Source organism: Flavonifractor porci (assembly GCF_037572415.1).
Taxonomy (GTDB): Bacteria; Bacillota; Clostridia; order Oscillospirales; family Oscillospiraceae; genus Flavonifractor; species Flavonifractor porci.
Genome location: NZ_JBBHLB010000020.1, coordinates 1 through 56,370 on the forward strand (window position 1 = coordinate 1; position 56,370 = coordinate 56,370).

The 56,370-nt window shown below is 61.3% G+C and carries 55 protein-coding genes, 1 tRNA gene and 1 pseudogene (1 of these 57 only partly in view); 29 read left to right on the forward strand and 28 right to left on the reverse strand.

Translation table 11 applies throughout. The features are described 5' to 3' along the window. The 9 genes from WHJ28_RS14210 to WHJ28_RS14250 form a co-directional block, all read right to left on the reverse strand. A partial coding sequence (locus tag WHJ28_RS14210) for an adenine nucleotide alpha hydrolase family protein (RefSeq protein ID WP_340042781.1) occupies nt 1-613 on the reverse strand: 613 nt, incomplete at its 3' end. Next, complete coding sequence (locus WHJ28_RS14215) at nt 610-1,602, reverse strand: methionine adenosyltransferase domain-containing protein (protein ID WP_340042722.1); 993 nt, start codon at nt 1,600-1,602, stop codon at nt 610-612. The genes WHJ28_RS14210 and WHJ28_RS14215, both read right to left, overlap by 4 nt. Beyond that, entirely contained in the window at nt 1,599-2,096 is a 498-nt protein-coding gene (locus WHJ28_RS14220; protein ID WP_325247534.1) for a hypothetical protein, read from the reverse strand. Before WHJ28_RS14220 ends, WHJ28_RS14215 begins: the two co-directional genes overlap by 4 nt. Then, nucleotides 2,093-2,989, reverse strand: a complete 897-nt coding sequence (locus WHJ28_RS14225) for a ParB N-terminal domain-containing protein (RefSeq protein WP_340042723.1) — start codon at nt 2,987-2,989, stop codon at nt 2,093-2,095. The genes WHJ28_RS14220 and WHJ28_RS14225 overlap by 4 nt, the downstream gene beginning before the upstream one ends. Beyond that, nucleotides 2,989-3,360 carry a single-stranded DNA-binding protein gene (locus tag WHJ28_RS14230; protein ID WP_340042724.1) on the reverse strand — a complete coding sequence of 124 codons (372 nt, stop codon included), beginning with the start codon at nt 3,358-3,360 and terminating at the stop codon, nt 2,989-2,991. Before WHJ28_RS14230 ends, WHJ28_RS14225 begins: the two co-directional genes overlap by 1 nt. A gap of 81 nt (nt 3,361-3,441) precedes the next feature. After that, nucleotides 3,442-4,809: an MSCRAMM family protein gene (locus tag WHJ28_RS14235; protein ID WP_340042725.1), complete on the reverse strand. Its 1,368-nt coding sequence runs from the start codon at nt 4,807-4,809 to the stop codon at nt 3,442-3,444. After that, entirely contained in the window at nt 4,707-5,645 is a 939-nt protein-coding gene (locus WHJ28_RS14240) for a DUF3991 domain-containing protein (protein ID WP_340042726.1), read from the reverse strand. Before WHJ28_RS14240 ends, WHJ28_RS14235 begins: the two co-directional genes overlap by 103 nt. A 131-nt stretch (nt 5,646-5,776) precedes the next feature. Then, a complete protein-coding gene (locus tag WHJ28_RS14245; protein WP_340042727.1) occupies nt 5,777-6,190 on the reverse strand; it encodes a translation initiation factor 2 in 414 nt (137 codons plus the stop codon). 344 nt (nt 6,191-6,534) lie between these two features. After that, nucleotides 6,535-6,620: transfer RNA gene (locus WHJ28_RS14250), tRNA-Leu, on the reverse strand. A 151-nt stretch (nt 6,621-6,771) separates the two neighbouring features. Here WHJ28_RS14250 and WHJ28_RS14255 point away from each other — a divergent pair. The 14 genes from WHJ28_RS14255 (at nt 6,772) to WHJ28_RS14320 (ending at nt 20,740) form a co-directional block, all read left to right on the forward strand. Next, the gene (locus WHJ28_RS14255; RefSeq protein ID WP_340042728.1) at nt 6,772-8,163 is read left to right on the forward strand and encodes a hypothetical protein; all 1,392 of its coding nucleotides are present in this window, start codon (nt 6,772-6,774) and stop codon (nt 8,161-8,163) included. 29 nt (nt 8,164-8,192) lie between these two features. Continuing rightward, a complete protein-coding gene (locus tag WHJ28_RS14260) occupies nt 8,193-8,879 on the forward strand; it encodes a response regulator transcription factor (protein WP_340042729.1) in 687 nt (228 codons plus the stop codon). Between the two features lie 463 nt (nt 8,880-9,342). Then, the gene (locus WHJ28_RS14265) at nt 9,343-10,761 is read left to right on the forward strand and encodes a sensor histidine kinase (protein WP_340042730.1); all 1,419 of its coding nucleotides are present in this window, start codon (nt 9,343-9,345) and stop codon (nt 10,759-10,761) included. Between the two features lie 122 nt (nt 10,762-10,883). Beyond that, on the forward strand, nt 10,884-11,861 hold the full coding sequence (locus tag WHJ28_RS14270; protein ID WP_340042731.1) for a DUF1385 domain-containing protein: 978 nt from the start codon (nt 10,884-10,886) through the stop codon (nt 11,859-11,861). 56 nt (nt 11,862-11,917) lie between these two features. Further along, nucleotides 11,918-12,781, forward strand: coding sequence for a peptide chain release factor N(5)-glutamine methyltransferase (gene prmC, locus WHJ28_RS14275; RefSeq protein ID WP_340042732.1), 864 nt, complete (start codon nt 11,918-11,920; stop codon nt 12,779-12,781). Nucleotides 12,782-12,822: 41 nt separating this feature from the next. Continuing rightward, entirely contained in the window at nt 12,823-13,935 is a 1,113-nt protein-coding gene (gene recA / locus WHJ28_RS14280; RefSeq protein ID WP_340042733.1) for a recombinase RecA, read from the forward strand. Further along, nucleotides 13,922-14,572 (forward strand): regulatory protein RecX, encoded by a 651-nt coding sequence (locus WHJ28_RS14285; protein ID WP_340042734.1) that lies wholly within the window; start codon nt 13,922-13,924, stop codon nt 14,570-14,572. The genes recA and WHJ28_RS14285 overlap by 14 nt, the downstream gene beginning before the upstream one ends. Next, nucleotides 14,572-15,147, forward strand: a complete 576-nt coding sequence (locus tag WHJ28_RS14290; RefSeq protein ID WP_340042735.1) for a nitroreductase family protein — start codon at nt 14,572-14,574, stop codon at nt 15,145-15,147. The genes WHJ28_RS14285 and WHJ28_RS14290 overlap by 1 nt, the downstream gene beginning before the upstream one ends. Nucleotides 15,148-15,159: 12 nt before the next feature. After that, nucleotides 15,160-16,479, forward strand: coding sequence for a 30S ribosomal protein S12 methylthiotransferase RimO (gene rimO, locus WHJ28_RS14295; RefSeq protein WP_340042736.1), 1,320 nt, complete (start codon nt 15,160-15,162; stop codon nt 16,477-16,479). 6 nt (nt 16,480-16,485) lie between these two features. Further along, complete coding sequence (gene pgsA / locus WHJ28_RS14300) at nt 16,486-17,013, forward strand: CDP-diacylglycerol--glycerol-3-phosphate 3-phosphatidyltransferase (protein ID WP_340042737.1); 528 nt, start codon at nt 16,486-16,488, stop codon at nt 17,011-17,013. Next, nucleotides 17,013-17,648, forward strand: coding sequence for a DapH/DapD/GlmU-related protein (locus tag WHJ28_RS14305; RefSeq protein ID WP_340042738.1), 636 nt, complete (start codon nt 17,013-17,015; stop codon nt 17,646-17,648). Before pgsA ends, WHJ28_RS14305 begins: the two co-directional genes overlap by 1 nt. Nucleotides 17,649-17,913: 265 nt before the next feature. After that, nucleotides 17,914-18,579 carry a serine O-acetyltransferase EpsC gene (gene epsC / locus WHJ28_RS14310; protein ID WP_243425952.1) on the forward strand — a complete coding sequence of 222 codons (666 nt, stop codon included), beginning with the start codon at nt 17,914-17,916 and terminating at the stop codon, nt 18,577-18,579. A 13-nt stretch (nt 18,580-18,592) separates the two neighbouring features. Then, entirely contained in the window at nt 18,593-20,005 is a 1,413-nt protein-coding gene (cysS, locus tag WHJ28_RS14315; RefSeq protein WP_340042739.1) for a cysteine--tRNA ligase, read from the forward strand. A 162-nt stretch (nt 20,006-20,167) separates the two neighbouring features. Beyond that, entirely contained in the window at nt 20,168-20,740 is a 573-nt protein-coding gene (locus WHJ28_RS14320) for an ECF transporter S component (protein WP_340042740.1), read from the forward strand. Nucleotides 20,741-20,774: 34 nt separating this feature from the next. On the opposite strand, the gene bcp is transcribed toward WHJ28_RS14320, so the two are convergent. The 9 genes from bcp to WHJ28_RS14365 all read right to left on the reverse strand — a co-directional run bounded on the left by bcp (nt 20,775) and on the right by WHJ28_RS14365 (nt 30,690). Next, a complete protein-coding gene (gene bcp / locus WHJ28_RS14325) occupies nt 20,775-21,233 on the reverse strand; it encodes a thioredoxin-dependent thiol peroxidase (RefSeq protein WP_340042741.1) in 459 nt (152 codons plus the stop codon). 1 nt (nt 21,234) lies between these two features. After that, nucleotides 21,235-21,984 carry a peroxide stress protein YaaA gene (gene yaaA, locus WHJ28_RS14330; protein WP_340042742.1) on the reverse strand — a complete coding sequence of 250 codons (750 nt, stop codon included), beginning with the start codon at nt 21,982-21,984 and terminating at the stop codon, nt 21,235-21,237. A 14-nt stretch (nt 21,985-21,998) separates the two neighbouring features. Further along, entirely contained in the window at nt 21,999-23,165 is a 1,167-nt protein-coding gene (locus WHJ28_RS14335; protein ID WP_340042743.1) for a pyridoxal phosphate-dependent aminotransferase, read from the reverse strand. Between the two features lie 23 nt (nt 23,166-23,188). After that, a complete protein-coding gene (locus tag WHJ28_RS14340; protein ID WP_340042744.1) occupies nt 23,189-23,620 on the reverse strand; it encodes an ACT domain-containing protein in 432 nt (143 codons plus the stop codon). Nucleotides 23,621-23,638: 18 nt separating this feature from the next. Continuing rightward, on the reverse strand, nt 23,639-24,940 hold the full coding sequence (locus WHJ28_RS14345; RefSeq protein WP_340042745.1) for a phenylacetate--CoA ligase family protein: 1,302 nt from the start codon (nt 24,938-24,940) through the stop codon (nt 23,639-23,641). Between the two features lie 21 nt (nt 24,941-24,961). Next, nucleotides 24,962-25,534 carry an indolepyruvate oxidoreductase subunit beta gene (locus WHJ28_RS14350; RefSeq protein ID WP_340042746.1) on the reverse strand — a complete coding sequence of 191 codons (573 nt, stop codon included), beginning with the start codon at nt 25,532-25,534 and terminating at the stop codon, nt 24,962-24,964. A gap of 2 nt (nt 25,535-25,536) precedes the next feature. Beyond that, nucleotides 25,537-27,279: an indolepyruvate ferredoxin oxidoreductase subunit alpha gene (gene iorA, locus WHJ28_RS14355; RefSeq protein WP_340042747.1), complete on the reverse strand. Its 1,743-nt coding sequence runs from the start codon at nt 27,277-27,279 to the stop codon at nt 25,537-25,539. A gap of 153 nt (nt 27,280-27,432) precedes the next feature. Continuing rightward, the gene (locus WHJ28_RS14360) at nt 27,433-29,010 is read right to left on the reverse strand and encodes a sodium:solute symporter family protein (RefSeq protein ID WP_340042782.1); all 1,578 of its coding nucleotides are present in this window, start codon (nt 29,008-29,010) and stop codon (nt 27,433-27,435) included. Nucleotides 29,011-29,052: 42 nt separating this feature from the next. Beyond that, nucleotides 29,053-30,690, reverse strand: coding sequence for a class I adenylate-forming enzyme family protein (locus WHJ28_RS14365; protein WP_340042748.1), 1,638 nt, complete (start codon nt 30,688-30,690; stop codon nt 29,053-29,055). A gap of 226 nt (nt 30,691-30,916) precedes the next feature. Between WHJ28_RS14365 and WHJ28_RS14370 the strand changes: the two genes are divergently transcribed. The 3 genes and pseudogenes from WHJ28_RS14370 to WHJ28_RS14380 all read left to right on the forward strand — a co-directional run bounded on the left by WHJ28_RS14370 (nt 30,917) and on the right by WHJ28_RS14380 (nt 33,142). Beyond that, a complete protein-coding gene (locus WHJ28_RS14370; protein ID WP_340042749.1) occupies nt 30,917-31,369 on the forward strand; it encodes a zinc ribbon domain-containing protein in 453 nt (150 codons plus the stop codon). A gap of 283 nt (nt 31,370-31,652) precedes the next feature. Then, a pseudogene (locus tag WHJ28_RS14375) lies at nt 31,653-32,141 on the forward strand (O-acetyl-ADP-ribose deacetylase); the annotation flags it as partial. 173 nt (nt 32,142-32,314) lie between these two features. Next, a complete protein-coding gene (locus WHJ28_RS14380) occupies nt 32,315-33,142 on the forward strand; it encodes a TrmH family RNA methyltransferase (RefSeq protein ID WP_340042751.1) in 828 nt (275 codons plus the stop codon). Between the two features lie 92 nt (nt 33,143-33,234). Here the strand turns inward: WHJ28_RS14380 and WHJ28_RS14385 are convergent, their stop codons facing one another. The 7 genes from WHJ28_RS14385 to WHJ28_RS14415 all read right to left on the reverse strand — a co-directional run bounded on the left by WHJ28_RS14385 (nt 33,235) and on the right by WHJ28_RS14415 (nt 41,067). Beyond that, entirely contained in the window at nt 33,235-33,873 is a 639-nt protein-coding gene (locus WHJ28_RS14385; RefSeq protein WP_340042752.1) for an ABC-2 transporter permease, read from the reverse strand. After that, the gene (locus WHJ28_RS14390) at nt 33,857-34,615 is read right to left on the reverse strand and encodes an ABC transporter ATP-binding protein (protein ID WP_340042753.1); all 759 of its coding nucleotides are present in this window, start codon (nt 34,613-34,615) and stop codon (nt 33,857-33,859) included. Before WHJ28_RS14390 ends, WHJ28_RS14385 begins: the two co-directional genes overlap by 17 nt. Then, nucleotides 34,612-35,082 (reverse strand): helix-turn-helix domain-containing protein, encoded by a 471-nt coding sequence (locus WHJ28_RS14395; RefSeq protein WP_340042754.1) that lies wholly within the window; start codon nt 35,080-35,082, stop codon nt 34,612-34,614. The genes WHJ28_RS14390 and WHJ28_RS14395 overlap by 4 nt, the downstream gene beginning before the upstream one ends. A 95-nt stretch (nt 35,083-35,177) precedes the next feature. Further along, nucleotides 35,178-37,295 carry an ATP-dependent helicase gene (locus WHJ28_RS14400; protein WP_340042755.1) on the reverse strand — a complete coding sequence of 706 codons (2,118 nt, stop codon included), beginning with the start codon at nt 37,293-37,295 and terminating at the stop codon, nt 35,178-35,180. A gap of 81 nt (nt 37,296-37,376) precedes the next feature. Further along, entirely contained in the window at nt 37,377-37,760 is a 384-nt protein-coding gene (locus WHJ28_RS14405; protein ID WP_340042756.1) for a metal-dependent transcriptional regulator, read from the reverse strand. A 68-nt stretch (nt 37,761-37,828) separates the two neighbouring features. Next, entirely contained in the window at nt 37,829-40,207 is a 2,379-nt protein-coding gene (locus WHJ28_RS14410; protein WP_340042783.1) for a phosphoketolase family protein, read from the reverse strand. A 164-nt stretch (nt 40,208-40,371) separates the two neighbouring features. Further along, nucleotides 40,372-41,067: a hypothetical protein gene (locus WHJ28_RS14415; protein WP_340042757.1), complete on the reverse strand. Its 696-nt coding sequence runs from the start codon at nt 41,065-41,067 to the stop codon at nt 40,372-40,374. A gap of 139 nt (nt 41,068-41,206) precedes the next feature. On the opposite strand from WHJ28_RS14415, the gene WHJ28_RS14420 reads away from it, so the two are divergent. From WHJ28_RS14420 to WHJ28_RS14460, 9 genes are all read left to right on the forward strand, one after another. Next, nucleotides 41,207-42,070: a class I SAM-dependent methyltransferase gene (locus tag WHJ28_RS14420; RefSeq protein WP_340042758.1), complete on the forward strand. Its 864-nt coding sequence runs from the start codon at nt 41,207-41,209 to the stop codon at nt 42,068-42,070. A 12-nt stretch (nt 42,071-42,082) separates the two neighbouring features. Then, nucleotides 42,083-42,943, forward strand: coding sequence for an energy-coupling factor transporter ATPase (locus WHJ28_RS14425; RefSeq protein ID WP_340042759.1), 861 nt, complete (start codon nt 42,083-42,085; stop codon nt 42,941-42,943). Nucleotides 42,944-43,141: 198 nt separating this feature from the next. Next, complete coding sequence (locus tag WHJ28_RS14430; RefSeq protein WP_340042760.1) at nt 43,142-44,008, forward strand: energy-coupling factor transporter ATPase; 867 nt, start codon at nt 43,142-43,144, stop codon at nt 44,006-44,008. A 1-nt stretch (nt 44,009) separates the two neighbouring features. Further along, nucleotides 44,010-44,822 (forward strand): energy-coupling factor transporter transmembrane component T family protein, encoded by an 813-nt coding sequence (locus tag WHJ28_RS14435; RefSeq protein ID WP_340042761.1) that lies wholly within the window; start codon nt 44,010-44,012, stop codon nt 44,820-44,822. 44 nt (nt 44,823-44,866) lie between these two features. Beyond that, a complete protein-coding gene (gene truA, locus WHJ28_RS14440) occupies nt 44,867-45,616 on the forward strand; it encodes a tRNA pseudouridine(38-40) synthase TruA (RefSeq protein ID WP_340042762.1) in 750 nt (249 codons plus the stop codon). Continuing rightward, the gene (locus WHJ28_RS14445; RefSeq protein ID WP_340042763.1) at nt 45,616-46,845 is read left to right on the forward strand and encodes a DUF5711 family protein; all 1,230 of its coding nucleotides are present in this window, start codon (nt 45,616-45,618) and stop codon (nt 46,843-46,845) included. Before truA ends, WHJ28_RS14445 begins: the two co-directional genes overlap by 1 nt. A 15-nt stretch (nt 46,846-46,860) precedes the next feature. Further along, on the forward strand, nt 46,861-47,568 hold the full coding sequence (locus tag WHJ28_RS14450; RefSeq protein ID WP_340042764.1) for a CvpA family protein: 708 nt from the start codon (nt 46,861-46,863) through the stop codon (nt 47,566-47,568). Between the two features lie 44 nt (nt 47,569-47,612). Next, nucleotides 47,613-48,152, forward strand: coding sequence for a CDP-alcohol phosphatidyltransferase family protein (locus tag WHJ28_RS14455; protein ID WP_340042765.1), 540 nt, complete (start codon nt 47,613-47,615; stop codon nt 48,150-48,152). Nucleotides 48,153-48,242: 90 nt separating this feature from the next. Further along, nucleotides 48,243-50,789, forward strand: coding sequence for an ATP-dependent Clp protease ATP-binding subunit (locus WHJ28_RS14460; RefSeq protein WP_340042766.1), 2,547 nt, complete (start codon nt 48,243-48,245; stop codon nt 50,787-50,789). 57 nt (nt 50,790-50,846) lie between these two features. Here the strand turns inward: WHJ28_RS14460 and proC are convergent, their stop codons facing one another. Continuing rightward, nucleotides 50,847-51,926 (reverse strand): pyrroline-5-carboxylate reductase, encoded by a 1,080-nt coding sequence (proC, locus tag WHJ28_RS14465; protein ID WP_340042767.1) that lies wholly within the window; start codon nt 51,924-51,926, stop codon nt 50,847-50,849. Between the two features lie 5 nt (nt 51,927-51,931). After that, on the reverse strand, nt 51,932-52,888 hold the full coding sequence (locus WHJ28_RS14470; RefSeq protein WP_340042768.1) for a tRNA dihydrouridine synthase: 957 nt from the start codon (nt 52,886-52,888) through the stop codon (nt 51,932-51,934). Nucleotides 52,889-53,339: 451 nt separating this feature from the next. Between WHJ28_RS14470 and WHJ28_RS14475 the strand changes: the two genes are divergently transcribed. The 3 genes from WHJ28_RS14475 to WHJ28_RS14485 all read left to right on the forward strand — a co-directional run bounded on the left by WHJ28_RS14475 (nt 53,340) and on the right by WHJ28_RS14485 (nt 54,654). Beyond that, a complete protein-coding gene (locus WHJ28_RS14475) occupies nt 53,340-53,903 on the forward strand; it encodes a DUF3793 family protein (RefSeq protein WP_340042769.1) in 564 nt (187 codons plus the stop codon). Nucleotides 53,904-53,931: 28 nt separating this feature from the next. Beyond that, nucleotides 53,932-54,357 (forward strand): flavodoxin, encoded by a 426-nt coding sequence (locus WHJ28_RS14480; protein ID WP_340042770.1) that lies wholly within the window; start codon nt 53,932-53,934, stop codon nt 54,355-54,357. 114 nt (nt 54,358-54,471) lie between these two features. Continuing rightward, nucleotides 54,472-54,654, forward strand: a complete 183-nt coding sequence (locus WHJ28_RS14485; protein WP_340042771.1) for a hypothetical protein — start codon at nt 54,472-54,474, stop codon at nt 54,652-54,654. A 361-nt stretch (nt 54,655-55,015) separates the two neighbouring features. Here WHJ28_RS14485 and WHJ28_RS14490 read toward each other — a convergent pair whose 3' ends face one another. Then, a protein-coding gene (locus WHJ28_RS14490; RefSeq protein ID WP_340042772.1) for a sodium:solute symporter family protein crosses the window boundary here: on the reverse strand, nt 55,016-56,370 show its 3' portion. Its footprint extends 46 nt past the window's final position; only the last 1,355 of its 1,401 coding nucleotides appear in the window; its start codon lies beyond the right edge, outside the window; the stop codon is at nt 55,016-55,018.

Here is a 56,370-nt window from a genome sequence, read left to right on the forward strand (position 1 = left end):
CGCCATTGGAAAAGCATAAGTTGTGCCTCGCCGCATAAAAAGTGGCCAGCAGAAATGAACTGCTGGCCGGGGAATTTTTATACTTTTTCACTGTCCTCTTGACGGGTAGCGGTTCAGCCCGCTGGCAGAGCTGCTTTGCATCTTCCTCTGTACAGTTGTACTTGTCCAGTAAGGAGACACGGTTCCCGGCCAATCGAAGCAGCCGTTCCTGCTCGTCCTTGGCGATCCCAATATACTGAACTGTGTCGGGCGGCAGCGATTTTTGGTATCGCAGGATCGGTTTCAGTTTGCAATCTCTCTGAACAGCACACCGTCCGCAGATGGGAAAAGAACGCAGAAGGCCCTTCTTGGGACCACGGGTGATTTTGCCTGTGAAGAGATCCACATACGTTTTCTCACTGCGCAGGACGGTTACCTTCACACCCCTGCGTTCTAAAGCCGGAATGGCGGTGGTGTAGATAAAATCTCGGTGTTCCGGCACCTCGCCGGAGATCTCCTTGTCGAACATGACCTCACAGTATACTGCCTCATCCAGAGGCTCCCCATGTTCCAGAGCCAGTAATATGGTGGCAAGACTGTCCTTACCAAAGGAACAGGAGGCAACATGTTTCAACGGTCCGACACACCTGCTTCCTTGATGCGGCAGGCGTTGCACAGTACCTCCGCTTTCTCCGTCTGCTCCCAGGGCGCGTTCGGATGGGTAAAGTGGCCATAGTTGCAGAACTGAGCGAAGAGGGGCTTGTCCAGTCCCAGGGTGCGGATCATCCCGGCGGGGGTCAGGTCAAAGACCGCCCGCACAGCCCGCTCCAGTACCTCATCCTGGTATTCGCCGGTCCCTTCGGTATCCACGTTGACTGCCACAGGCTCAGCCTTTCCGATGGCATAAGCCAGGGCGACGGTGCAGCGATCCGCCAGACCGGCAGATACAATGTTCTTGGCAATATAGCGCGCCATGTAGGCTCCGCTGCGGTCCACCTTGGTGGAGTCTTTACCAGACAGCGCGCCGCCGCCGTGAGGGGCCAGTCCGCCATAGGTATCCACCATCAGCTTGCGGCCCGTGAGGCCGGTATCCGCCTCAAATCCGCCGTAGACAAACCGCCCGGATGGATTGATCAGGATCTCTGTATTCGTATCGGGCGGCAGCTCCCGCAGTGCGGGCTGGATCACATGGTCCATGAGTTCCGCCTGCAGCTGGCCCAGATCTTTCTCAGGGTCATGCTGGCAGGACAGAACAACCGATGCAAGACGCACGGGGATATCCAGCCCATTCATCTGGCTCTGGATACGGCGACGGATCTGTTTGAGCTGCCGTCTATCACCGCAGCCCTCCAGCACCACATAGCTGCCTTTTCCGTTGGCCAGCACCTCACGCCGCCCGGTATCATCCCGGAGACTGGCCATGAGACGCTGGCCCAGGCGCTTGCGGTAGCTGTCCTGGAGGGCCTCCACATCCCCGCACACGCCATGCTTTTTCAGGATTGCAGCGATCTCGCTGGAGTGGATCTCCATCCCCTCGAACAACGCCTCCAGGATCTCCTGCTCAGCCGCTGGCGGCAGTCTGGGCGGAGCAGTCGGCTTGGCACCCGCGTTTTCCCGGTTCATCGTTCTGCCTCCTTTCGCTTCTTTTGAGGGGAATGCGGCGCTTTTGCAGGCTGCGGATCACCGCGCCAGGTTTCCGGGGCCATGGTATTGATATGGCGGAGCATATCCCGCACGTTTGCACAGGTGAATTCCGGCTGTTCAAATCCATGGCGCTCCGTGTAGATGGTCCACTTATGGGTCTCATGGGGACTGTCCCGTATGACCACAAAATATCTCCCGTTGCGGTCGCCATGTAGCGGCTCAAACCGCATGTCATCATAGAGCGGGCCGGACAGCGGGCAGTTGTTCTTGAACCAGACATAGTAGTGGTCCAGGATATACGGGTCGGTGATCCCCATGACCACCTTGCTCAACTTCTGGAGCCGTCCGGCCAGCGCGTCATCCTGACAGAACCAGTCATACCACCCGGCCTCACACTGAACGGCACGATCTTTCGAGGAAAAATCCCCGGCACGGAACCGCTCCTGCCACTGGCGGACACTCATTTCCGTCATAGCGTCCCCCTCTCCGGCAGGAGGCGCTCCATGAGGTCGGCAATGGTCCGAAACACCTCCGCCAATTCACGAGACTCTTTCACCGTATCTTCCATCTCGTCCCTGGTCATGCGGGTGCATTTAGCCCAGATCCGGACATTTTCCTCTGTGGGGTCCAGCAGGACCGCCTTTTCATACGCCTTGCAGAAGACTCCGGCGATCTTCCCCTCACGGTCGATCTCTGCGTCCTTTTCCTGGATTTCCTTTTTTGCTTTCAGGATGTCCAGCGCCTCCTGGGCGGCCTGCTCTCGCTGCTCCTCCGGCAGATCCTCCACCTGCTTGGTGATCTGGTAGCCCTGATTGATGGACAGTTCCTTCTTGTCCAGCGCCTCCTTGACCGCTGCGGGGGCGTGCTCGTCGATCTGCATCACTTTGCCCATGGTCCGCTCACCCAAGCCAACGGAGTCTGCCAGTTCTTTGCGGGTATCAACAGGAACGGAACTTTCCGGCAATGTTGCCGAAAGGTCAGTTCGCGTACCCTGGTTTGCCTTGGCCCTGGCTTCGATCTCCGGCTTAAGCTTCAGGGCGATCTTGCCCAGCTCCCACTTGTCCAGGTTGCGGCGGCCCTTCTGTGTATCCAGAGCCCACTGCTTGGCCTCCAGCAGATCGTCAAAGGCGAACACCAGCATCTGATAGGGCAGGCCGTGCTTGTCGCACAGGGATTTTCGGTTATGCCCGTCAATGACGACCAGATCCTCATTGACGATGATGAAGGTATAGCACCCATTTTTCAGGAGATCCGCCTCCAGCGCACCGAGCTGCTCCTCGCTCAAAGGCGGGAGCAGCTCGGCCATCTCAGGCAGCACGACAGGGGTGCGCTCTGTGCTGCTGTAAATGATCCCAGTGTTCTTCATCAGGCGGCCTCACACTCGGCCTGGTTCTGCCCGGCAGCGGTTGCATCCTCTGCCCGATGGGGGGAGAGGAGCTCCACCTCCGTAGCCTTGATCAGGAAGCCGGGCTGGCGGGTGGGATCGTCAGAAAAAGTGATGGTCTCGAAGTCGCCGGAGGCGGCCAACTTGCAGCCCTTCCAGGCATAGGCGGCGCAGAACTCGGCCAGGGGACCGCGCACCTTGATGGAGATGAAGTCGGTGAGCCGGTTGCCCTCCTGATCTCGATAGCGGCGGTCCGAGGCAATGCGCAGGATGGCATAGGGCTTGCCCGTGGTTTCGTTCATCTTCAGCTCCACATCATTGGTCAGATTTCCAGTGGCAGTGATCTTCAACATCGTTCATTTCTCCTTTTTCTGTTAGAATAGTTGGTTGTAAGAAAGAGGGGGACTCACAGATTCTGTGAGTCCCCCAAGGGCTTAATACCCCGTCCGGGGCAGGGTGGGAATGACAGGTTTGCCGTACACCGTAGTTACCCAACGGCTGACGGCCTGCACCCACTGGCCGTTGTAGACGCCGCCCACGTCGGCCACATTGACAAAGGAGGTGGAGGCCAGGTTGGCCACGGCGGTGCAGTGGAGGTACGGCTTTTCTACCTGGGCAAAGCCAGCAGGGGCCTGTCCAAAGACGAACATGACCTCTGTGACCCGTTCATTGCTGGCAAGGCCCAGTGCGGTGGCCGAGGCAGCCAGGGTGTAGTTCTTGCTGGTGGACAGGTTGTCTGCCAGGGTCCGATACTCGCCGCCGTTCACACGATAGGTGATCTTATAGGTGCCAGGGAAGTTATAGGTTCCGGTGACCACCGTGTCCAGCCGTACTTCTGCGGGAAGGGTATCGCGCCAATAAAAGTTGTCCAGCCGGACATTGGAGCTATTGGCGATGCCGGAGAAGGTATAGCGTACCGGCTGGCCTGCCATGATCTCCTTGGGGCCGGTTTTGGTGATGGATACGCCGGTAGTCAGGCTCTTGTTGGTCACCTCAAATTTGACGATCTGTCCCTCATGTTCCAGATAGGCGGTGAGTTCCGTTTCATTTACGCCGTAATTGGCCGGAGCCTTGACCTCACGGATGGTATAGCGGGAGAGAGGCAAAGGTTTGGACACGGCCAGCCCTCGGCTGTCAGAGCGGATGGTGTCCACTAGATTACCCGCCTTATCATAGATTTCAAATACAGCCCCCTCCAGCAGCGTTCCCGCAGGCAGGCCGTTGGTGGGGTTGTAGTCGGCAGACTTCTTGACGATCTGGATCTGGCCTGTGATGGCCCGGTTTTCCCAGGTGATTTCCGTGGTCTCGCCCGGCTTTATATAGACGGTTTTCAGCTGTTCGTCTACGATGTAGCCCTCGTTCTCCAGCTCCCGCAGATACACCTTGCCAGACAGCTCCAGGGTGTCAATGTAGGCGTATCCGTTCTGGTCGGTGGTGAACTGATCCACCGGATTCATGTTGCTGTCATAGAGCAGGAAGGTCACGCCGTAAATGCCCTTTCGGGTGTCTGCGTCGATCTTGTGCAGCAGGATGCCGGAGAATGCCTTGTTGGTCACAGTCTTTCTGGTGATCTCCCCATCCTTTACGGTGAAGTAGATGGGTGTGGGGTCCAATTTGAAGGTATCCGGGCAATCGGTTTCCACGGCATAGTAGTTGTCAGCCTCCAAGGGCAAGAACACTTTTCCATCCTTCCCGGTGGTCACGGTGTCCACCAGAGCGTCGTCGCTGACGCGGCGGATCTCAAACGTGACTCCAGGGATGGTCTCTGCCTGATCAACCTCATTGACTTTGGTAATCTCCACGCCGCCCACCGGCGCATTGTAGAACCAGAGTTCCTGTGTACGCAGAACATTTCTCGGAGCTTTTGGGTTGCCTGCCGACCATGTTCATCGTTATCCAGGCACAGAATAATCCGGCGTATGTGTGGGTTGTCTCGCAGATAGGTCCGCAGTCCTCCTTCGTACAGCCCACACAGCGCCACCGCGTTGGAGGTCACTTTCCGGTGCAGGGTGCAGAAGCTCATCAGGTCGATTGGGGCCTCAAAGACAAGAACTGCATCATGCTTCTTGCTGCAGTGAAGTCGAAATGCGATGTCCTTATTGCTGCCTGGGACATCCCCCTTAAAGCTGCTGCCGTTCCGATCATAGGTTCCTCGTTGGTTGGCAAATACCGGCGCTCCTGATTGGTCCCGGCCAACAAAGACACAGTTGTGATGCTGGGCGTCCTCGTACAGCAATCCAGCCTCCACAAAGCCCCGGATCACTTGGGGTGCGATCCCACGCTTGCGGAGATAGGCAAACACCCTGCGGTGATCCACGTTGGCAGGTGGGAGGGTAAAGGGAACTTTTTTCTCCTTTTCCTTGGCCTGCCGCGAAGTGCTCACCGGGGGAGAGTCACGGGCGCGGCCATGCCAGGTCAGCAGGTATTCCACCGCCTCCGGGAAACTTTTGTTGCAGAACCGCTGGAGGAATGTGATGGCGTCTCCGCCGATGCCCTCTGAGTAGCGGAACCAGGTACGTCTGTCCTTGATTCGGATGCTGTCCATCTCCTGCGTGGTGTAGTACCTGCCGATCCGCTTCACCTGGTAGCCCAGGGAGATCAACAGATCCGGAAGGTCTGTGTCTCGGACAGTGGCCATTTCAGCCTCTGTAAAACGAGTCCTTTCTGCTGTTTGCATCATGTCACCTCCTTCTCGAGAAAACAAAAAAGGGGCCGGAGGACACATCCGCTTGAGATGTGCCCTCCGGCCCCTTGCTTTGACTCCTTGTGTTATTGTTCGATGTCCACTGTGTCTCTCTCCGCCTCCGCACTGGCCTTGCTGGCATCTGGGGTGGTACCGGCGGCTCCACTGTCCTCCGGGGCCAGGCTGGCTTCGGTTTCCGCCAGCGCCTGCTCGATCAGGCCCAGGACGAAGTCCCGCTGGGTGAGCTTTACGCCGGTCCGAGCCGTTTCTTTGGCCAGGTGGGTCTTGATGCGCTGGAAGAGTCCCTCGGGGATCTGGAATGCCATCGTTCTGCTGCCTGTCATGTTGATTCCTCCATTCTCATCCTTCATCTTGTAGTATTCAGTGAGCAATGCTGCGATGTACTGGCTGGTGGTCATCTCCAGGCGGTCTTTTTCTTCTGTTACCCGGTTGTGCAGGGTGATGTCGATTTGAGCGCATAGGTTTTTCTTGTCTGCCATGGTCTGCTCTCCTTTCCTCGTTTTGCAACGCAAGTATATCCAAAACCATGTCAGAAAGCTATTACCAAGACCACCAAGGAACCAAGGACAAAGCAAGCAATACCACCAACTGAAACAGCCGCGCAATACAAAGAGAGAAGCCCCCGTTGGCCGTTCGATTGGAACTGCCAGCGGGGGCTTCTCTCGCTGTTTTTTCTTTGCTCAGAGGTTCGAATCACCCCACATCACGAAAATGGCCTTTTGCATCTCCATCTCGGCTGGTGCTCGATTTTTCCCTCTGAAACGGCTGAAACCCTTGCCGCAGCAAGGGTTTCAGGGGTTGCATCTTTTTCAGCAACCTTAGTTGGTGCCGGTGGTGGGACTCGAACCCACACGGTGTTGCCACCAACGGATTTTGAATCCGTCACGTCTACCATTCCATCACACCGGCGTCCAATATGCGGTCTGGATGGTATTATACACGAATTGTGGACAGATGGCAAGCCCTGTCCTCAGAATAAATTCAGAAAACGCCATACCATTTCATCGGAAGATGTGTTATGATAACAATATCGAAAATTCCCACGGAGGGCAGAAAATCCATGAAAAAACTCAGACTGATTCTGGCGGCAGGGCTGTTGATGCTGCTGACAGGCTGCTTTTCCCAATCGGTGGACGACCTTTACGCCCCGCCGCGAGCGCCGGACGACTATCTGAAACTGGATAACAAAATCAATGAGGTCCTCAACGCCGGCGGCGAGTATGCCGCCCCCCTCACCGGAGAACTGACCCAGAAAGTGCAGCTTCAGGATCTGGACGGCGACGGCGTGCAGGAGGCCATCGCTTTCTTCCGGGTCAGTTCGTCAGAGCGGCCCTTGAAAATCTACATCTACCGCCAGACCGGAGACGACTATGAGGTGGCGGCCATCATCGAAGGAGAAGGCTCGGCCATCAACTATGTCTCCTATGTGAATCTGGATGACAGTCCCAGCAAGGAGATCATCGTCAGCTGGCAGATGATGAGCGATCAAAACCATTCTCTGGCTGCCTATTCCATTCACAACGGTCAGGTACTGGAACTGATGCGCACCAATTATACCAACTTCCAGATCTGTGACATGGATCAGGACGGCCAAAACGAGATCGTGGTGGTCCAGACCGGCGCCACTGAGGAGAGCAACCGGGTGGAGCTGTACAACTACCGAAATGGTATCCTGGGGCTGGATTCTTCCGCGCCGTTGTCCCGCAATGTGACCGGCCTGCCGGAGGGCGGGGTGAAAACCGGCTATTTACAGGACAATATCCCGGCTGTCTTTGTCAGCTCTGCCTACGGGCGCAGCGGCAGCGAGACCGATTACAATTCCAGCACCGCCTACAGCCAGACCGGGCAGATCACCGATATTTTTGCCTGGAAAAACGGCCGTATCCAGAACATTACCCTGGACCCGGCTACCGGCGAGAGCGACAACACCATCCGGTGGTATACAGCAGTGACCGCCAAGGACATCAATAATGACGGTATTATGGAGCTGCCCGACCCCTACGCCCTGCCCGATCCCAGCAGCACCAGTATTGCCGTGAATTTCTGGGCCATCCGCTGGCGGCAGTACGACATCAACGGCAACTCCCATCCGGTCTTTTCCACCTACTATAATGACCAGGACGGCTGGTATTTTATTCTGCCGGACAGCTGGGACGGCAAGATCACGCTGTCCCGCAGCGACGTGGCAGGCGGAGGAGAGCGGGCGGTCATCTTCTCCTACTGGGAGGGGGATGCCGGTGTGGACCCGGCGCCCTTCCTGGTAATCTACACCCTGCGGGGCGACAACCGCTATATGCGGGCCAATATGTCGGGGCGGTTCCGGTTGCTGGCAGGGGATGACGACCGGGATACCATTTACGCTGCCCGCTTTATCCAGAACAGTTGGGACTGCGGACTGGATGAGAGCGGCGTAAAGGCGCACTTTGCACTGATTACCAACGACTGGTCCTGACATGGACGGAAATATAAGGAGGGAATGGGATGAAAAAGGTACTCGTGCTGGAAGACGAGTCCAACATCCGCAGCTTTGTGGTGATCAACCTGAAGCGGGCAGGCTATGAGGCCATTGAGGCCGAGACCGGTGAGGAGGCTCTGGCCCAGCTTAAGCGCAACCCGGATATCAAGGTGGCGCTGCTGGATATCATGCTGCCGGACATGGACGGCTTTGAGGTATGCCGCCGTATCCGGGCGGGGGACAATAACATCGGCATTATCATGCTTACCGCACGCACCCAGGAAATGGATAAAGTTACCGGGCTGATGACCGGCGCCGACGACTATGTGACCAAGCCCTTTTCCCCGGCGGAGCTTACCGCCCGCATTGACGCTCTGTACCGCCGCACCGGCGGGGCCGAGGCGGTGGATACCGGTGAGATTAGTCAGCCGCCATTCCTGCTGAACACCCGCAACCGCACCCTGGAAAAGAACGGCCAGCGGGTCAAGCTGACCCAGGTGGAGTATTCCATCATGAAGCTGTTTATGGACAATCCGGGGAAGGCTCTGTCCCGGGAGGAAATTTTGGACTCGGTGTGGGGCCGGGATTACTTCGGAGAACTGAAGATCGTGGACGTGAATATCCGCCGCCTGCGGATCAAAATCGAGGACGACCCGACCAATCCTTCTTTTATAACAACGGTATGGGGGTACGGCTACAAGTGGGGATTCTGACCCAGCCCGAAGTCGTCCTCGATACCCGCCTTTGGCGGGGCGGCGCTTGAGCCGTACAAGCGTTTTGGCGTAGCCAAAACCTTGGCGCAGGCGGAATTCATTTCCGCCGCGCAGATATAAAATGGGACCCCCGCAAAACCTGTTTTGCGGGGCGGACGACCCGACCAATCCTTCTTTTATAACAACGGTATGGGGGTACGGCTACAAGTGGGGCTTTTAAACCCGCTGCTATGTAGCAGTGCCAGTCCCACATCATACCCAAAGAGAGCCCAGCGAAGCGGGTCTCTTTGGGAGAGGAGGCGCAAGGGAGCGGATGAGGGATAGCCTTCAGGCTGTCCCGAAGAGAGCGGACTTTGTGCCGACGACGTATGGGGGTACGGCTACAAACGGGGGTTCTGACGGCGGCCGCCCGGCCCTGTGACGCGCTATCTTTTATCAAACCCAGGTGGTGAAACATCGACCTATGAAGAAAATCAAAGGCATCCGCGGCATTCGGAAGCGGTGGATGGTCAACTCCATCAGCGTGGTGCTCTTTATCGTGCTGCTGGCGGTGACCGCCTTTTCCGCGGCCATGGGCAGTTATTACTACTCCACCCTCAGCGAATCCCTGTCCCAGAAGGCGGAAAGCGCGGTGCGCAGCTTCAACTACTACCGTACCAGCGGCGACTCCTACTATGAGTATGCCCGTACCCTGGTGGGCGGGGACCAGTCCAGCGACCGGCTGGAGGTGGAGTTTCTGGACGCCGGCGGCCAGATCCGTTACTCCAGTTCCGACCTGACCGCCTTCCGTTCTCCGGGCACCCCCGACATCTCCAAGGCGCTGAGCCAGGGCAAGACCGAGGTGTGGACCGGCTCTGATCCCAGCACCGGGGAGCATATCATGGCGGCCACCAGCCCCCTCATTATCAACGGGGAAGTGGTGGGAGCTATGCGCTATGTTACCTCCCTGCGCAATGTGGACTGGCAGATCATCATCGTGGTGGCCATCTCCCTGGGCATCGGCATGGTGATCCTGGCCATCGTTTATTTTTCCAACCTGTACTTTGTTCGTTCCATCGTGGAGCCGGTGGCGGGGATCACGGAGACGGCAAAGCGCATTGCCGCCGGGTCCTACGGCGTGCAGATCGAAAAACGCTTTGACGACGAGATCGGCGATCTGACCGACGCCATCAATGATATGTCCCTGAAGATCAACCAGAGCGAGAAGATGAAGAACGAATTTATCTCCTCGGTATCCCACGAACTGCGTACCCCTCTCACCGCTATCAACGGCTGGGCGGAAACCATCATGCATGGAGAGGTGCGGGACGGCGCGGATGTGAAGAAGGGCATGGGCATCATCGTCTCAGAGGCCCGGCGGCTTACCAATATGGTGGAGGAGCTGCTGGAGTTCTCCCGCATTCAGGACGGCCGGTTTACCCTGTCGGTGGAGCCCATGGACATCAAGGCGGAGCTGGAGGATGCGGTGTATACCTACCGGGAGTTCTTCCGCCGGGAGGGCATCGAGCTCAACCACTTCGACTGCGATGAGGAGTTCCCGCCCATTGAGGGCGACCCGGAGCGGCTGCGGCAGGTGTTTTGCAACCTGCTGGACAACGCCGCCAAGCACGGCGGTTCCGGCAAGCGCATTGATACCGCCATCTGCCGGGAGGCGGATATGGTGGTCATTACCATCCGGGACTATGGCCCCGGCATCCCGGAGGAGGAGCTGCCCCACGTCAAATATAAGTTCTACAAAGGCTCCTCCAAGGCCAGAGGCTCCGGCATCGGCCTGGCTGTCTGCGACGAGATCGTCAGCCGCCATGAGGGAGTGCTGGAGATCGGCAACGCCGAGGGGGGCGGCTGTATCGTCACCGTCCGTCTGCCCATCCAGCCTCAGTGAGGAAATAATAGGGCAATCGAACATTTGTTTTAAAAAAGAGGCCCGCACCCCTTGCAATCGGGGTGCGGGTCTGATACAATATATTAGATATGAATCCAAACAGCAAGGAGAACATGGAACGAATGTCAAAACAGACGAAACGCGCCTGCGACACGCCATACAAGACCATGATCGGCGGTCAGGCCCTTATCGAAGGCATCATGATGCTGGGGCCGGAGAAAAAGGCTGTGGTGGTCCGCAAGCCGGACGGGGAGCTGGCCGAACAGGTGGAGGAGCGGGTGCTTATCAAGGACAAGCACCCCATACTGGGAGTGCCCTTTATCCGGGGCGTCTTTAATTTCTGTTCCTCCATGGCCAACGGCGTCAAGGCTCTGATGTACTCTGCGTCTTTTATGCCCGAGGACGAGGAGCCGGAGGAACCCTCTAAATTTGAGCGGTGGCTGGACAAGCATCTGGGCAGCGAAAAGGCGGCCTCCGCTCTGGTGACGCTGGCGGTGGTGCTGGGGATCTGTTTCTCGGTGGGGCTTTTTATCCTGCTGCCCACCGCTCTGGTAGGCCTGCTGGGGCATTTTACCCCCCTGGCCATGTGGCTGCGCAACCTGCTGGAGGGTGTGGTCCGCATCGTGATTTTTGTGGGCTACCTGATTTTGTGCGCCCATATGAAGGATATCCGCCGGGTATTCCAGTACCACGGAGCAGAACACAAGACCATCTTCTGCTATGAACACGGCCTGCCTCTGACGGTGGAAAATGTTCGTAAGCAGCCCCGGCACCATCCCCGCTGCGGCACCAGCTTCCTCTTCGTGGTGATCGTGGTGAGCATCCTGCTGTCCAGCGTGGTGTTTTCCTTTGTGGAGGTGACCAACACCTTCCTGCGGATGGGCCTGCATCTGCTGATGCTGCCGGTGATCGTCAGCCTGACCTATGAATTTAACCGCATGGTAGGCCGGCATGACAACTGGTTTACCCGCTTTATGTCCGCCCCTGGTATGTGGCTCCAGAACTGGACCACCTTTGAGCCGGACGACTCCATGATCGAGGTGGGTATCCGGGCTTTTACTCTGGTGCTGCCTCAGGAGCAGGGCAAAGATCGGTGGTAACACCCAATAACGGTGTTTTGAGAGAGAGAACAAGAGAGACGAGGAGTGGTTACAGCATGGCAACCACCTACAACAACCTCTATCTGGACGCGCGCCGCCGCCTGCGGGAAGCAGGGGTGGAAGGCGCCCAGCTGGAGGCCCGGGAGCTGGTGTGCGCCGCCGCCGGAAAGAGCCGGGAACAGTATTACCGGGACATGGCCCTCTACGCTTCCGACGCGGTGGAGGAGAAGCTGAAGGAACTGGTGGAGCGGCGGCTGTCCGGGGAGCCGGTGGCCTACATCATTGGAGAGTGGGAATTTTACGGACTGTCCCTTACCGTCAACCGGGATGTGCTCATCCCCCGTATGGATACCGAGCTGCTGGCCGAGCGGGCCATTCTGCTGGCCCGGGCGGCAGGGGAGGGGGCAAGGGTGCTGGATCTGTGCGCCGGCAGCGGCTGTGTGGGTCTGGCGGTGGCCTCCAATGTGCCCGACTGCCGGGTGGTGCTGGCCGACCTCAGTGAGGGGGCACTGAAAACCTGTAAGCAGAACATCCGCCGGTGTGATCTGAACGCCCGGGTGACCTGCTTCCAGGCAGACGCTCTCCAGCCTCCTGATGGTGCGCTGTGGGATTTTGATGTGATCGCCTGCAATCCCCCCTATATCCCCACCGGAGATATTGCCGGACTGGACCGGTGCGTCCGGGATTTTGAGCCTCGTACCGCGCTGGACGGGGGCGACGACGGCCTGGATTTCTACCGGGCGGTGACTGCCCAGTGGGGCCCCGCTTTGCGGCTGGGCGGCTCCCTCCTTTTTGAGGTGGGGATTGGACAGGCTCCGGATGTGGAGCGGCTGCTGATTGAGCAGGGCTTCTCCAACGTGCAGTCCAGCCAGGACACCCAGGGCATCTGGCGTGTGGTGGAAGGCGTTTTGAATCGGTAAGGGCGGGCTTCTGGCCCGCCGTGAAAGGATGAAAAGGATACATGGCAGACAAGAAGAAATCTGTGGTGGAGAGCGCCGCTCCCGCCTCTGACAAGAAAAAGGCGCTGGAGACCGCCATGGCCCAGATCGAGAAGGCCTACGGCAAGGGCTCCATCATGCGTCTGGGCGACAACGCCGACATCGTGGTGGAGGCCATCCCCACCGGCTCCCTGTCCCTGGACCTGGCCCTGGGCATCGGCGGCGTCCCCAAAGGACGTATCATCGAGATTTACGGCCCCGAGTCCTCCGGTAAGACCACTCTGGCCCTCCACATCGTGGCTGAGGCCCAGAAGCGGGGCGGCGAGGTGGCCTTCATCGACGCCGAGCACGCTCTGGACCCCTACTACGCCCGGGCTCTGGGGGTGGACATCGACTCCATGCTCATCTCCCAGCCCGATACCGGCGAGCAGGGCCTGGAGATCTGTGAGGCCCTGGTGCGCTCCGGCGCCATCGACGTGGTGGTGGTGGACTCGGTGGCTGCCCTGACCCCCCGTGCCGAGATCGAGGGCGACATGGGCGACTCCCATGTGGGTCTGCTGGCCCGCCTCATGAGCCAGGCTCTGCGGAAGCTGGCCGGCTCCATTGCCAAGACCAATTGTGTGGTCATCTTCATCAACCAGCTGCGTGAGAAGGTGGGCGTCATGTACGGCAACCCGGAGGTCACCACCGGCGGCCGGGCTCTGAAGTTCTACGCCTCCGTCCGCATGGATGTGCGCCGGGTGGAGTCTCTGAAGAACGGCTCTGAGATCATTGGTAACCGCACCCGGGTCAAGGTGGTCAAGAACAAAGTTTCTCCTCCCTTCAAGGAGGCGGAGTTTGACATCATGTACGGCGAGGGCATCTCCAAAGTGGGCGAGATCCTGGATCTGGCCACCAAGCTGGACCTGGTGCAGAAGTCGGGGTCCTGGTTCGCCATGGGTGAGACCCGTCTGGGTCAGGGCCGGGACGCCGCCAAGCAGTATCTGAAGGACAACCCGGAGGTGCTGGACCGGCTGGAGGCCGACATCCGGAAGAATTCCTACAAACTGATGAGCAGCCAGGCCCGGGCCGCTGCCCGTGCCGCCGGCCGGGCGGTAGACGTGTCCGCCGAGGACTTCGAGGATGCGGATCAGTAAGCTGGCCCCCTCGGAGCGCATTCAAGGACGCTGGCTGTGTCACCTGGAGGATGGGACCATCCTCCGCATCACAGAAAATGAGATCGTCGCCTTTGGACTGTGCTCCGGCCTGGAGCTGAGTCCGGAGCAACTGGAGCAGGTGGGACGGGCCGCCAGAGCCGCCGCCGTGCGGGACAAGGCCCTGGACCTGCTTTCTGCCCGGCCCCTGTCCCGAAAGGAACTGGTGGACAAGCTGACCGCCCGGCCCCGAAATAAGGACAAGGAGCCTCTGGCTGACCGGGAGAGCGCCGAAGCGGCGGCCGACCGGCTGGAGGAGCTGGGTTACCTGAACGACGAGGCCTATGCCCGTACAGTGGCCGACCACTACGCCGCCAAGGGGTGGGGCCCGGCCCGCATCCGGGACGAACTCTACCGCCGGGGTGTGCCCCGAGACTATTGGGACGGCGTCCTGGAGGATCTGGAGTCCCCCGACGATGCCATCGACGCGTTTTTGCAGAAAAAACTCCGTGGAGCGGATCTCACTGACCCCAAAAGTTATCAACGGGCGGCCAACGCCCTGGCCCGCCGGGGGTTCCGGTGGGAGGATATCAAGGAGGGCCTGCGCCGGTACGGCGCGGCCATGGAGGAGGAATTCTGATGGATACCCGCGAAGCCCTGATGACCCGCCGCAGCATCCGCCGCTACAAGGCAGATCCCATTCTGGAGGCCGATCTAAAGGAGATCCTGGAGGCCGGTCTGGCCGCGCCCTCCGCCATCAATATGCAGCACTGGCACTTTGTGGCCGTCCGGAGCCCTGAAGCTCTGGAGGAGGTCAAGGCCATCATGGGCGGGGTGGTGGAGAAGTTCACTCCGGTGCTGGAGCAGCGCTTTGCCCGCCACCCGGAGCAGGTTGGCATCACCAACAAGTTCCTGTCCACCCTGGGAGGCGCGCCGGTATGTGTGCTGGTGTTCTTCCTCAAGCCTGACTATCCCGACCGGGACGGCGCCATGCAGAGCGTGTCTGCCGCCATTGAAAATATACTGCTGGCCGCCTGGGACAAGGGGATCGGTTCCTGTTGGCTGTCCGCCCCCCAGCGTATGGGCTTCGGTCCCGCCTTTCAGGAGCGGTTCGCTCCTGACAAGGGAGAATTTGTGGCGGCCATTACCCTGGGCTATCCCGATCAGCAGCCCCAAATGCCCCCCCGCAGGGAGGGCAGATATACCATCGTATAAGGAGGCAGTCTCTTGAAGATTGCATTTGTATCCCTTGGCTGTGCCAAGAATTTGGTGAATACCGAGCAGATGATGGCCCTGGTGAAGGCTGCCGGCCATACCGTGACCGGCGAGGCCGAGGGGGCCGATGTGGCGGTGCTCAATACCTGCGGCTTTATTGATTCCGCCAAGAGTGAGGCCATCCAGAATATTCTGGAGCTGGCTGCCCTGAAGGAACAGGGCAAGCTGGGCAAGCTGCTGGTGGCGGGCTGTCTGACCCAGCGCTACCAGGACGAGATCCTGGAGGAGCTGCCTGAGATCGACGGCATCCTGGGTACCGGCAGTTATACCGACATCGTGCCCGCCATCGAGTCCGTTATGGAAGGGGATACCCCCACCTACTTCGGGGATATCGACCACACCATCGAGGACGGAGCGCGTATGGTCTCCACGCCCTCCTATACCGCCTTCCTGAAGATCGCCGAGGGGTGCGACAACCGGTGTGCCTACTGTGTCATTCCCTCCCTCCGGGGACGGTACCGCAGCCGCACGATGGAGTCTCTGCTCTCCGAGGCCAAGAAGCTGGCCGACGACGGGGTGCAGGAGCTTATCATCATTGCTCAGGATATCACCCGGTACGGCACCGACCTGTACCACAAGCGGATGCTGCCCGAATTGCTGACCGAGCTGTGCAAGCTGCCCTTCCACTGGGTGCGGCTCCACTATCTGTACCCCGATGAGCTGGATGACGCCCTCATCGACGTCATCGCCCGGGAGCACAAGATCCTCAAGTATATCGACATCCCCCTGCAGCATATCAATGACCGTATCCTCAAGGCCATGAACCGCCGCTCCACCAAGGCGGAGATCATCGCCCTGCTGAAGAAGCTGCGGGACCGGCTGCCCGGTCTGGTGCTGCGTACCTCCCTCATCTGCGGCCTGCCCGGTGAGACGGAGGAGGAGTTTGAGGAGCTGTGCGACTTCCTGCGGGAGAGCGGCATCGAGCGGGCGGGTATCTTCCAGTTCTCTCCTGAAGAGGGGACCCCCGCCGCAACTATGCCCGACCAGGTGGACCCGGATACCGCCAAGCGGCGGGTGGAGCTGCTGGTGGAGCTCCAGAGCCGGGTGATGGACGCCTGGAACGAGAGCCGCCTGGGGGAGACCCTGGAGGTGCTGTGCGAGGGCTTTGATCAGGAGATGGGCTGCTACGCCGGCCGTTCCTATGCTGATTCCCCCGACGTGGACGGCAAGGTGTTCTTTACCGCCGCCGGCCTGGTGCCTGCGGGGACCTTTGTCAATGTGCGTATTACCGGCACCAGTGATGGTGATCTGACCGGGGAAATAGAGGAGTGACATAGTTTGAATACCGCCAATAAGCTGACTTTGCTTCGGGTACTGCTCATCCCCGTCTTTCTGGTGGTGCTCTACCTCCAGTTCCCCTTCCATATGTACTATGCTCTGGCTGTGTTCATCCTGGCCAGCGTCACCGATTTTGTGGACGGCTATATTGCCCGTCACTACAACATGATCACCGACTTCGGCAAGTTCATGGACCCTCTGGCGGACAAGATGCTGGTCATGGCCGCCATGCTGTGGTTCGTGGAGATGAACCGTTTCCCTGCCTGGGCCCTGCTCATCGTGGTGGTGCGGGAATTCGCCGTCACCGGCCTGCGGCTCATCGCTGTGGAGCGGGGAAGGGTCATTGCCGCCGCCTGGTCGGGTAAGATCAAGACTGCTTCCACCATGGTGTGCATCTGCCTCATGCTGGTGTTCCACCACCTGACCCTGGACGTGGTGTGCGTGGCCGTCATTTTGGCTACCACCATCTACTCCGGCATCGAGTATTTTGTAAAAAATAAGGATGTCATCGACTGGAGTAAGCTGTAATGCTGGACTTTACCAGGACCCTGGAGGAAGACCGGCCCCTGATTCATCCTACCTGCGTGGTGAAAAACTGCACCTTTGGCCGGTATGTGGAGCTGGGGGACCACTGTATCGTGGAGGAGACCCATGTGGGGGACTACACCTATCTCTTCGGGTCCAACGATGTGATCTACTCCCACATCGGTAAGTTCAACTCCATTGCCACCGGGGTACGCATCAACCCGGTGCAGCACCCGGCCAAGACCCGGGCGGCAGCCCACCATTTCACCTACCGCTGCGCCCACTATGGTTTTGGGCCGGACGATCAGGCTCTGCTCCAGTGGCGGCGGGACAACCACCATGTCACCACGGGCAATGACGTGTGGATCGGCCACAACGCCGTTATCATGGCGGGGGTCACCCTGGGCCACGGTGCGGTGGTGGGGGCGGGCGCCGTGGTCACCCACGACGTAGCCCCCTATGAGATCGTAGGGGGCGTACCCGCCCGTCACATCGGCTGGCGGTATGACGAGGACACCATCGCTGCCCTCCTGCGTATCCAGTGGTGGGACTGGAGCCATGAGGAGCTGAAGGAGCAGCTGCGGGACTTTGACGATGTGGCCGCCTTCTGTGTCAAGTATGACCCGGGCGTTGGGTAACTTGACACCAAAAGGAAAACGTGGTAGTATACTATGGTAACCTAATAGCGCGAGGAACGGAAATAGTACCCAGCGAGTACCCGCCAGAGAGGGAACGTCACCGGCTGAGAGCGGTCCCAGGGAGTAACTGGAGAATGTGCGTCCGGGAGCGCGGGGGATGTGGATGCCCCCCGGCTGGCCCCGTCATCGGCCTTTGAGTGAGAAATGAGAGTGGAACCGCGATCTGATCGCCTCTTATGCGTATGCGTAAGAGGCGTTTTTCTTTTTGGAGGTGTTTTCCCTGACCCGACTTGGCGAGACCCTGCGGGCCTATCAGGCCCGCGACCCGGCGGCCCGCAGCCGCCTGGAGATCTTTTTGCTCTATCCCGGCGTACACGCCATCATCTACCACCGCCTGGCCCATTTCCTCTACCGGCACCACCTGAAGTTCCTGGCACGGTTCGTCAGCCAGTGGAGCCGGTTCTGGACCGGCATTGAGATCCACCCCGGCGCCAAGATCGGCCGCCGGTTCGTCATTGACCACGGCATGGGCATCGTCATCGGCGAGACCGCCGAGATCGGCGACGACTGCCTCATCTACCACGGTGTCACTCTGGGCGGTACCGGCAAGGACCAGGGCAAGCGCCATCCCACCCTGGGCAACAACGTGCTGGTGTCTACCGGCGCCAAGGTACTGGGTCCCTTCAAGGTGGGAGACAACTCCCGCATTGCCGCCAACGCGGTGGTGCTCAGCGAGATCCCGCCCAACGCCACCGCCGTGGGCGTGCCCGCCCGGGTGGTGCGTATCGCCGGGGAGAAGGTGGACTACGCCTCCTCCGTGGACCAGATCCACGTCACCGACCCGGTACAGAAAGAATTGCAGGCCATCAGTTCCCGGCTGGAGTGGCTGGAAAAACTGATGGATGAACAGGCCAGAAGCCAAAATCAATAAGGAGCGAATTGCCATGAAACTGTATAACTCCGCAAGCCACAAGAAAGAGGACTTTATCCCCCACGAGCCGGGCAAGGTGACCATGTACACCTGCGGACCCACGGTGTACCACTTCGCCCACATCGGCAACCTGCGCAGCTACCTGATGGAGGACGTGCTGGAGAAATTCCTCCGCTACGAGGGCTACGACGTGAAGCGGATCATGAACATCACAGATGTGGGCCACCTGGCCTCCGACGCCGACACCGGCGAGGACAAGATGGTGAAGGGCGCCAAGCGGGAACACAAGAGCGTGATGGAGATCGCCCAGTTCTACACCGACGCCTTCTTTGCCGACTGCAAGAAGCTGAACATCAAGTATCCCGAGGTGGTGCAGCCCGCCACCGGCATGATCGACGACTATATCAAGGTCATCACCAAGCTGCTGGATACTGGCTACGCCTATGTGGCCGGTGGCAACGTGTACTTTGACACCTCCAAGCTGGAGAAATACTATGTGTTCAACGACCACGACGAGGAGGACCTGGCCGTGGGCGTCCGCGAGGGCGTGGAGGAGGACACCAACAAGCGCAACAAGAATGACTTTGTGCTGTGGTTCACCAAGTCCAAGTTTGAGGATCAGGCCCTGAAGTGGGACTCCCCCTGGGGCGTGGGCTATCCCGGCTGGCATATCGAGTGCTCCTGCATCTCCATGAAGTATGCCGGTGAGTATCTGGACCTCCACTGCGGCGGTATCGACAACGCCTTCCCCCACCACACCAACGAGATCGCCCAGTCTGAGGCCTATCTGGGCCATCCCTGGTGCAAATACTGGATGCACGTCCACCACCTGAACACCAACGACGGCAAGATGAGCAAGTCCAAGGGCGAGTTCCTCACCGTCTCCCTGCTGGAGGAGAAGGGGTACGATCCGCTGGTTTACCGCTTCTTCTGCCTCCAGTCCCACTATCGTAAGGGTCTGGTGTTCTCCTGGGAGAACCTGGAGAACGCCAAGGTGGCCTACGACAAGCTGGTGGCCCGGGTGGCCGCCCTGTCCGACGACCCCGCCCCGGTGGACGAGGAGGCCGCCGCCCGGTACAAGGCCGCTTTTATCGAGGCGGTGGGCAACGACCTGAACACCTCCCTGGGTGTCACCGCCCTGTACGACGTGCTCAAGGCCGACGTGAACGACGCCACCAAGCGGGCCCTCATCGGCAGCTTTGACACCGTGCTGGGCCTGAACCTGCTGGAGAAGGCCGCCGCCCTCCGGGAGAAGGCTGCCGCCCCGGTGGAGGGCGCCGAGGAGATCGAGGCCCTCATCGCCAAGCGCCTGGAGGCCAAAAAGGCCAAGGACTGGGCCACCGCCGACGCCATCCGGGATCAGCTCAAGGAGATGGGCGTGGAGATCAAGGACAGCAAGGAAGGGACCACCTGGACCCGGGTATAAGTTATGAAATCAGCGCCTGCCGACAACGTCGGCGGGCGCTGACTTTTTGGGATAGGCACACAATCTGACCTTATAAAATAGAATAAAATTGACGCTTTTAAAAAGATCAGATTGGAACTATACTGGAGGCACAGAAGAAAAACAGAAAGAAGGCGTTCCAGTATGGTGAATCAAAAAACCAGACGTATGGTCATGGCGGCGCTGCTTGCAGCGCTGACCACTGCGGCGACCATGGTGATCCGAATCCCCACCCCGACCCTGGGATACATCCACCTGGGTGACAGTATGGTGCTGATCTGCGGCATTCTGTTGGGGCCGGGGCTGGGTGCGGCGGCTGCCGGAATCGGGTCTATGTTGGCCGATCTGTTCAGCGGCTTCACGGCATGGGTGCCGGGGACCTTTGCCATCAAGGCCCTGACGGCGCTGGTGGGCGGGAGCCTCTACCGCCTTTGCCTGAAGCGGGAGCACATCTCTCTGCCGTTGCGTGTGATTCTGTGCGGCATTCCCGCCGAAGCGGTGATGGTTGCCGGCTATTTCCTCTATGAAGTGGGGATGATGACGCTGGCAGGCAGCGACCTGACTGCCGCCGCGACGGCAGTGCTGGCGGGCGTGCCCTTCAACGTGGTGCAGGGGCTGAGCGGTATCGTTGTGGGTGTTGTGCTGCTGCCGGTGCTCAGCCATGCCGGGGCCGGAGCGGAGATGTCCTCCCGCAAAAGGAAGAGCCACAATTTCTGATAAAAAAGGTGCCCTCCACCGGAGGGCACCTTTTTTATCCTCGCAGGTAAGCCAAAATGTCGGCGGCGTTGGTATCCGGCTTCACCTTGGGCATCACCTTTTCGATGACGCCGTCGGCGTTGATGACGAAGGTGGAGCGGACCACCCCCATGGACACCTTACCGTAGTTCTTCTTCTCCTGCCATACGCCGTAGGCCTGAATGGCGGTCAGCTCCGGGTCGGACAGCAGGATGAAGGGCAGCTCGTGCTTCTGGGCAAATTTCTGGTGGGAGGCCACCGAGTCCTTGCTGATGCCGATGACCACCGTGTCAAGGGCCTGGAATTCGTCGTAGGCGGCGGCATAGCCGCAGGCCTGACGGGTGCAGCCGGGGGTGTTGTCCCGGGGATAGAAATAGACCACCACCCGCTTGCCTCTGAACTGAGACAGGGTGACGGGGTTGCCCTCCTTATCGGGCAGGGTAAAGTCGGGAGCAAGGGTTCCCACTTCCAGCATATCAGGGTTCCTCCTTTAGAAAAACGTAGTGTTGGGGATCGGAATAGGCAGGGGAGAAGGCATAGCCCAGCTGATCGAAGGCCTGGAGCTCCTCCGCCTGATGGATATTATGCTCCGCCATCCAGCGGACCATCTCTCCCCGGGCCATCTTGCACATGGTGCCCTTTTCCACCACCTTGCCGTCCTTCTCCTCGCCAAAGGTGCAGGTGAGGAAGGTTACGGAAGGGGGGAGATGGGGAGAGACCGCTTTGCTGTATTCCTTGGAGGCCAGATTGACCACCAGGTCGGTCTCAGCGGCCAGAGCCTCTGCCAGCTTGCTTCCCCAGAAGGCGTACAGGTCCTTGTGGCCGTCCACCTTCAGGGGGGCGGCCATCTCCAGGCGGTAGGGAGTTACCCCATCAAAGGGACGCAGCAGCCCGTAGAAGCCGGAGAGGATGCGCAGGTGCTCCTTCACATAGTCCAGCTGTTCCCGGTCAAAGACGCCGGGGGCCATGTACTGGTACTGGATGCCCTCGTAGGACAGCAGGGCGGGGGTGAGGTTCTTCTCCAGGTCCATGTGGGCCAGCCGCTCCAGATTGAGGGCGGCGATGGAGTCGTTGCACTTCCACAGCTTTTGCAGCTGGGGGCCGTCCATTTCCGTTAAAGCCGCCAGCAGCCGCCTGGTCTCGGGCAGAAAGGCGGGCAGGCCCTTGGGGGCGAAACTGTCGATGTCCACCCGCATTTTTTTGGCGGGGGAGATGATGATGCGCATGGGTCCCTCCTGACTCAGACCATTTTCTCCTTGATGTGGGACAGGCGGTCCAGAGCCTCCAGCAGGGTCTCATCCTTCTTGGCGAAGTGGAGGCGGACGATGTTGGGCACGTCCTCCATGAAGAAGGAGGTGCCGGGCACGGCGGCCACGCCCACCTTCTGGGTCAGCTCCTCACAGAACTCCACATCGGTCTGGCCCTTCTTCAGGTAGGGGGCGATGTCGGCCAGCACGAAGTAGGTGCCCTGGGGATCGGTGTAGGGGATGCCGATGTTGTCCAGGCCCTTGGTGAACAGCTCCTTCATGTGGGCGTAGTGGGCCCCGAACTCCTCATAGTAGCTGTCGGGCATCTCCAGACCGGCGATGGCGGCCTCCATCAGGGGAGAGGCGGCGCCCACGGCGTTGAAGTCATGGTACTGCTTGATCTTGTCCATCAGATGCTTGGGGGCAATGGCATAGCCCAGACGCCAGCCGGTGATGGAGTAGGTCTTGGACAGGGAGGAGCAGGACACGGTGCGCTCCCACATACCGGGGATGGAGTTCATATAGGTGTGCTTGTGGGGGGCGTAGACGATGTGCTCGTACACCTCGTCCATGATGGCGTACACGTCGTACTTGATGCACAGGTCCGCGATGAACTTCAGCTCCTCCTCGGTGAACACCTTGCCGCTGGGGTTGGAGGGGTTGCAGATGAGGATGGCCTTGGGGTGCTGCTTGAAGGCGTCCTCCAGCACATTGGCGTCGAAGCCGAAGGCGGGGGGCACCAGAGGCACATAGATAGGCTCACAGTCGGCAAAGAGGGCCTGGGCGTGGTAGTTCTCAAAGTAGGGGGAGAAGAGGATAATCTTGTCCCCGGGGTTGGTGAGGGCGAAGATGGTGTCCACCATGGCCTCGGTGGAGCCGATGGTCACCACCATCTCAGTCTCCGGGTCCAGGGTGCGGCCCATGAAGCGGCCGCACTTCTTGGCCAGAGCCCGGCGGAAGTTGGGGGCGCCCATGGTGATGGGGTACTGGTGGGGGCCGGCATGGGCCACCTCAGCCAGCCGGTCCAGCAGCGCCTTGGGCGGGTCGAAGTCAGGGAAGCCCTGGGCCAGATTGATGGCGTTGTTGGCAATGGCGATGCGGGTCATCCGGCGGATGACGGAGTCGGTGAAATACTGGGTTTTCTTGCTCAACGGCTGCATAAAGTTCAACCTCGCTTTTCTCGTTAATGGACGCCCAGCGCCTCGCCCCGGGCGGGAGGCATGGCGTTGGCCTGGAGCAGGCTGGCCAGCCCCACGGCGTCGGCCACACGGAAGATCATGCAGGCCTGGCCGTCCACCTGGCCAAAGACCGAGTAGACATACTCCACGTCGACGGATTCCCTGGCCAGCAGAGCCAGGATGCGGCCCAGGCCGCCGGGCTCGTCGGGCACCAGCACCGCCACCACCGGAGTCATGGAGACGACAAAGCCGTGCTCCAGCAGCAGGGAGGCGGCCCGCTGGGGCTGGTCCACGATCATGCGCAGCACGCCGTAATCACTGGTTTCGGCGATGTGGAGGGCCCGCATATTGATCTGATGTTCGGACAGAATGGCGGTGATCTCCGCCAACTGTCCCGCCCGGTTCTCCAGAAAGACAGAAATCTGTTGGATGGTCATGATGCGCCAGCTCCTCTCTTAAATCTTCCGCTTGTCGATGATGCGGACGGCCTTGCCCTCGGAGCGCTGGATGGACTTGGGGGCCACCAGACGGACCTTGGCGTAGATGCCCAGCATGGCCTTGAGGGCGGCCACCACCTGCTTCTCTTTTTCGGCCACCTGGCTCAGCTGGTCGGAGAACATCTCCGGGGTCATCTCCACCAGCACCTCCATGGTGTCGGTGTTGTTCACCCGGTCCACGATGATCTGATAGTTGGGGGCGAAGCTCTGGCCCATGAGCACCGTCTCGATCTGGGACGGGAACACGTTGACGCCCTTGATGATGAGCATATCGTCGCTGCGGCCCATGGGCTTGCTCATCTTCATATGGGTGCGGCCGCAGGGGCAGTCCTCATGGTGGAGCACGCAGATATCCCGGGTGCGGTAGCGCAGCAGGGGGAAGGCCTCCTTGGTAATGGAGGTGAACACCAGCTCGCCCTTGGACCCCTCGGGGAGAACCTCCCCGGTCTCGGGATCGATGATCTCGGCGATGAAGTGGTCCTCGTTGATGTGCATTCCGTTCTGGGCGGAGCATTCAAAGGCCACGCCGGGGCCGGACAGCTCGGTGAGACCGTAGATATCGTAGGCCTTGATGCCCAGGGTATGCTCAATGTTTTGGCGCATCTCCTGGCTCCAGGCCTCGGCGCCGAAGATGCCCGCCTTCAGGGGGATCTGGTCGGGGGTGAGGCCCATCTCCTTCATGCTCTCAGCCAGATAGGCGGCGTAGGAGGGGGTGCAGCACAGGATGGTGGCGTTCAGGTCCCGGATGAACATGATCTGCCGCTCGGTATTGCCCGAGGAGGTGGGGATGGTGAGGCAGCCCACCTTGTGAGAGCCGCCGTGGAGGCCGGCGCCGCCGGTGAACAGGCCATAGCCGTAGCTCACCTGGCACACGTCTTCCTCCGTACCGCCGGCAGCCATGATGGCCCGGGCGCAACAGTCTTCCCACAAGTCGATGTCGTGCTGGGTATAGAAGGCCACCACCCGCTTGCCGGTGGTACCGGAGGTGGACTGGATGCGCACGCAATCCTTCAGGGGCCGGGCCAGCAGGCCGTAGGGATAGGCATCCCGCAGGTCGGCCTTGGTCACAAAGGGCAGCTTGTGCAGGTCGTCCACGCCCTTGATGTCCTCGGGGGTCAGGCCCTTCTCCTCCATCTTCCTGCGGTAGTAGGGGACGTTGTCCCACACATTGCGGACCTGCCTGACCAGACGCTCATCCTGCCAGGCGCGGATCTGTTCCCGGCTGGCGCATTCAATGTCTTTCTGATAGTAACGCTCCATGCTTCTCTCTCTCCTCGCCGCTCAGGAATCTCTGCCCAGGTGGAAGGCCTTGCGGTTAAGTTCCAGGAATTTTCCCGGTACGCTGCGGGCCAGGGCCTGCTGCCAGGCCTCCTCCGGCAGGTCAAAGTACCGGGACAGACGGCCCATGAGCACCAGGTTCACCGCCTTGGGGGAACCGGCCTCCTCGGCCAGGGCCAGGGCGTCCATGGCGTCCACCAGCACGCCGGCCTCCTTCATCTGGCCCACCAGGTCCTGGGGATAGGCGGCGGCGCCGGTGATGACAGGCATGGGGTTGATCTGCTGGGTGTTGGTGATGATGCGTCCGCCGCTCTTGAGGAAGGCGGTGTAGCGGGCGGCTTCCAGCAGCTCAAAGGAGACGATGAAATCGGCCTCCCCCTGGTCGATGATGGGGGAGTACACCTTGTCGCCGAAGCGGACGTAGGTGACCACGCTGCCGCCCCGCTGGCTCATGCCGTGGACCTCGGATACCTTCACGTCATAGCCCTGGTCCAGCAGCAGACGGCCCAGCAGCTTGCTGGCCAGCAGGGAGCCCTGGCCGCCCACGCCTACGATCATAATATTTTTCGTATCCATGTTCACACCTCCTCACCCGTCTGGAGGGCATCAAACTTACACATCTGCTGGCATACGCCGCAGCCCACGCACAGGGTGGCGTCCACCCCGGCCTTGCCGTCCGTCACCGAGATGGCGGGGCAGCCGATCTTCATGCAGGCCTTGCAGCCGGTGCATTTGGCGGTGTCTACCGTCAGGGGTGCCTTGTGCTTGACATACTTCAGCAGGGCGCAGGGCCGGCGGGAGATGACCACCGACGCCTCGGGAGCGGCCAGCTCCTCTTTGATGACCTGCTCGCACTGGCTCAGATCGTAGGGGTCCACCACCCGCACCCGGCGGATACCCACCGCCTTGCACAGGGACTCCAGGTCGATCTTGGTGCAGGGGTCGCCCTTCAGGTTGAAGCCGGTGGTGGGGTTCTGCTGATGGCCGGTCATGCCGGTGATGGAGTTGTCCAGAATGATAACGGTGGCGTTGGACTCGTTGTAGGCGATGTTGACCAGGCCCGTAATGCCCGAGTGCATGAAGGTGGAGTCGCCGATGACCGCCACCGTCTTGCCGTCCATCTGACCGCCGGAGGCCTTCAAAAAGCCGTGGATGCCGGACACCGAGGCACCCATACAGATGGTGGAGTCGATGGCGGACAGGGGAGCCACCGCGCCCAGGGTATAGCAGCCGATGTCGCCCAGCACGGTGAGCTTCATCTTGTTGAGGGTGTAGAACAGGCCGCGGTGGGGGCAGCCGGCGCACATGACGGGGGGACGGTTGGGGATGGCGGTCTCCAGGGCCTTGCCTGCCTCAGGCGGGGTACCCAGCTTGGCGGCCACTTTGTTCTGGCTCAGCTCGTCGATGAGGGAGAAGGAGGACTTGCCCTCCGCCTCCAGGCCCAGCTCCCGGCACCAGGTCTCCAGGAAGCCGTCCAGCTCCTCCACCACCACCAGCTTGTCCACGCCGGCGGCGAAGTCCCGGATCAGCTTGGAGGGCAGAGGCCACACCATGCCCAGCTTGAGAACGGGGTATTTGTCTCCCACCACTTCCTTCACATACTGGTAGCTGGTGGAGGCGGTAATGATGCCCATGGAGGTGTCGCTGCCGTTCTCCACCCGGTTCAGGGGGCAGCTCTCTGCCCAGTCGGCCAGGGCCTGGGTGCGCTGCTCCACCACCGGGTGGCGCAGCTTGGCATAGCCGGGCATCATGATGTACTTGGCAGGGTTCTTCTCGTAGGGCCGGGCGGGGGGCTCTACCCGCTCACCGGTCTCCACCACGCTCTGGGAGTGGGACACACGGGTGCACATCTTGAGGAGCACCGGGGTATCGAACTGCTCGGACAGCTCATAGGCCGCCTTGGTGAAGGCCAGAGCCTCGGCAGAGTCGGCGGGCTCCAGCATGGGCAGCTTGGCCGAGCGGGCGTAGTGGCGGGAGTCCTGCTCGTTTTGAGAGGAGTGCATCCCGGCATCGTCGGCCACGGCGATGACCATGCCGGCGTTGACGCCGGTATAAGCGATGGTGAACAGAGGATCGGCGGCCACGTTGAGGCCAACGTGCTTCATGCCGCAGAAGGACCGCTTGCCCGCCAGACAGGCGCCGAAGGCGGTCTCCATGGCCACCTTCTCGTTGGGGGCCCATTCGGCGTACACCTCGGGGAACTTGGCTGCCGCCTCGGTGATCTCAGTGCTGGGGGTGCCTGGGTAACTGGAGACAACGGCGCAGCCTGCCTCATAGAGGCCCCGGGCCACGGCTTCGTTGCCGAGCATCAGGGTTTTCATGGTGCATTTCTCCTTTTCCAGAGGCGATCGGAAAATAAAAAACGTCCTCTGCATCGGATGCAGAGGACGACGATTTTCCGGCGAAACGGCCTCTACCTGGTTCCGTTCTCGCAAATTTGAACGGTATTACTTTATCACTTTTTGTCGGTAAAGTCAAATCTTTTTTACAGGACCTTCCTCTGCCAGATCGTCCCTGGGACCGATGGAGTCGGTGACCGCCACGGTGACGGTGCGCTCATAGCAGGAGAAGATCTCCTTCACCCGGCCGGGGCCGGGGGCGGGGGTAAACAGGCTGACCACCGGCACGATGATCAGGCCTGCCAGCATACAGAAGGCGCCGCAGTTGATGGGGGACTGGAGTACCGGCGGGAACCAGGCCCCGGCGAAGATGTTGGCCAGCATGACGGCGGTGGAGAAAAGGAAGCACACGGCGCAGGCGGCCTTGGTGGTGCGCCTCCAGTACAGTCCGTAGAGGAAGGGAGCCAGGAAGGCCCCGGCCAGAGCGCCCCAGGACACCCCCATGAGCTGGGCGATGAAGGTCAGGTTGGACCGGTACTGTACAATGGCCAGTACCACGGAAATGGCGATGAACATCACCACCAGGGAGCGCATCCAGCGGACCTGCCGGCGTTCATCCATGTCCTTAATGAGGTTGTCCTTGATAAAGTCCAGTGTGAGGGTGGAACTGGAGGCCAGCACCAGGGAGGACAGGGTGGACATGGAGGCCGAGAGCACCAGAATGACCACCACCGCAATGAGGATGGAGGGCAGGCCGGAGAGCATGGCGGGGATGATGGAGTCGTAGCCCTGGGCGGCCACCGTCTCCGGGGTGGAGAAGAGCCGCCCGAAGCCGCCCAGGAAGTAGCAGCCTCCCGCCACCACCAGGGCGAAGGCGGTGGAGATCACGGTGCCCTTGGTGATGGCCGACTCGCTCTTGATGGCGTAGAACTTCTGCACCATCTGGGGCAGGCCCCAGGTGCCCAGGCTGGTGAGCACCACCACGCCTATGAGGCTGGGCAGGTCGGGGCCGAAAAAGGAGGCGAACACACCGGGGGTATCGGACACGGCGGGGTCGCTGACCCGGGCCAGGGCATCCAGGGCTCCGGTCAGACCGCCCTGGGTGTTGAGTACCGCGGCGATGACGGCGAGGATGCCGAAGATCATGATGATGCCCTGGATAAAATCGTTGATGGCGGTAGCCATATAGCCTCCGGCGATGACGTACACCCCGGTGAGTACCGCCATTACCACCACGCACACGGCGTAGTCGATGTCGAAGGCCATGGCGAAGAGCCGGGACAGGCCGTTGTACAGGCTGGCGGTGTAGGGGATGAGGAAGATGAAGATAATGACGGAGGCGGTGATCTTCAGCCTGCTGCTGTCAAAGCGGCGGCCGAAGAACTCGGGCATGGTGGCGCTGTCCAGGTGCTGGGTCATGATGCGGGTGCGCCGGCCCAGCACCACCCAGGCCAGCAGGGAGCCCAGAAAGGCGTTGCCCAGGCCCGCCCAGGTGGCGGCGATGCCGAAGCGCCAGCCGAACTGGCCGGCGTAGCCCACAAAGACCACGGCGGAGAAGTAGCTGGTGCCGTAGGCGAAGGCGGTGAGCCAGGGCCCCACCGACCGGCCTCCCAGCACGAAGCCGTTGACGTCGGTGGTGTGGCGGCGGCAGTACAGCCCGATGCCCACCATGACGGCGAAAAACAGGATGAGCAGGGATACCTTGATGAGCATATCGGTCACAGGGGAACACTCCTCGCTGCCCGGTGGGCCGGATCAGTTGGAGATCTGAGCCTCCACCAGACGGCCGTGGCAGTATTTCTCGCGCAGCACCGGCTTTTCGATCTTGCCGGTGGGGTTGCGGGGCACATGGTCGAAGATGATCTTCCGGGGCCGCTTGTACCGGGGCAGCTCCTGACAGAAGGAATTGATCTCCTCCTCGGTGCAGGAGACACCCTCCTTCACCTCCACAATGGCGGCGGCAATCTCGCCCAGCCGGGGATCGGGCAGGCCGATGACCGCCACGTCCTTCAGCTTGTCGAACTTCCGCAGGAAGTCCTCGATCTGTACCGGGTACAGGTTCTCGCCGCCGGAGATGACCACGTCCTTCTTCCGATCCACCAGATAGATGAAACCGTCCTCATCCACCTGGGCCATGTCGCCGGTGTACAGCCAGTCCCCCTTGAGGACCTCGGCGGTGGCTTCCGGGTTCTTGTAGTAGCACTGCATGACGCCGGGGCCGCAGACGATGAGCTCGCCCACCTGGCCCTGGGGCACCTCCACACCGTGCTCGTCCACCACCTTGGCACTCCACAGATAGCCCGGCTTGCCGATGGCGCCCACCTTGCCGATGTTCTCCACCCCCAGATGGACGCAGCCGGGGCCGATGGACTCGGAGAGGCCGTAGTTGGTGTCATACTGGTGGTGGGGGAAGAGCTTCTTCCAACGGTGGATCAGGCTGGGCGGCACCGGCTGGGCGCCGATGTGCATGAGCCGCCATTGGTCCAGCAGATAGTCGTCCAGCTTGACCCGGCCGCTGTCGATGGCGTCCAGAATGTCCTGGGCCCAGGGCACCAGCAGCCACACGATGGTACATTTCTCCTCGGTGACCGCCCGGAGGATCCACTCCGGGGACACCCCTCGCAGCAGCACGGCCTTGCTGCCGCTGACCAGGGAGCCGAACCAGTGCATCTTGGCGCCGGTGTGGTACAGGGGCGGGATGCAGAGGAACACATCCTCATGGGTCTGGCCGTGGTGGTGCTGTTCGGTGAGGCAGGAGGAGAACAGGGCCTTGTGGTTATGTAGAATGGCCTTGGGGAAGCCGGTGGTGCCCGAGGAGAAGTAGATGGCCGCCAGATCGCTCAGCTCCAGATGGACCGGAGGGGGCTCAATGGAGCAGTACATCACCAGCTCCCGGTAGCTCTCGGCAAAGTCAGGAGTGCGGTTGCCCACATGGAACCACTGGCGCACCCGGCCCAGCTGGGGGAGGATGGGCTCCAGCCGGTCGATGAACTCGGGGCCGAACACCAGGGTCTCCACGTCGGCCAGATCCAGACAGTAGCGGATCTCGTCGGAGGAATAGCGGAAGTTCATGGGCACCGCCAGACAGCCCGCCTTCAGGATGCCGAAATACACCGGCAGCCACTCCAGGCAGTTCATCAGCAGGATGCCCACCTTGGCGCCCCGCTTCAGGCCCCGGCTGAGCAGCAGGTTGGCAAAGCGGTTGGCCTTCTTGTCAAACTGGCCCCAGGTGATCTCCCGGCGGTAGGGCTCGTCGGGACGGTTGCGCTCGATGAGGCTGAACTCCCGCCAGGTGGTGGCCTTGTCCCGCTCCTCCGAGGGGTTGATCTCCACCAGGGCGGGCTCGTCCCGGTACAGCCGGGCATTGCGCTCCAGAAAGTCTGTGATAACCATGACAGCTGACTCCTTTGCACCTCCCGGTCCCGCACAGCGGGGCAGGGGAGGCGGATGTTTTTTCAACTGGAAATTGTATCGTTGTGTATTTTACTGCTTTAAAGCGAAAAAGTCAAGGGGGAACCAGATGGTTTGCTCCGGTTGAAAAACAGGGACGGCTATGTTATATTGTGAGAGAAATCAAACCCGAGGTCCCCTTTGGGGCGCAGGCGAAAGGAGCATGAATATGTCTCAGTTTTTGGATGGGATCGGCAAGCGGCTGTCCGACGCGGGGCAGGGCGTGGCCAAGCACACCAAGAACTTTACGGAGGTGACCCGGCTCAACGGAGCCATTGCTGAGCAGGAGCGAAAAGCGGACGCATTGCTGCGGGAGCTGGGACAGGCCTGCTACGACCGGCATCAGAACGACCCGGACTATGCGTATGCCGCTCAGATCGAGGGAGTCCGGGCCGCCTATGCCCAGATCGCCCAGTATCAGGCGCAGATCCGCCAGATCAAAGGGATCCGGCTGTGTCCGGAGTGCGGGGCGGAGGTAGGCCCTGATTCCGCTTTCTGCGGGGGCTGCGGAGCCAAGATGGAGCCTTCCGCCGCGCAGGGCGGCCGGACTTGTCCCAAGTGCGGCAGTCCGGCGGACGGGGACAGCCTGTTCTGCGCCGCCTGCGGTACCCGGCTGGAGTAATACCGTCATCAGAGGAAGAAAAAGCCGGATGGCGTTGCCATCCGGCTTTTCTGCGGTGTTGATCAGTTGACAAACAGGGATGTGCGCTTTTTGAAAGAGGGGCGTACACCAGATCACCGGCGTCGCCATTGGCACGGTAGCCGCCGGTAGGAGGAGGCGTGGTTGGGGTGTCCGCTGGCAGGAGAAAGCGTCGGCCTGGAGATCCTGGAATGTGCGTTGCCTCGGACGGGCGGCTGCGGTATAATGACCGAAGGACAAAGCGAGATTATGGGGAGGAAGGACTATGAAGCTGAAACTGGTGCAGGGGGATATTACTACCCTGAGGGTGGACGCTATTGCCAACGCCGCCAACAGCACCCTGCTGGGCGGCGGGGGTGTGGACGGCTGCATCCACCGGGCGGCGGGGCCGGAGCTGCTGGCCGAGTGCCGCACCTTGGGCGGCTGCCCCACCGGGGAGGCCAAAATCACGGGGAGCTACAATCTGCCCAGCAAATATGTGATCCACACCGTGGGCCCCGTATGGCACGGCGGCAGCCACGGCGAGCGGGAAGCCCTGGTCAGCTGCTACCGCAACAGCCTGGCCCTGGCCCAGAAACACGGATGCGCCACGGTGGCCTTCCCCCTTATCTCCGCCGGGGTGTACGGCTATCCCAAGGAGGAGGCCCTGGAGGTGGCCATCACCAGCATCCGCAAGTTCGCCGGGGCGGACATGACGGTCTGTCTGGTGGCCTATGATTCCCCCACCTTCCGGCTGGGGCAGCAGGTGCTGGCCCGTCTGGACCAGGGCTGAAAACCGACCTGGACCCGGCCGGAAAAGCGACCGCGACCCGGTCGGAAAACCGGCTAGGACCCGGTCGGAAAAGCGTCCCCTAACAACCTAAGGGAACAACAAGAGAGAACGACCTTCTGAACGAAGGACGAAGAGAAAGCAGGAGAAGAAAAGACATGGCCAACATCATTGAGATCACCGATTATTCCGATCCCCAGCTGGACTGCTACGCCCGGCTCACCGAGGCCCAGCTGCGCAACCGGCTGGAGCCGGAGAAGGGCATCTTCATTGCCGAGAGCCCCAAGGTGATCCTGCGGGCCCTGGATGCCGGATATGAGCCCCTGTCCCTGCTGATGGAGCGCAAGAAGATCGACGGCCCCGCCAAGGAGGTGGTGGCCCGCTGCGGTGACCTGCCCCTCTACACCGCCGACCGGGAGGTGCTGGAGGGCCTCACCGGCTATGAGGTGACCCGGGGCGTGCTGTGCGCCATGCGGCGGCCGGTGCTGCCCACGGTGGAGGAGCTGTGCGCCAACGCCCGCCGGGTGGCGGTGCTGGAGGGCATCGTGGACTCCACCAACGTGGGAGCCATCTTCCGCTCCGCCGCCGCCCTCCATATGGACGCGGTGCTGGTCACCCCCACCTGCTGCGACCCCCTGTACCGCCGGGCGGCCCGGGTGAGCATGGGTACCGTGTTTCAGATCCCCTGGACCCGCATCGGGGACGACCCCTCCCAGTGGCCCCAGCCGGGGCTGAGCCGTCTCAACGCCCTGGGCTTCAAGACGGTGGCCATGGCCCTCAGCGATACCGCCATCAGCATCGAAGACCCACGGCTGCGGGGGGAGGACAAGCTGGCCATTGTGCTGGGCACCGAGGGGGACGGCCTGTCCGACCACACCATCGCCGCCTGCGACTACACCGTGTGTATCCCCATGTCCCACGGAGTGGACTCCCTCAACGTGGCGGCGGCCAGCGCCGTGGCTTTCTGGGAGCTGCGGGGGCGGTAAGAAGCGAAAACGCCTGTGACCAAGTCACAGGCGTTTTTTGTGGAAAATTCAGGTCCGGCTTTTTCCCACATCCAAGGGACATTTTGCCGGAGCTACAGATCCACCCGCCCGAAGCGCCGGATGGACAGCCGCCGGGCCAGGGCGAGGGCGGCGGCAAAAAGGAGGGCCCCCAGGGCAGTCACGGGCAGCTGCCGGAGCAGGTCGGGAGGGGCGCTGCTGTCCAGAAAGGCCAGGCCGGGCAGCCGGAAGGACAGCTCCGCCGCCCCCATGACCCCCAGCAGAGGTGGGAGGGCAAGCAGAAAGGCCCGGCCTGTCCGGAAGCCGGAGCCAAACCAGACCGGGAAGAACACCAGGTCGAAGGCGGCATAGGCCATCAGGCCGAAGCCGAACCAGGCGGCGGTGGGGTCCAGCCCCACCGGATTGTTGGCCGCGCCCAGGGCGGGGCGCAGCAGGGCCCAGGGCAGGGTGAGCGCCAGCTGGCTCAGCTGGGCGGCGGCCGTCAGGGTCAGCTTTCCCACTGCCACCTGAGCCTTGGTCACCGGCAGCAGAGCGGTGTACCACAGGTCGTTGGTTTCCCGGGCGTAGGTGCAGGTGAAGTAGGGACCCAGGCAGCCGAAGAAAAAGACCATACTGTAGGGGTAGGCGGGGACCAGCACCAGCGCCCCCAGCAGGACAAACAGGAATAAGGTCGGGTGGGCGGCCAGGGTGATCTCCTTACAGAGCAGCTTCATCCCAATCCCTCCTTTCCGTGCGCAGCATGATCTCCTCCAGGGTAAGGGGGGCCTGTTCCCCCGGGGTCCTCAGGTGATCAAAGGCCCGCCGGAAGGCGTCCTTTGGGGCACTGGCCAGCACCCGTCCGTTGTGGAGGTAGGTGATGTCATGGGCGCAGCGGTCCAGATCGGAGGTGATATGGGTGGAGAAGAGGATGGAGCAGCTGCCGTTGGAGACGATGCGGGTGAAGAGATGGAGCATCTCATCCCGGGATACCGGGTCCAGGCCGGAGGTGGGTTCATCCAGCAGAAGCAGCCTGGCGTGGTGGGAGAGAGCCAGGGCCAGCAGATATTTGACCTTCATGCCGTTGGAGAGCGTCTTGAAGGGCTTTTCCTCCTCCAGGCCGAACCGGCGCAGGCAGGTCTCATAGCGGTCCTGATCCCACTGGGGGTAGAACCGCCGGGTGGCCCGGGTGATGGCAGACAGCCGTTTGAGCGGGTAATAGTCCAGTCCGCCGAATACCACCCCCACCTGAGCTTTGCAGGCAAGCTCCCGCTCCCGGACATCCTGGTCCAGCAGGGTAACGCTGCCGCCGTCGGTGGGGATGAGATTCAGGATGGACTTGAGGGTGGTGCTCTTGCCCGCGCCGTTTTTGCCGATCAGGCCCATGATCCGGCCGGGCGCCACCGAAAAGGACACATGATCCAAAATAAAGCCGGGGTAGCGCTTGGTCAGTCCACGGACGGAGAGCAGCTCATTCATGGCGCATCCTCCTCGTCCGCCGCCCGCAAAGCCCGGCGCAGCAGGTCCGTGCTCTGGAGGATGGTCTCTCCCTTGACCAGGGCGATGCCCGCCATCTCCGGGTTTTCATCCCCCAGCACCACAATGATGTCGCCGGGCTGGATGTGAAACACCTCTCTGGCCCGCTTGGGCAGGACGATTTGCCCCCGCTCGCCCACCTTTACCGCTCCGAACATATGCTTCCCCCTGGGCGGGATGGACATGGAGGTCTTGCGGTCGTCGTAGTGGATCAGATCGTCCAGGGAGACTTGATAGAGCTGGGCCAGGGCGTCGCAGTTGGCGATGTCCGGGGCGCTTTCTCCGCTCTCCCACTTGGCCACAGCCTGCCGGGATACCCCGATGGTCTCGGCCACCTCCTCCTGGGAAAACTTGTGCAGCTGCCGTAGAACACTGAGGTTGCGGGCCAGGCAGCTGGTTTGTTTTTTCATATTTTTCACACCTCCTTGCCCTCTATGATAGCACGGCCGGGCGGGATTACCACCAACTGGAGGTGACAGAAATGGTTCGTTTCAGTTGCGTCTCCTCACCCCGGCAGCCGGTGGCCCTCCAGAGAAAACTGGCCCATGCCCAGGGCGGTAGGCAGGGAGAAGGGCTTTACCGTGCCGTCGTCAAAGCGGACGGTGATCCGGTCCCCGTCCCGGGTGGTAAGCAGGCCGAAGCCGTAGCGGGCGTGGCGCACCCGTGTGCCGGGGATGTAGTCCTTGGCGGCGGCGGTGAGCCGGGCGGACAGGACCGCCGGATCAGGGCTTTTGCGGACGGGGGCCTTCTTCTTTTGAGGGCCTTTTTGCGGGAAAAGGAAGGAAGAAAAGGTGGAGGCCAGCTCGGGACGGCGGAAGGTCATGACCCACAGCTCCCGGCGGGCACGGGTCATGCCCACATAGAAGAGCCGCCGTTCCTCCTCCCGCTGGTTGACCTCCTCCTCGGTCTCGTCCTCCTTGGGGGTGGGGGGCAGCTTGGGCAGCAGGCCGTCGGCCACGTCCATCAAAATCACCCGGTCGTACTCCAGACCCTTGCTGGAGTGGATGGTGGACAGGATGAAGGGGCAGTCCGGGTGGGCCGAGCCCCGGTGCACCACCTCCTCCAGCTCCTCCAGCCGGTTGAGCAGACCGGCGGGGGTGGGCTCGTTGGCCCCCAGAGCCTCCAGAATGGCCAGCTTGCTGTTGTCCGCCCCCCGCTCCTCCAGCCAGGCCCCGTAGCCCATGAAGTGGACGATACGGTATACCGCCTTGTCCGCCCGCTCCTCCAGCAGGTTATTCATGTGAGTCTGAAGAGCTTTACACTGCTTGCGGCTCCAGGGAGAGAGGGTAGAGCAGCCCGCCAGATACTCCAGCAGGGTCTCCCCGGTGGGGGAGCACTGGTTGGCCGCCTCCTGGGCGGCGGCCCGGCTGATGCCTGCCCCCAATTTGTAGTACAGGTCCAGGAACAGGTCCCTGTTCCAGGGGTTCTGAGCCAGCCGGATGATATTGGTCACATCCCGCACCACCCGGTGGGTGAAAAAGCCGCTGTCCACCTGGCGGCAGCGGTAGGGGGTGCCGGAGCGCTCCAGCAGGTCCATGAGGGGGAGGGCGCTGTCATTGTCCCGGTAGAGCACCGCTGTCTCCTGGTCGCAGTGTTCCGCCACCTTGGCCAGATACTGATACTGGCGCTGCCGGTCGTATACCTCCACCTGCCGAATGGCGGGGCCGTCGCCCCCGGCGGCGTGCATGGTCTTGGGGCGGCGCTGGGTGTTGAGCCGGATGAATTTATCCGCCGCTGCCACGATCTGGCGGGTGGAGCGGTAGTTCTGCTCCAGCAGCAGCACCTGAGCGCCGGGATAGGTGCTCTCAAAGGAGTGGAGGGCATGGGGACAGGCGGCCCGGAAGCCGTAGATGCTCTGGTCCTCGTCGCCCACCATGAAGAGCTGGACCTGATCCCCCGCCAGCAGGCGGATGATGGCGTGCTGGATCTGGGAGGTGTCCTGGGCCTCGTCCACGCACAGGTAGGGGTAGCGGTTCCGCCACTCCTGGAGAATGGTGGGGTAGCGCCGCAGAATTTGATACGCGTAGCCCAGCTGGTCGTCGTAGTCCATGAGCCGCCGCTGCCGCAGGGCCTGGTTGTAGGCCTGGTAGACGGCGGGAAAATCCACCCCCTCCACCTCCACACCGTTTAGATCGGCCTGACCGGGGAGATGGTTTTTGACATAGGTGATGGCGGTCTGGATGGCCTTGATGGTGGTCTCCAGGGCGTATTCCCGGGTGAGATTGCGGCAGATCTCCCCGATGAGGGCGGCCTGCCGCCCGGTGTCGTCCAGCAGGTCGAAGGCCTTCTGGTCCACCAGCTGCTCACACCGGCGGATGATGGAAGAACACACCCCGTTGATGGTGCGGAAGGACAACCGTTCCGCCAGCTCCGGGCCAAAGAAGGCGGCAAAGCGCTGGCGCATATCCCGGGCGGCGGAGACCGTGTAGGTCATGGTGAGGATGCGCCGGGGGTCCACCCCCAGGCCCAGCACCAGATAGCCGATGCGGCTGACCAGCACGGTGGTCTTGCCGCTGCCCGGCACCGCCAGCAGCAGCACCGGCCCGTCCACGGCCTGGACGGCGGCCTCCTGCTGTTTGTCCAGGCACAGGCCGTAGGTCTTTGTGAATTGAGCGAAAGTCATACTGGTTTCTCCTGTGGCAGATGACAGATTCCCACAAAAAATGGCCGCCATTGGCGGCCATTTTTCGCGGCAACAGGGGGCTCAGGGCTGGGAGGACCCGCCCTTGCCCATGGCGTGCTCCTTGATCTTCTGAAAGGTCTCCTCGCTGAGGTCGTGCTCGATCTTGCAGGCGTCGGCGGCGGCCACCTCAGGGCTGACGCCCAGGAAGGTAAAAAACTGGGTGAGCAGCTGATGACGCTCATAGATACGTCTGGCGATCTCTTCTCCGGCGGGGAGGAGGGAGATGAGTCCATCCTTGTCCATCTCGATATAGCCGCTCTCCCGCAGTTTCTTCATAGCCACGCTGACGCTGGGTTTGGAGAAGTGGAGCTCATTGGCGATGTCGATGGAGCGGACCGTGCCGTGCCGCTGGCGGAGACTGAGGATGGCTTCCAGATAGTTTTCGGAGGATTCATAGATATTCATAACAGATTCCTTCCCATCCATACGATTTCTATAAGGTTAGCACAGAACGGGCCCTTTGGCAAGGCAGATCAGATCCCCGCGCCGCCGTTCCATTTCCAGTCCCGGATCTCGGGCATATCCTGGCCGTGGGCGGTGATATACTGCCGGTGCTCCACCAGCTTGTCCTTCATCAGCTGGATGAGGAAGGCGCCCCGGTTGCCCAGCTGGGGCAGACGCTTGACGGTGTCGATGACCAGGTCGAAGCGGTCGATGTTGTTCTGTACCCGCATATCGAAGGGGGTGGTAAGGCCGCCCTCTTCCTTATAGCCACGGACGTGGAGGTTTTTGTTGTGCCGCCGGTAGGTCAGCTCATGGACCAGGGTGGCGTAGCCGTGGAAGGCAAAGATGATGGGCTTGTCGGTGGTGAAGAGCACGTCGTAGTCCTCATCGGTCAGGCCGTGGGGGTGCTCGGTGTGGGGCTGGAGCTTCATCAGGTCCACCACGTTGACCACCCGCACCTTCACCTCAGGCAGATAACGCCGCAGGATGGTGACGGCGGCCAGGGTCTCCAGCGTGGGCGTTTCGCCGCAGCAGGCCAGCACCGCGTCGGGCTCGGCCCCCTGGTCGTTGGAGGCCCACTGCCAGATGCCGATGCCGTGGGTGCAGTGCTTAATGGCCTCGTCCATGGTGAGCCACTGGGGCCGGGGGTGCTTGGAGGTCACCATCACATTGATATAGTTGCGGCTTTTGATGCAGTGGTCAAAGCAGGACAGCAGGCAGTTGGCGTCGGGGGGCAGGTAGAGCCGCACCACGTCCGCCTTCTTGTTGGCCACATGATCCAGGAAACCGGGGTCCTGGTGGGTAAAGCCGTTCTGATCCTGCTGCCACACGTTGGAGGACAGCACATAGTTGAGGGAGGCGATATCCTGCCGCCAGGGCAGGGGAGAGGCCACCTTGAGCCACTTGGCATACTGGCTCACCATGGAGTCTACGATGCGGATGAAAGCCTCAAAGCTGTTGAGGAAACCATGGCGGCCGGTGAGCAGGTAGCCCTCCAGCCAGCCCTGGCACATATGCTCGGACAGCATCCCGTCCAGGATGCGCCCGCCGGAGGACAGCCCGTCGTCGGAGGGCAGCAGGTCGGCGTTCCACCGGCGGTCGCTGGCGGACAGGGCGGCCCAGAGCTTGTTGCTTATGGTCTCATCGGGGGAGAAGATGCGGAAATTTTTGGCCTTCTGGTTGAGCTTGAGCACGTCCTTGACGTACTTGCCCAGTTCGGCCATGTCTTCGGCCTCCGCCTCGCCGGGGGCGGGGACGGCCACCGCGTATTTGGAGAAGTCGGGGGTGCGCAAATCCCGCAGCAGCAGGCCGCCGTTGGCGTGGGGGTTGGAGCCCATCCGCCGCGTTCCCTGGGGCGCCAGGGAGCGCAGAGCGGAGACGGGGGCTCCCGCCTCGTCAAAGAGTTCCTCCGGGCGGTAGCCGCGCAGCCACTCCTCCAGCAGGGGCAGCTGCGCCGGGTGCGCGTCATCCACCGCCAGGGGCAGCTGATGGACCCGGCTGGTGCCCTCCAGGGTGGTCCCGTCCACCTCCTTGGGGCAGGTCCAGCCCTTGGGGGAGCGGAATACCACCATGGGCCACCGGGGACGCTCGGTCTCCCCAAAGGAGCGGGCGCTCTCCTGGATGCGCTGGATCTCGCGCACCGCCCAGTCCAGGGCGGCCGCCATCTTCTGGTGCATCTGGGCCGGGTCGTCTCCCTCCACAAAGCGGGGCGTCCAGCCGCAGCCCTTGAAGTAATCCTCTACCTCCTGTTCGGAAATGCGGGCAAAGAGAGAGGGGGTGGCGTTCTTATAGCCGTTGAGATGGAGGATGGGGAGCACCGCGCCGTCTCCCACCGGGTCCAGGAATTTGTTGCCGTGCCAGGCGGCGGCCAGGGGAGCGGTCTCCGCCTCGCCGTCGCCCACCACACAGGCGGCGATCAGGTCCGGGTTGTCCATGACGGCGCCGAAGGCGTGAGCCAGGGAATAGCCCAGCTCGCCGCCCTCGTTGATGGAGCCGGGAGTGTCGGGGGCACAGTGGCTGCCCACGCCGCCGGGGAAGGAAAACTGCTGGAACAGCTTGCGCATACCCTCCTCGTCCTGGCTTACGTTGGGGTAGATCTCGCTGTAGGTGCCCTCCAGATAGGTCTGGGCCAGTACGGCGGCGCCGCCGTGGCCGGGGCCGCAGACATAGATCATGTTCAGATCATACCGGGTGATGACCCGGTTGAGGTGGGTATAGATAAAGTTCTGGCCCGGCACCGTGCCCCAGTGGCCCACCGGAGCGTGCTTCAGGTGCTCCGGCTTCAGAGGGACGCGAAGCAGGGGATTGTCCCGCAGGTAGAGCTGGCCGGCGGCCAGATAGTTGGAGGCCCGCCACCAGGCGTCCAGTTTCCGCAGGGTCTCAGGGCTGAGAGGACCCTTTTTGGACATACGGGCCGAGGTTTTGACTGTGACTTTAGTGCGTGCTCCGGAGGATTTTGCCAAAGGGATGCACTCCTTCCACAAACTACAGAATGACGCCGGCGGGCGGCAGGGCAACAGCAGAAGAGAGGGGACCTTCCGGCTCCCTCTCCCATGCCCGTGCGGCGGGGTTCTTATTTCTCATCCAGGGGCAGGGGCGCGGGGGGCGCGAATTGATCCGCGCAGTCCTGAGCCAGCTTGCGCAGGTGCTCGTCCTGACTGCTGAAGTTGGAGGAGAGCTGCTCCAGCATCTGACGCAGCTTGTCCAGCTCCTGACCGGTGCGGGAGATGGCCCCGTCCATGTCAGAGCGCAGCAGATCGTAGCCTGCCTGCACCTTGTGGAGCCACTGCTCCACCTCGGTGTGGGCCCGGCGGACCTTCTCCTCCGCCTCCCGCTGGATCTCCTGGGCCCGGCAGTGGGCCTCCAGCTCGATGCCGGCGGTGCGGTCCTTTACCTGCTGATAGGCGGCGGCGTCGGGCTCGGCCTGGGTCAGCCGGGCGTTGGCGTCGGCCAGCCGGGCGGCGGTCTCTTCCGCCTCCCTGCGGGCCTGGTCCAGCTGGGCGCGCAGCGCCTCCGCCTCCTTGCGAGCCTCATCCAGCCGGGCGGTCAGAGACTCCTTTTCCTTGGCCAGCGTTTCGGCCTGCTCCTTGGCTTGCCCGGCCTGGGCCGCCAACGACTCCTTCTCGGCCGCCAGATCCTCCCACTCCCGCTGGAGCTGGGCCAGCTTTTCCACGTGGGCCTGGTTGGAGGATTCAATATAACTCAACACATCCTGCTTCTGAAAGCCGCCGAAGGTGGCGGTACGAAACTGAAGCTCAGTGGCGCTCATAGGGACACCTCGTTTCCACAAAATCATCTCCTATTTTATCACAGTTTTCTCCATAACACAATCCGCTCTTTTCGTTGACTCAACTGTACCACAATGATATAATAGGATGATTATGACAACAATGACCGGGAGGATGACTATGTGGGTCTCTGACGGATGGAAAGACTATGAACTGCTGGACTGCGGCGGGGGAGAGCGGCTGGAGCGCTGGGGTAAGTTTACCCTGGTGCGGCCCGACCCCCAGGCTATTTGGCGCCCTGAGGGGCGTCATCCCGGCTGGAACCGGTATGACGCCCGGTATCAGCGCTCCTCCACCGGCGGCGGGCGCTGGGTGAAAAAGGCCCTGCCCGAGCGGTGGACGCTGGGCTATCAGGAGCTTACCTTTAACATCAAGCCCATGAACTTCAAGCACACCGGCCTGTTCCCTGAGCAGGCCGCCAACTGGGACTTTGCCATGGAGCGTATCCGTTCCGCCGGCCGGCCCATCAGCGTGCTCAACCTGTTTGCCTACACCGGCGGAGCCACCGTGGCCTGCGCCGCGGCGGGGGCCAGCGTGTGCCATGTGGACGCCGCCCGTGGCATGGTAAGCTGGGCCCGGGAGAATGCCGCTTCCTCCGGCCTGGGCGACGCGCCCATCCGCTGGATCGTGGACGACTGCGGCAAGTTTGTGGAGCGGGAGATCCGCCGGGGACGGAAGTATGACGCTGTCATTATGGACCCGCCCTCCTATGGACGGGGCCCCTCCGGCGAGATCTGGAAGCTGGAGGAGAACCTGTTCCCCTTTGTGGAGCTGGTGACCGGGGTGCTGTCGGACAACCCTCTGTTCTTCCTCATCAACTCCTACACCACCGGCCTGGCTCCCTCGGTGCTCACCTATCTGCTGGAGACCCTGGTGGCCCGGAAGCACGGCGGCCATACCGACAGCCAGGAACTGGGCCTGCGGGTGACTGCCACCGGCCTGGCGCTGCCCTGCGGCGCTACCGGCCGCTGGCTGTGCGACTAAAAAGGAGAGACTATGGGACAGACCATTCTTGAGACAAAGGATCTGCACTTCCGCTATGACGATGGGGAAGGCCCCTCTCCGGTGGTGCTGGACGGGGTGGACCTCCAGATCCAGGAGGGTACCTTCGTGGCGGTGCTGGGCCATAACGGTTCGGGGAAATCCACCCTGGCCAAGCACCTGAACGCCATTTTGCTGCCCTCCGGCGGCAAGGTGTATGTGGACGGGATCGACACCGCCGATGAGGCCAAGCTGCTGGGCATCCGGCGCACCGTGGGCATGGTGTTCCAGAACCCGGACAACCAGATCGTTGCCAACGTGGTGGAGGAGGACGTGGCCTTCGCTCCGGAGAACCTGGGAGTACCCCCGGAGGAGATCCGCCGCCGGGTGGACGACGCCCTGAAGGCGGTGGGGATGTATGAATACCGGGAGCACGCCCCCCATCTGCTCTCCGGCGGCCAGAAGCAGCGGGTGGCCATTGCCGGCGTCATCGCCATGCAGCCCCGGTGCATCGTGCTGGACGAGCCCACTGCCATGCTGGACCCCATCGGTCGGGCGGAGGTCTTGAAGACGATCAAGGAACTTAACCGCACCGACCGGGTGACGGTGGTGCTCATCACCCACCACATGGACGAAGCCGCTCAGGCCGACCGTCTGGTGGTCATGGCCCGGGGCAAGGTCATTGCCGACGGCGCCCCCCGGGAGGTATTCCAGCAGGTGGAGGCGCTGAAGGAAGTGGGCCTCACCGTACCCGAGACCACCGAGCTTCTGTGGGAACTGCGGAAGGCAGGGGCGGACGTCTCCCTGGACGCCCTCAGCGACGAGGCGTGCGCCCAGGAATTGTATCAGCTGCTGAACCAGGGCGTTACCTTGTAGGGTGTATCTGAAAAGTCTTGGCACCCGCTCTTTCAGCCCAAATTTCGCCATGCTTCCGAATTTTTATTTGAAATCCGCCCAGGATTCCTGCATAAAAGTTCGTTGCCTGACAAAATTTTTGCTTGAAATTTCGGGCACCCCGACTTATCAGATGCACCCTAAGAGGAATGCACCATTGTGATAAAGGACTGAAGCAAATTGGAACCGATTATTCAGACGGAGCGCCTGAGTCATATCTATTCCGCCGGCACCCCCTTTGAACACGGGGCCCTGGTGGATGTGGACTTCACCGCCTACCGCGGGGAGTACCTGGGCATCATTGGTCACACCGGCTCGGGCAAATCCACCCTGATCCAGCACCTCAACGGCCTGTTAAAGCCCACCTCGGGCAGAGTGCTCTTTGAGGGCAAGGACATCTGGGAGAGCAAGGAGCGTACCCGCCAGACCCGCTTTCAGGTGGGACTGGTGTTCCAGTACCCCGAGTATCAGCTCTTTGAGGAGACCGTTTATAAGGATATCGCCTTCGGCCCCGGCAACATGGGGCTGGAGCCCGACGAGATCGACCGCCGGGTGCGGCAGGCCGCCCAGTTTGTGGGCCTGAAGGAGGAGACTCTGGAGAAGTCCCCCTTTGAGCTCTCCGGCGGTCAGAAGCGCCGGGTTGCCATTGCCGGCGTCATTGCCATGGAGCCCTCGGTGCTTATTTTGGACGAGCCCACCGCCGGTCTGGACCCGGTGGGCGTGGAGTCCATTCTGGGCAACATCCACGACTACCATGTGGCCAAGAACGCCACCATCATCATCGTCTCCCACTCCATGGAGGAGATGGCCCGGACGGTGGACCGCATCGTAGTGGTCAACGACGGCAGGATCCCCTTCTCCGGCGCTCCCCGGGAGGTATTTGCCCACGGGGACGAGCTGGAGCGCATGGGGCTGGGCGTGCCCGCCATGACCCGGGTGTTCCACCGGCTGCGTGCCATGGGAGTGGACATCGACCCCTCGGTGTATACCATCCAACAGGCCAGAGACGCCATTCTGGCGGCGATGGCCCGAAAGGAGGGGGAATAAGATGGCCCTGAAAGACATCACTCTGGGACAGTATTTCCCCGGCAAGACCATCATCCACCGGCTGGACCCCCGTACCAAGCTGATCGGAACCATCGCCTATATCGTGGCCCTGTTCCTGGCCGCCAATGTGGTGACCTACGCCATTTTGCTGGTGCTGCTGGCCGCCCTCATCGCCATTTCCAAGGTGGGGCTCAAGAGCATTCTGCGGGGCATGAAGCCCATCTTCATCATTATCCTGATCACCGCCATTCTGAACCTGTTCTTTACCCCCGGTCAGGGAGAACCACTGGTGTCCTGGTGGGTGTTTACCATCTACGCCGAGGGCATCCGGGCGGCGGTGTTCATGATCCTGCGGATCATGATGCTCATCACCTGCACCTTCCTGCTGACCTACACCACCTCGCCCATTATGCTCACCGACGGCCTGGAGAAGCTGCTCAGCCCCCTGAAGGTGATCCGGGTGCCCATCCATGAACTGGCCATGATGATGTCCATCGCTCTGCGGTTCATCCCCACCCTCATTGAGGAGACCGACAAGATCATGTCTGCTCAGAAGGCCAGAGGCGCCGATTTCGACAGCGGCAACCTGATCCGCAAGGCCCGCGCCCTGGTGCCTCTGCTGGTGCCCCTGTTCATTTCCGCCTTCCGCCGGGCCGACGAGCTGGCGGTGGCCATGGAGTGCCGGTGCTACCACGGCGGCAGCGGACGCACCCGCCTGCGCCAGCTGAAGATGAAGGGCGTGGACATTCTTGCCCTGCTGCTGTCGGTGGCCCTGTGTGTGGGTATCGGCGTACTGGCCCACTACGGTTGGTGAGGCACCACAATTTTTACCAAAATTTAAGATTTACTGAAGGACTTATGAGAAATATTGCGTTAAGATTGATGTATGTGGGCACGGCCTACCACGGCTGGCAGGTTCAGAAGAACGCCGTCACCGTGGCCGAGACTCTGGAGAAGGCCCTGGCCACGGTGGTGGGCCATCCGGTGAAGTGTACCGGCGCGGGCCGCACCGACGCCGGGGTCCACGCAGAGACCTATGTGGCCAACTTCCGCACCACCTCCCGCATTCCCTGCGACCGGCTGCCCCTGGCGGTGAATACCCGGCTGCCCGACGACATCGTGGTGGTGAAGGCCACCGAGGTGCCGGAGGAGTTCAACGCCATTGGCTCCTGTGTGAAAAAGGAATACACCTACCGGATCTACAACTCCCATATCCGCAATGCCTTCTATGTGGACCGGGCCTGGTTCTACCCCAAGCACCTGGACGAGGGGATCATGGGGCGGGCGGCCTCCCACTTTGTGGGTACTCACGACTTTGCCGCCGTCCGCAGTGTGGGCACCGAGACCCGCACCACTGTGCGGACGGTCCACTACTTCAATATCACCCGCAGCGGTCTGATGATCGAATGTAAGGTGTGTGCCGACGGTTTCCTGTACAACATGGTGCGGGCCATGGTGGGCACCTGTGTCTATGCCGCCGAGGGCAAGTTCTCTCCCGACGACGTGCCCGCCATTCTGGAGGGCAGGAATCGTACCGCCGCAGGCCCCACGGTACCCGCCGGCGGCCTGTACATGACAAAGCTATGGTACCATGAGGATGTGTTGTAATGCCTCGCCACATAATTTCCAAGAAGGCGCATAGACTGAACGAGGACAAGGACGCCAATCCCTCCCGTAAGGAGGAGAAGCGGCCCAATGTGGTGCTGCGGCTGCTGGCCTTTCTGCTCACGGTGGTCATGGTGCTGGGCGCCATCTTCCTCATCGTCAACTATGATAAACTGAATTTTGACTTCATCAAGCGGTGGTTCACCTACCGGGATCTGGAGCGGGGAGACGGAGGCCAGGCTGAGTCCTTCCCCTTCGACGGGGACAGTACGAGCACCTTTGCCAGCCTGGACGGCGACCTGCTGGTGTGTTCCACAACCGGCGTGCGGCTCTATTCGGCCAGCGGCCAGGTATATGTGAACCGTACCGTTGCCATGGAGCATCCGGTGGCGGTGGCCGCCGGGTCCACCGCTCTGGCCTACGACGCCGGGGGACAGACCCTGCTGGCCTGCCGGAACCGGGAGGAGGCCTTCGGCCTGGAGCTGGCGGAGGATGAGAAGGTGCTTTCCGCCGACGTGAACGGAAAGGGCTGGATGGTGACGGTGACCCAGGAGAGCGGCTATAAGGGCGTGGTCACGGTGTACGACAGCCAGTTCCAGCCCCAGATGCAGGTGAGCCTGTCCAGCCGTTTTATCATGGATGCCGCCCTGTCGCCGGACAACAGCACGGTGGCGGTGCTCACCATGGGTCTCACCGACGGTACCTTCACCAGTCAGGTGGAACTCTATCCCACTGCGGGCGCCGCTTCCGACGCATCCCCCCAGGCCACCGGTACAGTGGGCGGCCAGGTGATCCTGGACATGACCTGGGACAGCAGCGGAATTTGGGCCCTGGGTGAGGACGAGGTCTATCATCTGGACGATTCCGCCGCCCTGACGGGCAGCTATTCCTATTCCGACCGCTACCTGAAGGGCTTTTCCCTGGCGGGTGACGGCACCGCCGTTCTGCTGCTGGGCAAGTACCGGGCGGGCAGCACTGCTGAGCTGGTAGTGGTGGACACCCAGGGAGAGACCCGGGCAAGCCTGGCTCTGGACGAGCAGGTGCTGTCCATCTCGGCGGCCGGGCGGTATATCAGCCTGCTGACCGCGGATCAGATGAACATTTACGACCAGGATCTGTCGGTCTATCATTCCCTGGAAGGGACCCAGAGTGCCCGCAAGGTGCTCCAGCGCACCGACGGCAGCGTGCTGCTTATCGGCAACGACACCGCGCGGGTCTACCTGCCCCAGTAAAATCGGAGGAACCCTATGGCAATCGTATTTGAATTGATCGTTGTGGCAATATTGGCGGTTTTTGTGCTGCTGGGCATCAAGCGGGGACTGGTTTTGTCCCTGTGCGGCCTGATCGGTGTGCTGATCGCCTTCGGCGGCGCCGGCGTGCTGGCCCGTACCCTGTCACCCATGGTGGCTGATGCCCTGGAGCCCAAATTTGCCGCCGCCATCGAGGAGCAGCTGGACCAGCAGATCCAGGCCAGCCTGGAGGAGAACGGCCAGACAGGGGAGGGAGCACCCACCCCGGATACCCTGCCTCTTCAGGACGTGCTCAACGCCCTGCGTGACATGGGCTTCTATGAGCCCCTGATCAACAGCGTCAACCAGGCGGTGGAGAACGGTATGACCGAGGTGGCCGCCAGCGCCGCCGCCAAAGTGGCGGCAGCCATCGCCCAGTCGGCGGCCTATCTCATCCTGTTCCTGGTGGGTTTTGTGGTCATTCTCATTTTGTGGAAGATCGTAAGCCGGGCCCTGGACCTGGTGGCCCGCCTGCCGGTGCTCCACTTCCTGAATAAGACCCTGGGCGCGGTATTCGGCCTGCTCCAGGGCTGCCTGATCCTGTTTATCGCCGCCTGGGCCATTCAGTTCATGGGTAATCTGATCCCGGCGGAGACGGTGGAGCACACGGTGCTGCTGAAATTCTTCATGACCACCAACCCCCTGAGCCTGCTTTCCGGTGTGTGATCGGCAGCGATCTGAGAAAAAGAGAGAAATTCAGGTGAATCGACATGACAGTCCCCAATATTCTGTCCCTGTTCCGGCTGTTTCTGGTGCCGGTGTTCGCGGTGGTGTTTTTCCAGCCCATACCGGACGCCCATACCTGGGCGGCCCTCATCTATCTGGTGGCCTTTGTGACCGATATCGCCGACGGCTGGATCGCCCGCCACTTTAACCAGATCAGTAAGCTGGGCCGCATTCTGGACCCTGCCGCTGACAAGTGGATGACCTTTACGGTTATTATCTGCATTACAGTGGACGGTATCATCCCCCTGTGGGCGGTGATCGTGTTTTTCTGCAAGGAGCTGTGCATGGCCATCGGCGGTTATCTCATGTATCGCCGTCTGGGGGATGTGATCCCCTCCAACTGGCTGGGCAAGCTGTCCACCGGCGTGTTCTTTGTGGTGTGCGTGGCCCTGATGCTGTTCCCCGCCATCCCCAGAGCGGGGCGTACCGCTATGATCGGCGGAGCGCTGGCACTGACGCTGCTGGCGCTGGCAGGGTACGTGTATCAGTATTGCAAGGCCATGCGGGAAAGAAAGCCGGCCTGATTCATACCCAGTTCATAATTTCAGATTAGAATCATCTCTCCGGGGAGAGGGCCCCCATGGGACCGTCCCCGTCAAAGGAGCTGAACATATATGCAACCCACACTTTGTACCAGATGTCATAAGAATGTGGCCGTCATCTTCATTCAGAAGATGGAGGGCGGCACCACCAAGAGTGAGGGGCTGTGCCTCAAGTGCGCCAAGGAAATGGGCATTAAGCCCGTGGAAGATATGATGCAGAAGATGGGCATCACCGACGAGGACCTGGAGGGACTGACCAACGAAATGATGTCCGCCTTCGGGGGAGCCGAGGGCATGGAGGGCCTGGTGCCCAGCGACGACGGCGACCAGGACGAGGAAGACGAGGGCAAGACCGCCACCTTCCCCTTCCTGAACAAGCTGTTCGGCGGCGGGGCCCAGAACCCCCAGAACCAGCCCCCCGAGCGGGAGAATAACCGCTCTGAACGGGCGGATAAGGACAAGAAGGGCGACAAGCCCCCCAAACGGAAGTTTTTGGAGAACTACTGCATCTCCCTGACCCAGAAGGCTGCCGAGGGCAAGCTGGACAAGATCATCGGTCGGGACGAGGAGATCCAGCGCACCATCCAGATCCTCAACCGCCGGCAGAAGAACAACCCCTGCCTCATCGGCGAGCCTGGCGTGGGCAAGACCGCCATCGCCGAGGGCCTGGCTCAGAAGATTTACCAGCGGGACGTACCCTACAAGCTGCTGGACAAGGAGGTCTACCTGCTGGACCTGACCGCCCTGGTGGCGGGCACCCAGTTCCGGGGCCAGTTTGAGAGCCGCATGAAGGGCCTGATTGAGGAGATCAAGAAGCTGGGCAACATCATCCTGGTGATCGACGAGGTCCACAACATCGTGGGCGCCGGCGACGCCGAGGGGTCCATGAACGCCGCCAATATCCTCAAGCCCGCCCTCAGCCGGGGGGAGATCCAGGTCATCGGCGCCACCACCCTCACCGAGTACCGTAAATACATTGAGAAGGACTCCGCCCTGGAGCGGCGGTTCCAGCCGGTGATGGTGGAGGAGCCCTCCATTGAGGACAGCATCAAGATCATCAAGGGCATCGCCCCCTACTATGAGAAGTACCACTTCGTCTCCATCTCTCCTGAGATGTGCCGCCTGGCGGTGACCATGAGCGAGCGGTATATCACCGACCGCTTCCTGCCCGACAAGGCCATCGACCTCATTGATGAGGCCTGCTCCGATGTGAACCTCCACAACAAGGCCCTGGCCCGTGAGGTGGAGGTGAAGAAGGAGCTGGAGTCCCTGGGTCAGGAGCGGGAGAACCTGATGGTAGAGGCCAACGACCGGGACTACAAGCGCCAGACCGCTCTAAAGAACAACGAGAGCCGCCAGGGCGAGATCCGCCGGGAGCTGAACAAGCTCACCGCCGAGCACGATTCCCTCATGGGCAATCCCGCCACCACCGAGGCCCTGGGGGCCAACGAACGCCGTCAGGCCAACTTCCGCAAGGAACTGGACAACCTGGCCGCCGAGCGGGAGAAGCTGATGGCCGACCAGGGCAGCAGCAAGGACTACGAGCGGCTGGCCGCCATCAAGAGCCGGGAGATCCAGCTTCAGGACGAGCTGAGCAAGCTGGACGCCCAGAGTGCCCCGCCCCTGACGGTGGAGCACCTGGCCCGGGTCATCGAACTGTGGACCAAGATCCCCGCCAGCCAGATCCAGGAGGCCGAGTATGAGCGCCTGGCCAAGCTGGAGGACCGGCTGCGCGAGCACCTCATCGGCCAGGACGAGGCGGTCCACGCCGTGGCTGCCGCCGTTCGCCGCGGCCGGGTGGGCATCGCCTCCAAGCGCAAGCCGGTGTCCTTCATCTTTGTGGGCTCTACCGGCGTGGGCAAGACCGAGCTGGTCAAGCGGCTGGCCATGGATATGTTCCACTCTCCCGAGTCCCTCATCCGGCTGGATATGTCGGAGTTTATGGAGAAGTTCGCCGTTTCCCGCATCATTGGCTCGCCCCCGGGCTATGTGGGCTATGACGAGGCCGGCCAGCTCACCGAGAAGGTGCGCCGCAAGCCCTACTGCGTCATCCTCTTTGATGAGATCGAGAAGGCCCATCCCGATGTGCTCAACATTTTGCTCCAGATTCTGGACGACGGACACATCACCGACGCTCAGGGCCGCAACGTGAATTTCGAGAACACCGTCATCGTTATGACCTCCAACGCGGGCAGCGACGCCCGTACCTCCGCCGGCAGCGTGGGCTTCGGCCGTACCGCCGACCAGCAGGGGAGGGAGCGGGCCATGAAGGCCCTGGAGTCCTTCCTGCGGCCTGAGTTCATCAACCGGGTGGACGAGATCGTCTACTTCAACAAGCTCACCGAGGACAACTTCAAGGCCATCGCCGCCATCATGCTGGGTGAGCTGCGGGATACCCTCAAGGAGAAGGGCATCACCTTCACCTGGGACGATGCTCTGCTGGACCACCTGGTCCGCAAGTCCTACTCCCAGACCTACGGCGCCCGCAACCTGCGCCGCCAGATTCAGAAGGACCTGGAGGACGACATCGCCACCAAGCTCATCGACAGCTACCTCCATCCCATCTCCGCCATCCACGCCACGTCGGACGGGGAGAAGGCCGTTATTACAGCGGAATAAGCGTAAAAAACCAGGGTGTGCCTTACGGCGCACCCTGGTTTTCTGTTTATGGAGTTGTTACACCTTCCCCAGATCCACTGTCTTGTGGTAGGCGGCCTCCACCGCCTCAATGGCGGCGGAGCGGAAGGCCCGGGCCTCCAGGGCGGCCACACCGGCAATGGTGGAGCCGCCGGGGGAGCACACCTCATCCTTCAGCTGGCCGGGGTGCTTGCCGCTCTCCAGCACCATGGCGGCGGAGCCCAGCACCATCTGGGCGGCGTACACCATGGCCTGCTGCCGGGGCAGGCCCACCTTCACCGCCCCATCGGCCAGAGCCTCGATAAAGGGATAGACGAAGGCGGGGCCGCAGCCTGCCACGGCGGAAAAGGCGTCGATCTGACCCTCCGCCAGCCGTTCCACCCGGCCCGCCTTGGCCAGAATGGCCTCCACGGCCTGATAGTGCTCCTCCCTGGCCCCCGGCTCGCCGGTGAGGGCCAGCATCCCCATGCCGATGGAGGCGGGGGTGTTGGGCATGATCCGCAGGATAGCGGGGGAGAAGTCCAGCTCTCCCAGCCAGCCCCGCAGGGTGGAAATCTGAATGCCGGCGGCGATGGTCACCAGTACGGTGTCCGGCTTGGCCCGCAGGGCGGGGACTAGGGCCTTTACCACGCCCTCCATCACCTGGGGCTTGACGCACAGAAAGACGTACTCGGCCTGCCGGAGGGCATCTCCGTTGTCCTGAACCACGGTGCAGCCCAGCGTTCCGGCCAGTTCCTCCGCCTTGGCGTAAGTGTGGTCGGTAATGACCACCTGGTCCGGGCCAATGGCCTGGCAGGCCGCCTGGATGAGGGCGCCGCCCATGTTGCCTGCGCCGATAAATGCCGCTTTTTTCATAAAAGATCCCAGCTTTCTTTGATAATCTGCGATGAGCGCCAGCTTGTCCCGCCGACGCAGCTGCTTGATGGCGTATTCCCGCCGGAGAGCCGCCCCCTTGTCAGGACAGGCCTCCCGGTAGACCACCTCCACCGGCAGGCGGGAGCGGGTGTATTTGGCCCCTCTGCCGGAGTTGTGGACCGCCGCCCGCTTATCCACGTCGGCGGCGGTACCGGTGTACAGGCTGCCGTCGGCACACCGGAGGATGTAGACCCAGTATTCCATGGACCTCACCAGTCGGGCCGGAGGACGGGGGAGAGCTCCAGGTCCGAAAAGACGGAGCGCACCGCCGCCTCATAGTCCAGGGGGTCCCGTGCCTTCTTGATGGCCTTGGACAGCTTGTCCCCCTCCAGAAACAGGCGGATCAGGTAAAACCAGACCTCCTTCATCCGCAGCATGGCGTTGCGGCGGCTGCCGAAGGCCTCTGCGTAGCTCTCATACACCTGGTCCACAAATCCGGCCAGTTCCTTCTTGTTGGCGGCAGATCCACCCTTGAGGCGGCGGGCCAGGGCGGGGTCTCCGGCCAGCCCCCGGCCCAGCATGAGCCGCTCTGCCGCCGGGAAGGCGGCCTGGAGCCTGGCGGCATCGTCGGGGGTGTAGATGTCCCCATTGTAGCACACCGGGAAGGGGGAGTCCTCCAGCGCCGCCCCGAAGTAGTCCCATCGGGGAGTGTTCTTATACATATCGGTGCGTACCCGGGGGTGGACGATTAGTTCCGCCACAGGATATTTTCGGTAGATGGCCAGCAGGGTGGGGAACTCCGCCGGGTCCTTCAGGCCGATCCGGGTCTTGATGGAGAGGGCGCAGGGGGCCTTTGAAAAAATCTCATCCAGAAAGGCGTCCAGCTCCGCCGGATGGCCCAGAAAGCCGGAGCCCTTGCCCTTGGCCACCACCGTGCCTGAGGGACAACCCAGGTTCAGGTTGACCTCCCGGTAGCCCATGGCAGCCAGCTCTCCCGCCGCCCAGAGAAAATCCTCCCCGTTTCGGGTGAGCAGCTGGGGCACCGTGGGGAGTCCTTCGTTGTGCTCCGGCAGGATCTCCCGCAATTCCCGCTTGGTGAAGCGGTGGTCCTGAGTGGGGGTGAGAAAGGGGGTGAAGTACCGATCCACCCCGCCGAACCAGCGGGCCAGGGCCTGCCGGTAGTAAACTGTGGTCAGCCCCTCCATGGGGGCAAGCGATACGATCAAACAACTCGCTCCTTTACATTGCTGTAATGCGTACTGCACAAAGCCAAATGCCTGGAAATATCAACTTTCAAGGTTGGTTGGCTTTGTTCAAGGCGCAAATTTTTTGGACGTGATCGTCCAAAAAATTGCGCCTTCCGTTGGTGCGTTGAGACGCGCCAACAGAAATACGCATTGCAACAATGGTTGAATTTCATAAAAACGGCCACTTCGAGCTGTTTTTATGAAATTGCGCGGCTGCCTCCGCGCGAATAAACCGCATCGCGGTTTATTCAGCAGACATTGCTGTAGCAAATTGTAGCAGGACGGGCCGCCGTCGTCAAGCGGAGGGAAACGCAAAAAAGGGGTTGACAGGGGAGGGGAAGTATGGTATTTTTATGGAGTGGTTAGCGATAGCTAACCAAAAATGAAGCGATATGGTTAGTATATACTAACTGCGAAAGGAGCACCAAAGATGTCCCTGCAAGCCGCCCTTGTTGAACATGGCTCTCCCACCCTGGCGGGACTGAAGCCCGCCAGTCTGTTTCGATTCCAGCCCCAGGAGGGGGGAGACTTTGCCGGGGAATTTCTCGCCTGCCGCCGGGAGCTGGAGGGGCGAGGACTGGTGCTCACCCTGCTGAAGGGCTGCCGAAGGACGGGGGCCTATCTGGTCTACCTCTACCGGAAGGAGGACCTGGCGGGGCTGCTGAACCAGCCGGACCACCGTGCCTTTCTCCGGGAGATGGGGTATGAGCCCTGGACGGAGAGCCGGGGCTGCCTGCGTCAGCTGGCCACCCGTTTGTGCCTGGAGGGGGAGTTCCCCCATGAGATCGGGGTATTTCTGGGATATCCGCTCTCCGACGTGAAGGGCTTCATCCGCCACAAGGGGAAGAACTTCACCCTCTGCGGCTGCTGGAAGTGCTACGGCGATCCCGGAGAGGCCCAGCGGCAGTTCCGCCGGTTCAAAGAGTGTACCAATGTTTACCGCCGTCGGTTTGCGGCAGGGGCCACCCTGAGACAGCTGACCGTGGCGGCATAAGTAAGATGATTCAGAAAGGAAGATTCAGATGAGCAAGATCGCAGTGGTTTATTGGAGCGGCACCGGAAACACCGAGGCCATGGCCAAGCTGGTGGAGGAGGGGATTGCGGCTGCCGGCGGTCAGGCCGACCTGCTGCCTCCCGCCCTCTTTACGCCCGATCTGGTGAGCGGCTACGACGCCATCGCCTTCGGATGTCCCTCCATGGGGGCCGAGCAGCTGGAGGAAGGGGAGTTCCAGCCCATGTTTGACGCTGTCAAGGGCAGCCTGGGGGGCAAGACCATCGGCCTCTTCGGCTCCTACGGCTGGGGAGACGGCGAGTGGATGCGTACCTGGGCGGAGGAGTGCGAGAGCCTGGGCTGCCGGATGGCTGACGAGCCGGTGATCGCCCACGATTCCCCCAATGCCGATGCCGCCGACGCCTGCCGGGATCTGGGCAAGGCTCTGGTGGGCTGAGTAAAAAGCAGAAGAGCGTGCTGCCGTTGGGCAGCACGCTCTTTTCAGGCTGTCAAGAATTTTCCAAGTGCCCCCATATCTGATAAAATAGTATCAGAAATGGGGGTACACTATATGGAGCAATGGGGAAAGGATTTGAATAAAGAAGCGGCTATAACAGATCTGGAAGCACTGTTCCCCAAATATTATCTGCTTCGGGAGCAGAAAAAGTTATGGACTATGAATGGCTGTGTGAAAAATTGGAGCCATACTATTGCTACGACGATGGAAGACCGTGCACAAATCCTGTCCATGTAAATACTAATACGGAGCCAATGAGAAAGGGTGAAGGGTGATGACCACTCATATCTGGAAAGAGTTTCTAGATGTTGTGGGGGCCATCCGCAAAACGGAAAGGGCAAGTAGATTAGCTGTTGTTCCTCAAAATATGACCAGAACCCCTGTTTTCACATGATGAAAACAGGGGTTCTTTGATAGACTAGCAAGACAATCGGGACCTGCAGATCCGAGCTTTCTTGCGTCTGGCGGGTTTTAGCCGCCCTTCACCATTTCCTTGATCATATTGTAGAACACGGCAATGCCAAGACCGCAGCCGATGGCGATGATGATATAGTCAATGATGCCCATATAATAACCTTCTTTCCTTCTATCGAATTACTCAGGCATTGGTCGCAAGCTCGGGCTTGTAGCAGATGGAGTTTGCAATGAACATGGTGATGGTGGAGCAAATCAGGCCAAACAGGAAGTGGCTAATGCCCAAGGGAGAACCGACGGCCCAGTAAACCAGAGTGGAAACCACGGCCACGACGATGGTAATGAGACAGCCCTTGGAGTTCATCTTCTTGCCCCAGAAGAACAGACCGCAGAAGATGGGGACTAGGGCGGCGCCGCAGGGTGCGCCAACATCCTCCATGATAGTGACGATAGAGGAACCGAAGTAGCCCACCAAAAGGCCCAGGGCGGCCACAACAACCATCAGCACCCGCTGGGTGGTCAGCATCTGCCGGTCGGTCATATCTGTCTTGAACCGGCCGATGACGTCTCTGGAAATGGTAACGGAGGCCAGCATGGTGACGGAGGCGGCGGTACCCATGACGGCGGCTAGCAGGGCGGCAAGCAGGATGGCGCCGATGAAGGGGGTGGTCAGTTGGTTGATCATGGCGGGCAAAATGGAGTCGGCGGTGCCCAGATCGCTGACCAGAACTGTACCGGCAAGTCCAATAAAACTGGCAAACAGTAGGTAGGGGAAGTAGATCATCAGTGTGGCGGTCAGAGAGGCATTACGGGCCTCCTTGGCGCTGCGGGCGCTGCAGATACGCAGGAAGTTTTCGCTGTTGAGCATGCCGCTAGTGCAGAAATACAGGCCGGAGGAGATCATGGTGCCCCAGCCCACGGTGGTGCCTACCTTCAGCATATCGGGGGAGTTGCTCTTGAGGGCGGAGACCATGGTGCCCACGCTGTCCATCTTCATCAGAGCGATGATGGGCAGAATAATCATAACGGACAGAACCATTAGAGCGATGTTGAGGCGGTCGGTTTTGGCCGCAGCGGCCATGCCGCCGATAACGGTGTAGATCAGCATGACCACGGTCATGAGGATCATGGAAACCAGCAGGCTCAGAGAGGGAACAAACATATTGAGGATAGTGCCTAGGGAACGGATCTGAGAAGCCACGATGGAGAACACCTGGAAAATGCTCAGCAGAGCCAGCAGATTGGCACAGCGGGTACCCAAGCGATTGCGGATCAGCTCCGGGATGGTGGTGACGTTTTCTGCCCGGATCTTTTCTGAGAAGACCAGGCTGGCCAGAATGGCACCGATACCGACGCCGATGGACAGGTAGAAGCCGGAAATGCCGTAGGCGTAGCACGTGCTGGCACAGCCCAGGGTGGAACCGGCACCGATCCAGGCCGAGGACATGGAAAATACGTTGGTCCAGAAGGGGGTGTTGCGATCATTGACGGCGAAGCCGTCGGCGGATTTGACGTGCTTGCCTGCACGGATACCGATGA

Coding starts and splice junctions, on each gene's coding strand:
- WHJ28_RS14380 (WP_340042751.1), top strand. CDS start 32,315: ATGGCCAACATCATTGAGATCACCGATTATTCCGATCCCCAGCTGGAC.
- WHJ28_RS14395 (WP_340042754.1), bottom strand. CDS start 35,082: ATGAAAAAACAAACCAGCTGCCTGGCCCGCAACCTCAGTGTTCTACGG.
- WHJ28_RS14445 (WP_340042763.1), top strand. CDS start 45,616: ATGCCTCGCCACATAATTTCCAAGAAGGCGCATAGACTGAACGAGGAC.
- WHJ28_RS14420 (WP_340042758.1), top strand. CDS start 41,207: ATGTGGGTCTCTGACGGATGGAAAGACTATGAACTGCTGGACTGCGGC.
- WHJ28_RS14485 (WP_340042771.1), top strand. CDS start 54,472: ATGGAGCAATGGGGAAAGGATTTGAATAAAGAAGCGGCTATAACAGAT.
- proC (WP_340042767.1), bottom strand. CDS start 51,926: ATGGAATACTGGGTCTACATCCTCCGGTGTGCCGACGGCAGCCTGTAC.
- bcp (WP_340042741.1), bottom strand. CDS start 21,233: ATGCTGGAAGTGGGAACCCTTGCTCCCGACTTTACCCTGCCCGATAAG.
- WHJ28_RS14340 (WP_340042744.1), bottom strand. CDS start 23,620: ATGACCATCCAACAGATTTCTGTCTTTCTGGAGAACCGGGCGGGACAG.
- WHJ28_RS14255 (WP_340042728.1), top strand. CDS start 6,772: ATGAAAAAACTCAGACTGATTCTGGCGGCAGGGCTGTTGATGCTGCTG.
- WHJ28_RS14460 (WP_340042766.1), top strand. CDS start 48,243: ATGCAACCCACACTTTGTACCAGATGTCATAAGAATGTGGCCGTCATC.
- WHJ28_RS14335 (WP_340042743.1), bottom strand. CDS start 23,165: ATGCAGCCGTTGAGCAAGAAAACCCAGTATTTCACCGACTCCGTCATC.
- WHJ28_RS14305 (WP_340042738.1), top strand. CDS start 17,013: ATGCTGGACTTTACCAGGACCCTGGAGGAAGACCGGCCCCTGATTCAT.
- WHJ28_RS14320 (WP_340042740.1), top strand. CDS start 20,168: ATGGTGAATCAAAAAACCAGACGTATGGTCATGGCGGCGCTGCTTGCA.
- truA (WP_340042762.1), top strand. CDS start 44,867: ATGAGAAATATTGCGTTAAGATTGATGTATGTGGGCACGGCCTACCAC.
- WHJ28_RS14425 (WP_340042759.1), top strand. CDS start 42,083: ATGGGACAGACCATTCTTGAGACAAAGGATCTGCACTTCCGCTATGAC.
- WHJ28_RS14350 (WP_340042746.1), bottom strand. CDS start 25,534: ATGGATACGAAAAATATTATGATCGTAGGCGTGGGCGGCCAGGGCTCC.
- yaaA (WP_340042742.1), bottom strand. CDS start 21,984: ATGCGCATCATCATCTCCCCCGCCAAAAAAATGCGGGTGGACATCGAC.
- WHJ28_RS14480 (WP_340042770.1), top strand. CDS start 53,932: ATGAGCAAGATCGCAGTGGTTTATTGGAGCGGCACCGGAAACACCGAG.
- WHJ28_RS14370 (WP_340042749.1), top strand. CDS start 30,917: ATGTCTCAGTTTTTGGATGGGATCGGCAAGCGGCTGTCCGACGCGGGG.
- WHJ28_RS14455 (WP_340042765.1), top strand. CDS start 47,613: ATGACAGTCCCCAATATTCTGTCCCTGTTCCGGCTGTTTCTGGTGCCG.
- WHJ28_RS14435 (WP_340042761.1), top strand. CDS start 44,010: ATGGCCCTGAAAGACATCACTCTGGGACAGTATTTCCCCGGCAAGACC.
- iorA (WP_340042747.1), bottom strand. CDS start 27,279: ATGAAAACCCTGATGCTCGGCAACGAAGCCGTGGCCCGGGGCCTCTAT.
- WHJ28_RS14290 (WP_340042735.1), top strand. CDS start 14,572: ATGGATACCCGCGAAGCCCTGATGACCCGCCGCAGCATCCGCCGCTAC.
- cysS (WP_340042739.1), top strand. CDS start 18,593: ATGAAACTGTATAACTCCGCAAGCCACAAGAAAGAGGACTTTATCCCC.
- prmC (WP_340042732.1), top strand. CDS start 11,918: ATGGCAACCACCTACAACAACCTCTATCTGGACGCGCGCCGCCGCCTG.
- WHJ28_RS14365 (WP_340042748.1), bottom strand. CDS start 30,690: ATGGTTATCACAGACTTTCTGGAGCGCAATGCCCGGCTGTACCGGGAC.
- WHJ28_RS14240 (WP_340042726.1), bottom strand. CDS start 5,645: ATGGCCACTGTCCGAGACACAGACCTTCCGGATCTGTTGATCTCCCTG.
- WHJ28_RS14390 (WP_340042753.1), bottom strand. CDS start 34,615: ATGAATGAGCTGCTCTCCGTCCGTGGACTGACCAAGCGCTACCCCGGC.
- WHJ28_RS14265 (WP_340042730.1), top strand. CDS start 9,343: ATGAAGAAAATCAAAGGCATCCGCGGCATTCGGAAGCGGTGGATGGTC.
- WHJ28_RS14270 (WP_340042731.1), top strand. CDS start 10,884: ATGTCAAAACAGACGAAACGCGCCTGCGACACGCCATACAAGACCATG.
- WHJ28_RS14410 (WP_340042783.1), bottom strand. CDS start 40,207: ATGTCCAAAAAGGGTCCTCTCAGCCCTGAGACCCTGCGGAAACTGGAC.
- recA (WP_340042733.1), top strand. CDS start 12,823: ATGGCAGACAAGAAGAAATCTGTGGTGGAGAGCGCCGCTCCCGCCTCT.
- WHJ28_RS14405 (WP_340042756.1), bottom strand. CDS start 37,760: ATGAATATCTATGAATCCTCCGAAAACTATCTGGAAGCCATCCTCAGT.
- WHJ28_RS14400 (WP_340042755.1), bottom strand. CDS start 37,295: ATGACTTTCGCTCAATTCACAAAGACCTACGGCCTGTGCCTGGACAAA.
- WHJ28_RS14215 (WP_340042722.1), bottom strand. CDS start 1,602: ATGAACCGGGAAAACGCGGGTGCCAAGCCGACTGCTCCGCCCAGACTG.
- WHJ28_RS14475 (WP_340042769.1), top strand. CDS start 53,340: ATGTCCCTGCAAGCCGCCCTTGTTGAACATGGCTCTCCCACCCTGGCG.
- WHJ28_RS14220 (WP_325247534.1), bottom strand. CDS start 2,096: ATGACGGAAATGAGTGTCCGCCAGTGGCAGGAGCGGTTCCGTGCCGGG.
- WHJ28_RS14415 (WP_340042757.1), bottom strand. CDS start 41,067: ATGAGCGCCACTGAGCTTCAGTTTCGTACCGCCACCTTCGGCGGCTTT.
- WHJ28_RS14285 (WP_340042734.1), top strand. CDS start 13,922: ATGCGGATCAGTAAGCTGGCCCCCTCGGAGCGCATTCAAGGACGCTGG.
- WHJ28_RS14225 (WP_340042723.1), bottom strand. CDS start 2,989: ATGAAGAACACTGGGATCATTTACAGCAGCACAGAGCGCACCCCTGTC.
- WHJ28_RS14260 (WP_340042729.1), top strand. CDS start 8,193: ATGAAAAAGGTACTCGTGCTGGAAGACGAGTCCAACATCCGCAGCTTT.
- WHJ28_RS14360 (WP_340042782.1), bottom strand. CDS start 29,010: ATGCTCATCAAGGTATCCCTGCTCATCCTGTTTTTCGCCGTCATGGTG.
- WHJ28_RS14230 (WP_340042724.1), bottom strand. CDS start 3,360: ATGTTGAAGATCACTGCCACTGGAAATCTGACCAATGATGTGGAGCTG.
- WHJ28_RS14245 (WP_340042727.1), bottom strand. CDS start 6,190: ATGGCAGACAAGAAAAACCTATGCGCTCAAATCGACATCACCCTGCAC.
- WHJ28_RS14345 (WP_340042745.1), bottom strand. CDS start 24,940: ATGGAGCGTTACTATCAGAAAGACATTGAATGCGCCAGCCGGGAACAG.
- WHJ28_RS14450 (WP_340042764.1), top strand. CDS start 46,861: ATGGCAATCGTATTTGAATTGATCGTTGTGGCAATATTGGCGGTTTTT.
- WHJ28_RS14385 (WP_340042752.1), bottom strand. CDS start 33,873: ATGAAGCTGCTCTGTAAGGAGATCACCCTGGCCGCCCACCCGACCTTA.